Genomic DNA, 54,453 nt, shown 5'->3' on the forward strand with positions numbered 1-54,453 from the left:
TTGGTCGACTTCTCGAGCTCGTCGTCGCTCCAGTAGACGTCGATCGCCTCCTTCGCGGTGACGAACGCCGGGCTGATGCCGCGGAAGGTGCCGTTGTGCTCGCCCGGCTCCCAGACGTCGAGCTCCGGCTTGATCAGCGTCAGCGCCATCGGGATGCCGTAGCCGCCGATGGATTTCGAGAGGCAGACGATGTCCGGCTTGATGCCGGCGTCTTCGAAGCTGAAGAACGGCCCGGTGCGGCCGCAGCCCATCTGGACGTCGTCGAGGATCAGCAGGATGTTGTGGCGCTTGCAGAGGTCGTCGAGGCCCTTCAGCCACTCCAGGCGCGCGGCGTTGATGCCGCCCTCGCCCTGCACGCCCTCGACGATCACCGCGGCCGGCTCGTTGAGCCCGCTGCCGGAGTCCTCGAGGAGCTTCTCGAAGTACAGGAAGTCCGGCATCGCGCCGTCGAAGTACTTGTCGTACGGCATCGGGGTGGCGTGCACCAGCGGAACGCCGGCGCCGCCGCGCTTCATCGAGTTGCCGGTGACCGAGAGCGCGCCGAGCGTCATGCCGTGGAACGCGTTGGTGAAGTTGATGACCGATTCCTTGCCGGTCACCTTGCGCGCCAGCTTCAGGGCGGCTTCGACGGCGTTCGCGCCGCCCGGCCCCGGGAAGACGACCTTGTAGTTCAGGCCGCGCGGGTCGAGGATCTTGTCGCGGAAGGTCTGCAGGAAGTCCCGCTTGGCCACGGTGAACATGTCCAGCGCGTGGGTGACGCCGTCGCGCTGGATGTAGTCGATCAGCGCCTGCTTGAGCGCCGGGTTGTTGTGCCCGTAGTTCAGCGCGCCGGCCCCGGCGAAGAAGTCCAGATAGGGCTTTCCGCTCTCGTCGTAGAGGTGGCTGCCCTGGGCGCGGTCGAACACGACCGGCCAGCCGCGGCTGTAGCTGCGAACCTCGGATTCGAGCTCTTCGAAGATGCTCATGACGTTTCTTTTCTCCTACTCGCCCGGATCATTGCGCGGCTTCAGCGGACCGATGCGGTAAAGCTCTTCGGGCAGGTGCCCGGCTTCGGGGAATTCCTCCCCGGCGAACAGCACACTGGTTTCCATCGCGGCGTTCCAGCGCTTCGCGAACGACGTGAACAGCCCGATGGACGCTTCGTTGTCCGGGGTGATGGTGGTCTCGAGGTAACGCACCCCGCCGTCGACCAGGCGCGTGTACAGCGCGTCGAGCAGCGCTCCGGCCAGGCCCTTCCCGCGTTGTGACGCGTCGACCGCGACCTGCCAGACGAGCGCCGTCTCCGGCTCGTCCGGCCTGCGGTAGGCGATGACGAATCCGACCGCCTTGCCGTCCTCACGCGCGACCACCGAGGACTCGGCGAAATCGCGGCACCACAGCATGTATGCGTACGGCGAGTTGAGATCGAGCTTGGCGGAATCGCGCGCGATTCTCCACAGCTCCGCGCCGTCCGCCTTGGTCGGGGATTCGATCAAGTGCGTTACGGACATACTCAGGAAACGTAACAGAGAATTTTCGCCCCGCCAGCGACGTGGCTCACGACCCCCGCAATGACCTGCGACGACGCGGAGTACCCGGTGAGCAGTCCCACAAACATGTTTGAAGTGGACGGTGCTTGGGCACACGCGCGCCTGGGCCGCTCGCGCGTGGCTCGCGACCTACCCGCACGATGAACCCTCGGCGCCGTGATCGCAAGGCGACGGGCCGTGTCAGGCGCGCCCGCGGTGGCGGATACGGCGCCAGATCCCGCTCACCGGCATCACGACCGCCGGCAGGACCAGCAGGCCGGAGACCACAAGCCACCACACCGCGCCTTCACCGCGCCGCCAACCCGCGACCACCCCGCCGAGCCAGCCGAAGAACGGCCCGGCGACCGGCGGCAGGAACGCGGCCAGCAACAGCGCCGCGACCACCAGCACCCCGAGCGCGGCGATCAGCCGCCGCGCGAACCGGCCCATCGTGAGCAGCGCCGTCGCCAGGTAGACGACCGCGCCGGCGAGGACGGGGAGGCCGATCCACTGGAGCACGGCGCCGCCGTTGTTGCCGAGCACGAGGCCGGCCAGCAACGCGAGGACACCGGCCGCGAGCGAGCCCGCGGTGCCGAGGCGGGACGCGCCTTGGGCGACCTTCGCCGTGCTCCTGGCCACCGTCCGCAGCATGCCCGCGACCGTCTGCGGCCAGCCGCCGGGCAGCCGGAACGCGACCGTGCCGGCGTTCACCACGGCCGCGCCGAGCGCGACGAGCGTGCGGGTCAGCCGCGCGGTGCCCTGCTCACCGGCCAGCTTCTCGGCCGAGACGCGGCAGGCCTGGAACCGGGCCTGGGCGGCGCCCACGTCGACGCGGGGGCGCTCCGCCGCCAGCGCGGCTTCGATGTTCTTGGCGTCCCGGGCGTCGTGGCGGACCGTGACGTCGACGACCGGCAGCTCCTCGGCGGCGATTTCGGCCTGCCGCGGCCGGGCCAGCACCATCGCCGTCACCGGCAGGCTGAGCGGCCGCTCGGACGTGAATTCGACCGGCTGGAGGTCGGCGTCGAGGCCGAGGAAGGCCAGCTCGGCCGTCAGCTGGTCGCGCAGCTGCGCCGCCTCTTGCGGCGTGCACCGGTCCTGCTCGCCGGGCTTGCGCCAGGCCGGGCCGAACGCGGCGACGAGCTCGTCGCGGAACCGCTCCCGGCCGAGGACGTCCCGCAGCGTTTCGAGGCGGACGGGGTCGAGCAGGCACTGGACGAGCCAGCCGGCGCCGTCGACGCGGCCCCACATCCAGTCGCTGGCCCGCCAGGACGCCTTGTAGAACGCGCCGAAGTAGTTCGCCTGCAGGCCGGTCAGCTTGTCCCCCGACCGCTGCCGCGTCATGTCCAGCAGCGTCCGCGAATCGGCGCTGACCTGCACGAGGTCGACGCGCTGGTCGACCGACGGCGCCTGGGCGAGCAGCCCGCGCGTCGCCACGTGCAGGGCCAGCAGCCGGGCTTGGACGACCTCGTCGGCCACGTCGGGCGTCAAGGCCAGCCAGTCCAGCAGGGTGGTCACGGTGTCGTCGCCGTCGGCCAGCGCGCGCAGCGTCGGCGCCGCGGCGCGCAGGCCCGCGACGACCTTCGGCCACGCGTCGGCGACGGCGGCCGAGCGGCCCAGCCCGGCCCACTCCTCGGCCAGCTCGCGGATCCAGACCTCGAGGGTGCTGCTGGCACCGGGCCCGGCGTGCGCGGCCACCCACTGCCCGAGCCGGACCCCGCGCGCGGCCGTCGACCGCGCCGCGTGCAGCTCGGCGCGGGCGTCGTTGAGCTCCTTCGCGCGCGTGGCGTCCGGCTGCAGCCGGAACCCCGCGTTGACCAGCTGCAGGCCGGTGGCGACGGCGTCGTCGAGCGCGGTCGTCCGGTACCCGACGAGGTCGGCCACGGCGACGGCGGCGGCCGGCGGCCCGGCCGGCACCCCGCTGCTCAACCCGGCCACGGCGATCGCGCGCAGCTGCCGAGACATGCCAGACGCCCAGTCGCGGTCCGGGGTGTCCGCTTCGGACAGCGCGTACCGCCGCGCCGCCACGCGGACGAGCTCGGCGGCGTCCTCGGCGGTCCGCCGCTCGAGGTAGGCGGCGGCGATCCGGTCGTCGACGAGGTGCTCGGGCCCGCCGCGAAGTCCCAGTGCGGCCAGCGAAACCCGGGTGTCGCGCGCGCGGAGCACGGCGTCGTTGTGCCGGGTCAGGTCGTCCAGTTCCGCGCTGATCGACTGGCTCATCACGGTGTTGACGACCTTGGCCATGGCGTGCGAAAGCAGCGGCGGGTTCGCGGCGTCGCACTCGACGGCGTCGGCGTCCTTTTCGCCGGTGGGCACGACGTAGAGCAGCAGCCGCCGGACGTCCGTGTGCGACGGACGCTCGAAGATCTCGCGCAGCGCGGGTCGCAGCGGTTTGTTCAGCAGCACACCGCCGTCGGTGAGCCAGTGCGAGCGGGTCAGCTCGGTGTAGGGCGTCATGTCGGGGTGCAGCCGGTCGGTGGCGTCGGGCCCGATGGGCATCCGCGAGAGTTCGAACGCACCCGGGAACGACGCGGTGGAGCGGGCCGCCAGCGCGAGCGGCCCCTCCACCCCGGGTGTCCACAGTGGACCGCAGAACCGGAACAGCATCCGGTGTTCGGTGTCCCGCACGAGGTTCCCGAGCGCGTCGTCGAACCGGGTGGTCTCGCCGTCGATCATCGTCCCGGTGAGCAGCACGGTGACGTCGGGCTCCTCGGCGGGCGGCCGGCCCTTCCCGGTGATCTGCCGCAGCGCTTTTTCGAGATCGTCGAGCAGCACGCGGTCGCCGTCGAGCACCGACCGCGGTTGCGGTTCCCGCGGGTCCCGGATCAGGTTTTCCAGCGACCCGGTGGTGATCCAGGTGTCGCGCAGGACTTCCGGCGTGGAGCCGAAGGCTTCGGCCAGCCCCAGGCAGGCGGCGTTGACGCCGCCGGCACTGGTCCCGGTGAGGACGTCGACGGAGACGGTGGCGCGGAGCAGGTCGAGGAGTTTCCGGTAGAGCCCGGGCTCCACGTCCCCGCGCGATTCCCGCAGCAGCCGGGACGTCTCGGTGGCGACCCCGCCCATCCAGATCGCCAGGCTGGACCCGCCCACCATGGTCACGGCGAGGCGGATCTCCTGCGGCCAAGGTTCGGCTGTCATGGGCTCCCCCACCCGCTCGTCGTCCTGACGCAGACTAGAGGCGCAAGGTAAGCGCCGGGATACGTCCGGGTGTACGGCCGTTCGGGTGGAGTTGCTCGCCCTCTCAGCCGCCCACGGTCACGACCACCTTGCCGAACTGCCCGTTCGCTTCGAGGTACCGGTGCGACTCGGCGACGTCGGCCAGGTCGAAGGTCCGGTCCACGCGCGGCCGGAAGGTGCCCGCCCGGACGCCGGCGCGGACGAAGTGGTGGGCCCGGGCCAGCCGGTCCGGGTCGAGTGTCAGGTCGAAGGCGTTGAACAGTCGCATGGTCGGCACGAACCACCGGGGTTTCCTTCGCGTCGAGTGCGCCGTAGACGACGAGGGTGCCGCCTTGGCGGTGGCCGCGGCCCGCTCGCGGACGCCTTCGCCGGCCACGGCGTCGAAGACGAACTCCGCGCCCCGGCCGCCGGTGATTTCCTTCGTCCGCGCGGCGACGCTTTCGTCGTCGGTGACGATCACGTGCGCCGCACCGGCGTCCAGCAGCCGTTGTTTCTTCGCCTCGGTGCGCGTCGCGGCGATGGGAACGGCACCGATGTGGTTGACGACGTCTATGGTCGCGAGCCCGACGCTGCTCGACGCGGCGGTGATGAGGACGACGATCGCACCGTAGGCGGTGAGGAACGGGCCCCACAGGGCGACGGTTTCGCTGGCAGCAAGGCCTTCCGGGCGGCGGAGCACGGCGGACGCGGGGACGATGGCCGCTTCGCCGTAGACGCCGTAGTCCCGCATCGAGAAGCCGGCGACGGTGTTGACGGCGTCGCCGATCGCGAAGCCGGTGACGCCTTCGCCCAGGGCCTCGACGACCCCGGCCGCGGAGTAGCCGAGCTTGGCGGGGAACTCGCCGGGGCGTTCGAAGTACGTGCCGGCGCGGAACATCGCCTCGGCCCGAACGTTGGTGCCCGGGCCGGACAGGCCAAGCCAAACCAGCCCCGCTTAGACCGCCAGGTGCTCCAGCAACAGCACCTGACCTTCACCGACCGCGAACCCCAGCACCGCCCCGGTGGCGATCAGGATCCACTCGTCCTGCTCGAAGGCCGGCCGCAGCAGCCGCTCGAACTCGCGCGGCGACAGCTCCTTCATCTTCGACACCAGCACGTTGCGGATGTCCATCGCGTCCGTCGCGTAGTCCTCGATGTACCTCATCGTCTCCGGCAGCCGGGACATGATCTGCGACGCGATCGCCAGCTTCATGTCCTGGTACTTCCGCGACCCCACCGCGAACACCAGCAACGGCTTCGCGACGCTCCCCAGCTCGCGGTCCAGCTGGCGCTGGATCAACGCCAGGACCCGGTCCGACAGCGGTCCGTGCAGAATCGCTTCGATGACGTTGTGCGGGGTGATGATCTCCTTCGCGATCAACGACCCGTACGCCTCCGCCACCTCCGCCCGGCGCTTCAGGAACAACCCTTGCCACTGCACGCCGAAATAGCGGCGCGGCTCGATCGGGTAGAAGATCATCCGCAGGGCCAGCCAGTCGGTGAACCAGCCGGTGAACAAACCGAAGATCGGCATGATCGGCGGGAACTTGAACAGCACCCACGCCACCATCTGGATCACGCCGATCGCGCCGCCGAAGACCAGGCCCGAGCGCGCGATGAACTTGAACTCCTTCGCGCCCGCCTCCTGGAAGATCCGGTTCAGCAGGCGCTTGTCCTTGACCAGGCTGGTGACCACCATGCCCTTGAGGTCGAACACACTGTCCACATCGGACTTGATCAGGTCGAGCACCGCCGCGACCATGCGCGGTGACTCGTGCTGGACGCGCTCGATCACCAGGCGCTGGACGCGGACCGGCAGGGACTCCCACAGCCCCGGCTGGTAGTGGCCCGCCACCTCGCGGACGATGTCCTCGACGCCCGCCAGCAGCGGTTTCTCGATTTCCTGGGCGATGCGGGAGGCATCGAGCCGCGCCACGACCTCGGCCGGCTTGATCAGCTGCTCGGTCATCGTGTCGCAGGCGATGCTCGCCATCCGCGCCGCGCGCTTGGGCACGATGCCCTGCCAGCCCAGGAACGGCTTGACGCCGATGAACTCCACCGGCTGGAACATCATCCGGATCGCGACGAGCTTGGTGCCGTAGCCGATCAGCGCGGCGACGATCGGGATCGACACGTAGAGGGGCCAGTGCCGCGCGAAGTCGGCGAGGATGCCGCTGAGGAACGCCCCCATGCGGTCAGCCGAAGCTCGGGTCGCAGGCCTGCCAGAACTGCGCCCCCAGGCGCGAGATGTGGATCGTCCGCCGGACGAACTTCGCGCGCTTGACGTGCTTCTCCGCCTCGCGCACGGTTTCGTCGGTCAGCAGGATCTCGTACTGCGTCTCCAGCGACGGCACCTCTTCGTCGAGGTCGACCAGGCCCAGCCCGATCAGCCGCGTCACGTACCCGGGCACCTGGTCCGGCAGCGAAACCCCGGCCGCCTTGCCGACCGTCGAGGCGTTGCGCAGCGCGACGCGCCCGGCGCCGCCCAGGCCGGTCCGCTCGACGACGTCCACCGCGGGGAACGGCGAGCCGTCCGACAGCGCGGACAGGATGCGTGCCTCGTCGGGCGTCAGCTGGCGCAGGATGATCGCGTAGAAGTATTCGCGAGCGCGGTCGCGGCCGAAGCCGATGGAGTGGTTGAGCAACTCGGCCATCGCGGCGCGCAGCGGCTCGGTGTGGTTGTCGCGCGCCGGGATGAGCGTGACAGTGGCTTCCACCTTCCCGGGCACCGCCGGGCGGTTCATCGCCGACGCCGCCGTCAGCGCCGCGTGGTACGGGTCGTCGACCTCGTCGAGGCGGCGTCGCAGCTCGCTCAGCAGCTGGTGCTCCACCTGCCGGACCGTGCGTTCGGCGGTCTCGACGCCGGGGAGCTTGCGGCCCAGCGCGAAGCCGGTGCGCGCGGCCCAGCCCGCCAGCTGCCCGGCGCGGCGGGCGAGGTCGGCCACCTCGTCGCCGGTGCCCCGGCCGTTCGGTCGCTCTGCGTTCACCAGGCCACTCCCCTCTGCGTACGGGCTGATGCTACCTGCGGGTAGGCCAAGTGGCGGTGTTTATATGCACACATGAGTCCGACGCGCTGGGGCCCGCCGATCGACGTCCTCCCGTACTTCTCGAAGGAAGAACAAGCGCTGATGACGCTGCTCGGCGCACTGACCGACGAAGACTGGACGCGGCCGACGATGTGCACGGGCTGGACCGTCAAGGACGTCGCCGCCCACCTGCTGGGCGACAAGGTCGGCCGGCTGTCCCGCGGCCGCGACGGGCACACTTCGGAATCCCCCCGTCCGGGTGAGTCGTTCCCGCGGTTCGTCGACCGGATCAACGAGGAGTGGGTGGTCGCGTGCCGCCGGCTCTCGACGGACGTGCTGCTCACGATGATGTACGAGTTCATGGGCCAGACGACCGAGTACTGGGCGAAGCTGGACCTCGACGCCGAAGGCGAGCCGGTGAGCTGGGCGGGTGACGAGCCGGCGCCGCGCTGGCTGGACGCGGCCCGCGACTATTCGGAGTTCTGGGTCCACCACGTCCAGATCCGCGAGGCCCTCGAACACACGCCGCTGGCGGCGGAGTACGCCGAGCCGATCGCCGACACGTTCGTCCGCGCGCTGCCGCACACGCTGCGCGACGTCGACGCGCGCGTCGGCAAGCAGGTCGGCTACACGGTCACCGGCGCCGGCAAGTGGCACGCGCGCCGCGAGCGCGACGGCTGGACGCTCGACCGCGGCGCCCCGCCGTCGCGCACTCCGCTGGCCACCGTAACGACGGACCTGGACACGTTCTGGCGGCTCTGCACGCGCAACGCCGCCGACCTCGGCCGCGTCCGGACGACCGGCGACGAAAACGTTTGCGCGCGGGTACTGACGATGACGTCGATCATCGTCTGAAGCTCAGCGGCGGCGCGCCTGCTTCCGCAGCTGCAGGATCCGGGCGCCGCCGATCAGCGCGACCAGTGCCGCGCCGCCGCTCGCGGAGAACAGCATCGCGATGGCCAGCGGCAGGCTGCCCTCGGCGCCGAAGAAGTGCACGGTCACCGAGTCCAGGTTCTGCAGGATGAAGATCAGCAGCACGATCAGCACGACGAGGCCGGCGATGACCGCGACCCAGGTGCCGCTGATCCGCGTCGGCCGCGGCTTCTTGCCGGCCGCGGGCCTGCTCGGCGCCGGGCGCACCGGCGCGACCTCCTCGGCGCCGGGCCGGACGTCGCCCGCCCGCAGCTCGGCGGGCTCGAGAGCGCCCTCGGGCACCTCGGTGCCGGCCGCCTCGTGGCGGCCGGGGCCATCGGATCCGGGCAGGTCGTGGCTGGTGGGGCCGGTGGGGCGGTCGGCCGCGCCCCCGCGCGCGTGCGTCATGTCCTCAGTGTCCGTCCGGCACGCGGGGAGCGCCGCGTCAAACCCCCTAACGGGCGAAACCGTCAACCTCCCGCAGCACGCGGAGCGTGTTCTTGCCGGCGAGCTTCGCGCAGTCTTCCTCACTCCACCCGCGCTCGAGCAGCGCCGCGAACAACACCGGGTACTTGGACGTGTCCTCCAGCCCCTCCGGCAGCGTGCCGACGCCGTCGTAGTCGCCGCCGAGGCCGATGTGGTCGATGCCGGCGACCTCGCGGGCGTGCTCGACGTGCGCGACGACGTCCTCGACGGTGGCCTTCGGCTTCGCCGGGCCGTCCCACCCCTTCGCGAACTCCCCCCGGAGCCCGAGGTTCCGGTAGTCCTTGCCCGCGGCCTCCATGGCGGCCTTCAGCTCCTGGTCCCACGCGGAGACCTTCGGCGAGATGAACGCGGGCACGAACGTCGTCATCGCGACGCCGCCGTTGCCGGGCAGCAGCGCCAGTACGTCGTCCGGGATGTTGCGCGGGTGGTCGTTGACCGCGAGGCACGAGGAGTGGCTGAAGATCACCGGCACCGAGCTGACCTCGATCGCGTCCCGCATGGTCGACGGCGCGACGTGCGAAAGGTCGACCATCATGCCGATCTTGTTCATCTCGCGCACGACGTCGCGGCCGAACTCGGTGAGGCCGCCGTGGACCGGCTCGTCGGTGCCCGAGTCGGCCCAGGTGGTGTTGTAGTTGTGCGTCAGCGTCATGTACCGGACGCCGAGGCGGCGCAGGATCCGCAGCACGCCGAGCGACTCGGCGATGCTGTGCCCGCCTTCGGCGCCGAGCAGCGACGCGATCCGGCCGTCGGCGAACGCGGCCTCGGCCTCGTCCGCGGTGTCGACCAGCCGCAGCCGGTCCGGGTAGCGCTCGGCCAGCTGGTGGACGACCTCGATCTGCTCCAGCACCGCCGTCACGGCGCTGTGGCCCTCGAACTCGCACGGCACGTACACCGACCAGAACTGCATGCCGAGCTTCCCGTCCGCGAGCTTCGGGAAGTCGGTGTGCAGGGCGGGCTGCCGCACGGTCAGGTCGAGCGACGCGGCCGCCTCGACCGGGTTCGGGCCGCCGTGCGTCCGCAGTTCCCACGGCAGGTCATTGTGCCCGTCCGCGAGGATGACCGCGTCCAGCAGTTCGGTAGCACGCTGTAGTGCCTCGTTAGTCATCGCCCGATCGTAGGACGCACCGGTATACGGTCCGTACAAACGTCAGGTCATGATCCACTTCGCGGCCGCGCGGACGCCGTCGAGCGTGATCTGGTGCCCGCCGGGGTGGCGCTGCGTGACGACGTCGGCACCGCGCTCGCGCAGCAGCCGGATCAGCTCCTCGGTGGACGCCAGCGGCGCCATCGGGTCGCGTTCGCCGTTGGCCAGGAAGACCCGCGTCGCGCTCAGGTCGTGCGATGGCGGGTCCGGGACCGGCGACATCGCCGCGAACAGCGCGGCTTCGCGGACGACCTCCGGCCGCAGCAGCGTCACCGCGGCCGCGATGTTGGCGCCGTTGGAGAACCCGACGGCGACGAGCCGCCGGTCCCCGAGGCCGTACTTCTCGCGCGCTTCGACGACGAAGTCCGCGAGCTCGTTCGCGCGCTTGACGACGTCCTCGTGGTCGAAGACGCCCTCGGCGAGCCGCCGGAACCAGCGCGCGGCGCCGTACTCCGACACCGGGCCGGCCGGGGCCAGCACGGCGGAGTCCGGGCTCAGCTCGCGCGCCAGGCCGAGCAGGTCGTCGGGGCCGCCGCCGGTGCCGTGCAGCAGGAGCAGCAGCGGCGCGTCCGGCGAGCCCTCGACGTACTTGTGCTCCAGCGTCATGACAGCTCCGGGTTGTTCTCGGCGGGGAGGTTGAGCTTGGGCAGCATGTGCTGGATCTCTTCGCGGCGCGGCTCCAGCCACGGCGGCAGCTTGAGCGCGCGGCCCAGCTCCAGCAGCGGCTCGTCGATGGCGAAGCCCGGTTCGTCGGTCGCGACCTCCAGCAGCGTGCCGCCCGGCTCGCGGAAGTAGATCGACCGGAAGTACTGGCGGTCCAGGATGGACGTGACGTGCACGCCCTGGTCGACGAGCTCTTCGCGCCAGGTCTTCTGGGTCTCCTCGTCGGGCGCGCGCCAGGCGACGTGGTGCACGGTGCCCGCGGCGACCAGCCCGCGCGGCGCGTCCGGCGTCACGAGGACGTCGACCAGCGCGCCCGGCCCGCCGTCACCGGCGGCGAAGCGCAGGCGGTTGCTGTCCTGGGTGGCGAAGGTGAGGCCGAGGCCGTCGGTGAGCATGCCGGCCGTGGCGTCCTCCTTGGTCACGGAGAGCGTCACCGAGTGCAGGCCGCGGATGGCGTGCGCGGCCGGGACCAGTTCGGTGTCCCAGGGGTCGCGCGGGTCGCCCTGCGGGTGCGCGACCAGGGCGAGCTTCAGGCCGTCGGGGTCGCGGAAGGTGATCGTTTCCTCGTCGTCGGCGTTGCGGACCTGCCCGGTCTCGACGCCGTTCGCGGCCAGGTGCTGCTTCCACCAGCCCAGGGACGCTTCGGGGATCGAGAACGACGTCGTCGTCGCCTGGCCGGTGCCGTGGCGGCCGCTCGGCGCGTCGGGCCACGGGAAGAAGGTCATCAGCGAGCCGGGCTTGCCGGAGCTGTCGCCGTAGTAGAGGTGGTAGGTGCCCGGGTCGTCGAAGTTCACGGTGGTCTTCACCAGCCGCAGGCCCAGGGTCCGCAGGTAGAAGTCGGCGTTGCGCTGCGGGTCGCCGCCGATCGCGGTGACGTGGTGCAGGCCGGACGTCTTGATCGACATGGTTGCCTCCTGATTTCCAAGGTAACCGCAGAACCTCTCGCGCGCAAGATATATTCCGTGCAGACTTTCCGGTAGGCTGGCGCCGTGGATCCGAAGACCGACGACGACGAGATCGTCACGTGGTGGGGCCTGGTGATCGAGGGCTACCTGGCCACGCAGGACAAGCTGATGGGCGAGATCGCCGACCGCCTCGGCCTCGCGCCGGCGTCGTTCGACATCCTGCTGCGCCTGGTCCGGTCGCCCGAGCACCGGATGCCGATGACCAAGCTGGCCACCGAGGCGGCACTGTCCAGCGGCGGCTTCACGAAGGTGGCCGACCGCCTGGTCGCCGCGGACCTGATCTGCCGCATCCCCAGCCCGGACGACCGCCGCGTCACGTTCGCGGCGCTGACCGACCACGGCCTGGACATGGCGAACAAGGCCCGCTCGGCGGCGGCGGAGATCCTCCGCCGCATCGTGCTGACCCCGCTGGGCGACGACGCGCAGGCACTCGCGGAAGCGATGCGGACGCTGCGCGCGTTCAACGGCGGCTGAACCGCGGGAGCACGCCTTCGGGCTCCCGGCGGCACTCAGCTGGCCGCGGGGTGCGCCTCCCGCAGCACCGGTTCGTGCTGGCGCAGCAGGTTTTCCAGCTTCACCCGGGTGTCGGACGCCGGGCAGGGCAGGTGCAGGAACAGCCGGATGTGGTCGATCCCGTCGACCCGCCAGGCGTGCACGTCGAAGCTCAGCCGTCCGACCTCCGGGTGATCGATCTCCTTCCGCTTCTTCCACGAGCCGAGCACTTCGTGACTGCGCCACAACGCGGCGAACCGTTCGCTGCGCGAGCAGAGCGACGCGATCAGCCTGCCGAAGCCGGGATCGTTGTAGCGGCCGGCCGCGGCCGCGCGGAAGTGCGCGACCGCCTCGCGTTCGACGCGCTCCGGATCCGAGTAGCGCGACCGCACTTCCTCGTTGGTGAAGAAGCTTTCGAGCAGGTTGCGGTCGCCGGACCCGATGCCGAAGACCACTTCGGCCGCGGCGTTGAAGTCGAGCAGGTTCCACAGCTCGTCGACCACCAGCGCCGGGTTGGGCAGCCATTCGTCGACGACTTGGCCGGCGTCCAGGCCCAGCGGCTCGGCCACCAGGCCCGCTTCCCGCCCCAAGCTGATCCCCAGCAGCTGGTACAGGTAACGCAGTTCGGACGGGTCCAGCCGCAGCGCCCGGCCGATCGCCCGCGCGACGCTTTCCGAAACGTTGATGTCGCGACCCTGCTCGAGCCAGGCGTACCAAGAAGTGCCGATACCGGCGACCACGGCGACTTCTTCGCGGCGCAGCCCGGGCGTGCGCCGCTTACCGGACGAAACGGACAGGCCGATATCGGCGGGCGACAGGCTCGATCTTTTGGTTCGAAGAAAATGCCCCAGTTCAACTCGATTTCTGCTATAGCCCCCAGTTTTACTCATGCTTCCATACTAAGTGGGTCAATACACAAGTCAAGGAAAAGCGCAGGCCGTAGCCGCGCACACACCGGAAGTAGTGCGGAAATGGGGCAGTTCCATTCCGGCGCGCAATAATTCTGAAAACTACGCCTACCAGTGACAGCCGATGATCTTCGCAGCGAATACCGGGCGCGCGAAAAATCCCCGGGTAACCGATTTCACGAAATCACGAGTTAACGCGAGCGCCACCAGGCGTGCAACGCCCACGCGGCCAGCGCGAGCACGGCGAAAACGCCGCCCGCCAGGCACACCGCGAGCCAGCCGCCGCCCGCGTAGGCCGCGCCCGCGACGCCGGAACCCACTGCGCCGCCGAGGAAGTACGTGCCGGTGTAGGCCATCGTGATCCGGCTGCGGGCCTCCGGGCGCAGAGCGTAGATCGCACTCAGGTTGGCCACCTGGACGCCTTGGACGCCGAGGTCCAGCACGACCACGCCGATGATCAGCGGCACCAGCGCGCCGCCGCCGTCGATCGCCATCAGGCCCCAGGACACCAGCACCGCCAGCATCAGCGCGCCGGTCGACCAGCGTTCCCAGCCGCGGTCGACGAACCGGCCGGTGACGCGGGCGGCAACCGCGCCCACCGCGCCGAGCAGCCCGAACAGGCCGATGACGCCCTCGCCGTAGCGGTAGGGCGGGCCGGCCAGCAGGAACGCCGTCGTCGCCCAGAAGGCGCTGAAGCCGGCGAAACTCAGGAAGCCGTACAGGCACCGCAGGCGCAGCAACGGTTCCTCGCGCACGATGGCGACGACCGAGCGCAGCAGTTTGCCGTAGCCGAGCCGGTCGCCGACCGGGACCGTCGGCAGTTTCCGGTGCAGCAGCACGGCGAGCACGACCATCAGCACGGCGGCGGCCGCGTAGACCGCCCGCCAGCTGCCCGCCCATTGCGCGACCAGACCACCGCCGGTCCGCGCGAGCAGGACGCCGACCAGCACGCCGCTCATCACGCGGCCGGTCACCCCGCCGCGTTCGGCGGGCGCGGCGAGCGTCGCGGCGAAGGCGACCATGATCGGCGCGACCACGGCACTGCCCGCGACCACCGCGGAAACCACGGTCAGCGTCTCGATCGACGGCGCCGCCGCCGACACCGCCTGGAGCACGGCGACGACCGAAAGCAGCGCGACGATCAGCTTCCGGCGGTCGGTGATGTCCGCCAGTGGCACCACGAGCAGCAGCCCGGCGGCGTAGCCCGCGGTCGTCACGGTGACGATCAGCGACGCCGCGCCGCTGCCGCGGTGGAACTCGGCCGCGATGGCCGTGAGCAGCGGCTGGACGTAGTAGATGTTGGCCACCGCGAGCCCGGCCGCGACCGCGAACAGCGTGCCCATCGCCTTGGGCATCCCGGCGCCGGGCAGCAGCGTGGCACGGGCGGGCGGGCTTGACGTGGCCACGGCTGGCGACCTCCGGGGTTCGGCAGGAGTGCGTCACGAGCGTCCCAGTCACCGGGCCGCGCGTGCCAGACCGCGTTCTTCCCCCGGACGGCCGGTACTGGTACCCCGACTACCAGCCTCACCGTGGCGGCCGCGGCGCCCGGCGGCTGATGGCGCAGGTCAGCCGGGCCGTGCAGGTGCGGCGGCCGGCGTCGTCGGTGATGACGATCTCGTAGGTCGCGCTCGATCTTCCCTCGTGCAGCGGCGTCGCCACCCCTTTCACGGTGCCCGAAGCGACCCAGCGGTGGTGGGTGCACGACAGGTCCAGCCCGACCGCCTGCCCGCCGGGGCCCGCGTGCTGCCAGGCCGCGAACGAGCCGAGCGTCTCGGCGAACGCGGCGTTCGCGCCGCCGTGCATGATCCCGACCGGCTGGCGGTTCCCGGACACCGGCATCGTGCCGACCACCAGGCCGGGGCGGCATTCGCCGATGACGATCCCGAGTTTCGCGATCAGCTGCTCCGCCTGGTCGCCGACGAGAATCGCGCGGCTGGGGAATTCGGCGTTCATCATGATCCTCCGTGAATGGGAGCCGGAAAACGTTTTCGGCGGACGGTGCGACGTTTTTCAGGCTAAGCCGGATCCCGTTCCCGGCCGCCGCTCGCTGTCGGCCAGATCACAGTGGTGGTGGCAGTACCCGCATACCGGTATGCGTACAAACCAACGCTGGCAGGGCCGACGCCGGGCTGGTTGAGTTCTGGTTGTCCAGCCGCCGTAGATGTCGGTTCACCCATCCGGCCCGCTGCCTCTTTCTTTCACCGAACTCCTTTTGATCGGACGTACTGACATGACCGGGACATCCCTGCGCAAAGCCGTCGACGACCACCTCGGGCCGGGCGCGAAGCGCTTCTTCTCCGCCGGCTACCGCCGGGTCGGCTACCGGTTCGGGCCGGTCGTCGCCGACGTGCGGAGCGAGCACGACACGACCGTGACCACGCACGTCGGGCTGAGCTACCCCGGCGACTGGTCCAAGAAGGCCGACGGCGACCTGCGGCCGCACCTGAGCACCATCGACGCGATCGTGCTCGGCGTCCAGCTCGCCGAAGCCTGCGTCGTGCGGGCGTTCCGCCTCGACGGCGAGGCGCACCGGACGCTCTGGGTCCGCCGGGTCCGGATCCGCGCCGGCCGCGCTCCGGAGGAAGACCTCACCGAACTGCCGCTGGAAGGACGGCTGACCGGCACCGGCACCGGCACGGTGCTGCCCGCGGTGTCCGTTGTGGACTGCCGGGTGGGCGCTATGCGCGTGCGCTGCGAGGTCGAGCACGGCGGCGGCGCCGCGGTCGCCGGGCACGACCTGCTGCCGGGCCTCGACACCGTGCTGGGACCGGCCGAGAACCGGTACTACGGCTCGGGATTCACCCGGGGCGGCCACCGCATCGACGACCTCGAGGTCGACCTCGACACCCTGAGCGCGACCGCGCGCGTCGAGCTCACCGACGCGGAAGCGAGCCAGGGCGCCGAAGCGGCCTACGCCCCCGCGCCGACCATGGTCGACGCCTTCGCCACCGGCCTGCAGCTGGCCCAGATCCTGCTCTACGAGCTGGACGGCATGCACCGCCGCGACAGCAACACCCTCTGGATGCGCACCACCACGCTGACCACGCTCAGTCCACATCGGACGTTCGACCGCGGTCTGCCGCTGCACACCCGGCTCGCCGAGCCCCGGCTCGTCGAGATGCAGGACGGGGTGTGGCGCACCGCCGACATCCACACCGAGTTCGCCGGCGTCGCGTTCACCTGCGGCGTCACCCACGCGCTGCCGCACGGCAGCTGAAACCAGGAGAATCCCGTGAAACTCGCCATTTCCGGCACCTATTCGTCCGGCAAGACCCTGACGTCGTACGCGCTGGCGCACTACGTCGACATCCCGCGCACCCGCGCCCGCACCATGCGGGAGCTGCTGCCGATCGCCGTGCCCGGCAAGACCCTGGAGGAGTGCACCGGCGCGGAGCTGATCCAGCTCATCGTGCGCCGCCACGTCGAGCGCTGCGTGCACGAGAGCCACCTGACCAAGGGCTTCGTCTCCGACGGCTCGTCGCTGCAGGAGTGGCTCTACGGCGCGGTGCGCGTGATCGTCGGAATCAACCCGAACGACTCGGTGCACCTGTCCGACGTCGAGACCGTCACGCGCACGCCCGAGATGGAGTTCTTCGACGCCGTCATGTCGCAACTCGGCTCGGCGATCAAGGACCACGTCCGCGCGACCTACGACGCGTTCGTGCACCTGCCCAACGAGCTCGAGCTGGCCAAGGACGGGCACCGCCCGGTCAACGAGCGGTTCCGCCGGCTGGCCGACGAGGGCATCGCGGCCGCGATCGACGAGCTGGGCATCCCGCGCCACGTCGTCGGCGGCACGCTGCCCGAGCGGCTCAACAAGATCGTCGACCTGTTCGGGTTCGCGCCGGTGATGACCGTCGAGGAGGCCATCGAACGCGCCCGCGAGGAGTACCGCGCGGTCGACATGACGATCGAGTCGGACCGCGCCTGGGCCGTCTCGGCCGTCTCGTGAAGGAGGCCGGGATGAGCAGGGCCGCGGTGCTGCGGGGACTCGGCGCCACCGTCCCCGACCGGGTGGTCACCAACGAGATGCTGGCCGCCCGGATGGACACCTCCGACGAATGGATCACCTCGCGCACCGGCATCCGGGAGCGCCGGGTGGTCGAGCCCGGGATCGCGACGAGCGAGCTCGCCACCGAAGCCGGGCGGCGGGCGCTGAAGTCGGCGGGCGCCGACACGGTGGACGCGCTGGTGCTCGCCACCACGACGCCGGACCACCTCTGCCCGGCCACCGGGCCGACGGTCGCCGACCGGCTCGGGCTCGGGACGGTCCCCGCCTACGACGTCGCCGCCGTGTGCTCGGGCTTCTTGTACGCGCTGGCCACGGCGGCCGGGCTGATCGCGCTCGGCACCGCCGACCGCGTGCTGGTGATCGGCGCCGAGGCGTTCACCACGATCATCGACCCGGACGACCGCACGACCGCGCCGATCTTCGGCGACGGCGCCGGCGCAGTGGTGCTCGAAGCCGGGGACGAGTCCCAGCGCGGCGCGCTGCTCGGGTTCGACCTCGGCAGCGACGGCGCGCTGGCCGACCTGATCATCGTCCCGGCAGGCGGCTCGCGGGCGAAGACGTCGGCCGACCCGGGCGACCACTTCATGAAGATGCAGGGAAAGACCGTCTTCACCAACGCCGTGCGGCGGATGGCTTCGTCGTCGCGAGCCGCGCTGTCGCGCACCGGCTGGCGGCCCGGCGAAATCGACTGGCTCGTCGGGCACCAGGCGAACCTCCGCATCCTGCGGGCGGTCGCCGAAGACCTCGGCCTGCCCGAGGAGCGCGCCTTCGCCAACCTCGCCAAGTACGGCAACACCGCCGCCGCCTCGATCCCGCTCGCGCTCGACGACGCCGCGAGCGCCGGGTTGCTCACCGCGGGCGACCGCGTCCTGCTCACCGCGTTCGGCGGCGGGGCCAGCTGGGGCGCGGTGACGCTCGAGTGGCCCGAACTGCCGCGGAACTGACCGAAGGGGAAACCATGGAAACCACCGTCAACGCCCGGCTCGTCCAGCTGCTCGCCGACAAGGCCGAGCTGCCGGTCGACGAGCTCGGCCCGGATCGCACGCTCGAGGAGATCGGCCTCGACTCGCTGCACCTGATGGAGGTCGCGCTCTGGGTGCAGCGCGAGTACGGCGCGATCGTCCCCGAGGGCGACCTGCACCACGACCTGACCGTCCGCGAAGCGTTGTCCTATTTGGACGAGAAGACCGCAGCGGTCCGATGACCACCCCGGCTTTCGGGGGTCCGGGTGGCGGAGCCCCCGGCCCGGGGCGAAGCCCCGGTTGTCACCGCGCGGCCTTCTTCGACGTCGACGGGACGCTGCTCACCGTCACGAGCCTGTTCCGGTTCCTCGCCTACGACTGCGCGGTCCGCGGCACGCCGGAGTCCTATGTGGACGCGATGGCGAACCTGACCGCGCTGAAGGCCGCGGGCGCGTCCCGCGTCGAAGCCAACCGCGCGTTCTACACGGCCTTCGCCGGTCGTTCGGTGGCCGACCTGGTCACCGGCGGCCGGCGCTGGTTCGCGCTGGAACGTGCGCTCGGCGGCCTGTTCGACCCGCGCGTGCTGACCATGCTGCGCGCGCATTCGGCGAGCGGCGACCTGGTCGTGCTGCTGTCCGGCTCGTTTCCCCCGTGCCTCGAGCCGATCGCCCGGCTCACCGGCGCGGACGTCGTCGTCTGCACCGAACCGGAGGTCGACGGCGGCCGCTACACCGGCCGGGTCGCCGAGCCGATGGTCGGCCGGCGCAAGGCGGTGGCCGCCGCGGCGGTCGCCGCCGGGCACGGGATCGACCTGGCCGACTGCTTTTCCTACGGCGACGACGTTTCCGACCGGGCGGTGCTCGAACTGACCGGCTGCCCGGTCGTCGTCGGCGACGACCCGGACCTCACCGAGCGGGCCGGGCGGCTCGGCTGGCCGCGGATCCCCGCGCGCGGGCCGGCTGAGCGGCCTCCACTGACCTTGAAAGCAGGAATCTCATGAAAGCCGTGCAGACCACCGGCGCCGGCGATCCCGACGTCCTCGTTCTGTCTGAAGTGGACACACCGGTGCCGGTGCCGACGGAGGTGCTGGTGCGCGTGCGCGCCGCCGGTGTCAACCCGGTCGACTGGAAGATCCGCAGTGGCGTCTTCCCCACCGGTGCGCTCGGTGCGCACCCGTTCGTCCAGGGCTGGGACGTCGCCGGCGTCGTCGAAGCCGCTCCGCGCGTCACGCGGTTCTCGCCCGGCGACGAAGTGTTCGGGCTCCTGTGGTTCCCGCGGCAGGCCGGCGGCTACGGCGAGTACGTCACCGCGCCCGCCCGGCAGTTCGCGCGCAAGCCCGCGTCGCTGAGCTTCCCCGAGGCGGCGGCGCTGCCGATGGCGGGCCTGACCGCCTGGCAGACCCTGGTCGACGTCGCCGGGATCGGCGCGGGCGACCGCGTGCTGGTCACCGCGGCCGCGGGCGGCGTCGGCCACCTCGCCGCGCAGATCGCGCACGCGCGCGGCGCCGTGGTCACCGGCACCGCCCGGAAGGCCAAGCACGAGTTCCTCGCATCGGTCGGGGTCGACGAAGCCATCGACTACACCGCCGTCGACGTCCGGGAAGCCGTGCGGGGCCAGGACGTCGTGCTCGACCTGCTCGGCGGCGAGCACACCCTCGGGCTGCTCGACACGCTGAAACCGGGCGGCCTGCTGATCCTCACCATCGGCCAGGTCGCGCCGGAGCTGACCGCGGCCGCCGCCGACCGCGGCGTCCGCATCGCGCCGTTCCTCGTCGAGCCGGACTCCGCCGGGCTCGCCGAGCTGTCCCGCCTGGTGGAGCGGGAAGAACTGCGCGTCCACCTCGACCACGTGCTGCCGCTGGCCGACGTCGCCAAGGCCCACGAGCTCGGGGAAACCGGGCGCACCACCGGAAAGATCGTCCTGCACGTCTCCGAATGACCAACCGCTAAGGAGTTCCGACGTGTCAACCCCCGTGTCCGCGCGGCGCGCGAGCCCGGCGATCACGCTCGTCGCCGTCTGCGTCGCTTGTGGACTGTTGCCGGCGTCCCTCACCGGGACGTCGATCGCGCTGCCCGCGATCAGCGCCGACCTCGGCGTCTCGCTGGTCAGCCTGCAATGGATCGTCAACGCCTACAACCTGACCTTCGCGAGCGTCATGCTCGCCTCCGGCGCGCTCGCCGACCTGCTGGGCCGCAAGCGGATGTTCGCCACCGGCCTGGTCGGCTTCGTCGCCTGTACCGCGGCCGCCGGCTCGGTCTCGAACATCGTGGTGGTCGACGTCCTGCGCGGCGCCGCGGGTGTCGCCGCCGCGCTCGTGCTCACCGCCGCGTCGGCGATGCTGGCGCAGACCTTCGACGGCCCGGCGCGGATGAAGGCGTTCGGCTGGCTCGGTTCGTCGTTCGGCCTCGGCCTCGCGCTCGGCCCGTCGACCTCCGGCGTGCTCGTCGACCTGTGGGGCTGGCGGTCGGTGTTCTTCACCCACGCGCTGATCGCCGCGGCCGTGCTGCTCGCTCTGCCGAAGCTCGCCGAGTCGCGCAACCCGGACGCCTCCGGCGTCGACTGGCTCGGCACCACGACGTTCAGCGGCAGCCTGTTCGCCCTGACCCTCGCCCTGGTCGAAGGCCCGCAACTGGGCTGGGCCGCGCCCGCGGTGCTGGTGCTCTACGCCGCGTTCGCCGTGCTGCTCATCGCGTTCGTGGTCGTCGAACACCGCCAGGCCCGGCCGATGTTCGACCTCGGCCTGTTCCGGCAGCCGAAGTTCGTCGCGGTGTGCCTGATGCCGGTGCTGCTCGCGTTCGGCTTCGTCTGCCTGCTGGTGTTCCTGCCGTCGTTCTTCATCGGGATCACCGGGATGAGCGCGCAGCGGGCCGGGCTCACCATGCTGCTGCTGACCGTGCCGGTGCTGGTGTTCCCGGTGGTGGCGGGCACCGTGAGCAAGACCGTGCCGCCGCGCGTGCTGCTCGGCGTCAGCCTCCTGCTCGTCGCCGCCGGGGCCGCCTGGCTCACCACGATCGACCGGACGTCGGGCGTGGGCACCCTGCTCGGCCCGCTGCTGGTGATCGGCACCGGCGTCGGCATCTCGTTCGGCCTGCTCGACGGCGCGGCCGTGAGCACGGTGGACGCTTCGCGCGCCGGGATGGCCGCGGGGATGTTCAACACCATGCGGCTGACCGGCGAAGCCGTCGCCATCGCCGGGATGGGCTCGCTGCTGGTGAGCCTCACGCAGAGCGGGCTCGTCGGCGGCATCGGGCAGTACCCGGCCGCGGGTGACGCCGGCGCCGTCGCCGACAAGGCCGCCCAGGGCGGCATCGCCGACCTCGCCGCGGCCGTGCCCGCCGGCCGGCGCGAGGCGTTCACCGAGTTCGTGTCCGGCTCCTACACCTCCGCGTTCCACACCGTGCTGTGGCTGCTGGCCGCGGTCTGCGCGCTCGGCGCGCCGGCCATCGCCTGGATGCTGCGCGAACGGACGTCCACTGTGGACGAACTGGCCCCGGCCGCGTCCTGACCCGAAAGGAGTGCACCATGGCAGAGGAACTACCGGTCCTGGTCGTCGGCGGCGGCCCGGTCGGGCTCACCGCCGCCGCCGAGCTCGCCCGCCGCGACGTGCCCGTGCGGCTCGTCGACAAGGCGGCCGAGCCCAGTCCGCTCACGAAGGCCCTGATGGTCTGGCCCCGCACGCTCGAGGTGTTCCGCCTCCTCGGCGGCGGCGAGCACATCGACACCTACGGCCTGCCGATCGACGCGTTCCGCTACTACTCCGAGAGCAAGCAGGTCTGCCGCATCGGCTTCGGCGCCGAGACCCGGCCCTCGGTGATCACCCAGCCCGACGTCGAGACGCTGCTGCGCAAGTCGCTGGCCGACGCCGGTGGCAGCACCGAATGGGAGACCACGCTCACCGGCCTGCGCCAGGACGCCGACGGCGTCGAGGTCACCCTGGCCGGGCCGGACGGCCGCGAGGAGCTCACGCGCTTCGCCTACGTCGTGGGCGCCGACGGCGCGAGCAGCTCCGTGCGCAAGTTCGTCGGTGTCGATTTCCAGGGCAGCACCTACGAAAACCTGTTCATCCTCGCGGACAGCTCGATCGAAGGCGACCTGCAACGCGACGCCGTGCACTACTACTGCTCCTCGCGCGGGGTCATGGTGCTGGTCCCGCTCTACAACGGCCGGTTCCGCGTGTTCACGGCCGGCCCGCCGACCCTGCGCCCGGAGGACCTGACGCCCGCCGTGCTGCAGGGCTACCTCGACAAGCTCGGCCCCGGCGGCCTGCGGCTGCACGACATCGACTGGCTGACGACGTTCAGCATCCACGCACGCCACGCCGAGAAGTTCCAGGTCGGCCGGGTCTTCCTGGCCGGCGACTCGGCGCACGTGCACAGCCCGGCGGGCGGGCAGGGCCTCAACACCGGCGTCACCGACGCGCACAACCTGGCGTGGAAGCTGGCGCTGGTCCACCGCGGCCTGGCAACCCCGCGGCTGTTCGACAGTTACGGGACCGAGCGGGCGTCCGTCGCCTCCGCGGTGGTCAAGCAGGCCCAGACGCAGACCAAGGCGTGGATGTTCAAGAAGCGCTGGCAGACCACGACCCGTGACCTCGCGGCCGGGCTCGCCGACCGGCTCGGCCTGTTCGACCGGTACTACTCGCCGTGGCTGGCCGGGCTGACCAACCACTACCCCGCGGGCGCGGCGGTGGCGGGCCCGGTCGAGAAGCGCACCCGGCGCTCGAAGGTCCTCAGTGGACACCTGCTGCCGAACGACCCCGTGCGCGTCGGGAACACCGTTTCGCCGCTGCGCTCGGTCATGCCGACCGACCGGTACACGCTGCTGGCCACCGCCGACGCCCCGGCGATCCGGGCCCTGCTGGCCGCGCACCCCGAGCTGCTGACGCTGCGCGTGGTGCACGCGGACGGGACGCTCACCGAGTCCTTCACGGCTCCCGCCCGCGCGGGCGGCGAGAAGCTATGGCGCCCCAAGGGGTTCACCGCCGCGCTCGTGCGACCCGACCACTACGTGGCCGCCGTGGAGCCGGCCGCGATCCGCACCCACCTCGCGACCGTCGTCGCCACATCCTGAGGAGATCCCCTGTGTCCACTCCGACCACCGTCCGCGACACCGCCGCCACCATCGGCGAGTTCTTCACCCGCTTCGGCGCCGGCGACCGGGCGGGCGCGCTCGAGCTGTTCTCGCCGGATGCCGACTTCCTCGTCGCGGGCGCGGAAGACTTCGTCCCGTGGGCGGGCCTCCGGTCCACCGTGGCCGCGTTCGACGAGTTCCTGCGCATCGCGATCGAGGACGTCACGACCGAGCGGTTCGACATCACCAAGATCCTCGTCGACGGTGAAGACGGCGTGGTGCTGGGCGAGTTCGCGCACCGGATCCACCGCACCGACCGAGTGTTCCGCAGCCGCTTCGCCCTGCACTTCACCGTCCGCGACGGCCTGATCGTGCGGTACCACATGTTCGAGGACAGCCACCGCGCCGAGCTCGCCTGGCGCTGACCCGCACGCGAACGGGCCCCCGGCTTGATGCCGGGGGCCCGTTCCGTCGGTGGCTCAGGATTCTTCGGACGCGACCCGTTCCGCCTCGGGGCCGGTCCACATCGCCAGCAGCTCCAGCGCCTCCGCGGCCGGGCTGGCCGGCTCCGGGCTGAACGCCACCAGCCGCTGCCCGGTCTCGCCGGGCAGGTCGAAGTTCTCGAACCGCAGCGTCAGCTCGCCGACGACCGGGTGGCGGAACCGCTTGCTGCCGTGCGTCCGCTGCTTGACGTCGCGGCCGGCCCACAGCGTCCGGAACTGCTCGCTCTTCATCATCAGCTCGCCGAGCAGCGTCGCGAGCACCTCGTCGTCGTCGTGGTGGCTGGTGGCCAGGCGCAGCGTGCCGACCGTCGCACGGGCGACGTCCTGCCAGTCGATGAACCGTTCCTTGCTGTCGTTGTCGAGGAAGCCGAAGCGCGCGAGGTTGCGTTCGCGCGGCGTCGCGGCGTCGAAGTCGAAGAACAGCTGGGCGGCGAGCCGGTTCCAGGCCAGCACGTCCATCCGGTGGTTGATGACCAGCGCCGGCACCCGGTCCATCATTCCGAGCAGCTGCGTCAGCTCGGTGCGGACGCGTTCGGGGCGCGGCGAGCGCGTCGACGGCCGCGGGCGGGCCAGGCCGTCGAGGTAGCGGCGCTCGTCGGGGTCGAGCTTCAGCGCGCGGGCGATCGCGTCGAGCACCGCTTCCGACGGGCGGGACGCGCGCCCCTGCTCCAGCCGGACGTAGTACTCGACGCTGATCCCGGCGAGCGAAGCGACCTCCTCGCGGCGCAGCCCGGCGACGCGACGGCGTGAGTTCGCCTCGATGCCGGACTCGCCGGGATCGATCCGGGCCCGCCGCGACTTGAGGAACCGGCCCAGCTCGTTCTGCTCGCTCATACGGCCAGTGTGCCGCACGAACGTGCTGCCGAGCGTGGTCCTGCCAGTACCAGTACCCCTGGTCCGGGGGTCGAAGCGGGATCTGGCCGCGCCGTGCGGGCGCCCCGAAACTGGCTTCAGCACACAACCGGATCCCGAAAGGTGGACACGAAATGTGTCACAGCACGGACAGCCGCCCGCCCGCCCTGGCGAACCCCGGTGAGGTCGCCCAGGACGGCGCGCTCGAGCTCACCTCCGCCGACGGCACGGTGTTCTCCGCGTTCCACGCGATCCCCGCCGAGCCCAACGGCGTCAACATCGTCATCCTGCCGGACATCCGCGGCACGCACCCGTACTACCAGGCGCTGGCCAACCGCTTCGCCCAGGCGGGCTTCACCACCGCGGCCATCGACTACTACGGCCGCACCGCCGGCGTGGGCGTCCGCGACGACGAGTTCGACTGGAAGCAGTACCTGCCGTCGGTGCAGTCCGACGAGGTCGCGGCCGACGTCAAGGCGGCGGCCGAGCACCTGACGAAGTTCAACACCGGCCCGGTCTTCACAGTCGGCTTCTGCTTCGGCGGCGGCCAGTCCTGGCGGCTGTCGGCGAGCGACCTGGGCGTCAACGGCGTCATCGGCTTCTACGGCCTCCCGAAGCTGGTCCACGACGTCGTCGACGACATCTCGGCGCCACTCCTGCTGCTGCTCGCCGGCGCCGACGTCGCGACGACGCCGGAAGAGTTCGAGACCTTCGCCAAGTCCCTCGACGCGGCGGGCAAGACCTACGACATGCACGTCTACGAGGGCGCCCCGCACTCTTTCTTCGACGCGACGTACGACGAGTGGCAGGAAGCCTGCGACGACGCCTGGAGCCGCATGCTGACGTTCATCGAGAAGCACAGCGCGAAGGTCCCGGCCTGATGGACCGCTCGGCCCGCTTCGAACGCGGCGCGGCGCGCCTCGCCGAGATGGGCGGCGACATCGCCAACATCGTCGAGCCCCTGGCCGACGTCGCCCCCGACCTGGCGACGTTCGTCGGCGAGTTCGCCTTCGGCGACCTCTACACGCGGCCGGGGCTCGACCTGCCGCAGCGTCAGCTGGTCACCATCGCGGCCTTGGTCACGCTGGGTGACACCGAGCGTCAGCTGCGGTTCCACACCAACGCGGCGCTCGACGTCGGGCTCAAGCCGGCGGAGATCGTCGAGACGGTGATCCACCTGCTCGCGTTCGCGGGCAACCCGCGGGTGTTCAACGCGATGCTCACGGTCAAGGGCGTGTTCGCCGAGCGGGGGCTGCTACCGCTGCAGTGACCCCGGGCCTCCCGCGCGCCCCCTCCGCGCGGGAGGCCCCTTCCGTTCCGCCGGTCGCCGCCGGTCGCGCAAACGCCGGCACTTCCGTTGAAAAACCGGCTCTGGCCAGCCGCCCGACCACCGGCGCAGGATGAACCGATGCTGACCGACTCGACGATCACGACCATGCTCCCGGTGACCGACAGCGAACGCGCCGGCCACTTCTACGCGGACTCCCTGGGCCTGCAGCAGACGGGGAAGGGCGAGGACGGAACGCTGTACTTCGCGGCGGGCGCGGGCGCGATCGGCCTCCGCCCGATGCCGGCGGGCAGCCAGAGCGAGAACACGGCGTTGAGCTTCGAAGTCTCCGACCTGCCCGGCGAGATTTCGGCTCTCGAAAGCCACGGGGTGAAGTTCCAGGACTTCGAGATGGAGGGCCTGAAGACCGTCGACCACATCGCCGAGCTGGGCAACGAACGGGCGGCGTGGTTCACCGACAGCGAGGGCAACGTCCTCTGCCTGCACGAAATCCTAGGCTAGGCCCGGCATCAGCTTGACCGCGTTGCCCGACAGCACGCCGGTCAGGACGTCCTCCGGCAAGCCCAGCCCGATCAGGGTCCGGACGTTCGCCGCCACCGACGGCACGCCGGGCCAGTCCGTGCCGAACACGAACTTGCCCGCCAGCCGGGCCAGGTCGAAGCGCTGGTAGTACTCCGGCAGCTTCTTCGGCGGCAACCCGGCCAGGTCGAGCCAGACGTTCTCGCGCGCCAGCGCGAGGAACGCCGCCACGTCGTACCACCAGCCGCGGCCGCCGTGGGCGAAGACGAACTGCAGCGACGGGAAGTCCTCGACCACGTCGGACATCAGCTCGGGGTTCCCGAAACTCGTGCGGGAACCCGGGAAGCTCGACGTTCCCGAATGGAGGATCACCGGCACTCCACGTTCCAGACACAGCTGGTAAACCGGGTACAGCTCCTTGTCCGCCGGCGAAAACGCGCCGTGCACGGGGTGGATCTTCAGTGCCACCGCGCCCAGGTCCAGCTGCCGCGCCACCTCCGACGCGGGCGGGTGGTGCAGGTACGGGTTGACGTTCGCCACGAGCCGGAACCGCGCCGGGTTGTGCGCCACCAGCGGCAGGTTGTCCTCAATGGACTGGATGCCCGTCGCCCGCGGGCTGTACTCGCAGAACAGCAGCACCCGGTCGACGCCCTCGGACTCCATCAGCTCGTCCATCGCCGAGGGGATCACTTCCCCGGAATCGGAGTACACCGACCGCCAAGGATAAGAACCCGCGAAGTCGTGCGCCCACTGCAGCCAGGCGGGTTTGAGCGTCGGCAGGCGCGGTGTGTGGACGTGCGCGTCGACCACGAAGTACCCGTCGATCACGGACTGGGCACCACCCGCAGCACGTCGCGGACCTGCTCGCGGATCACGTTGCGGCGGATCTTGCCGGTCGCCGTCTTCGGCAGCTCCGCCAGTTCGACCACGCCCCGCGGTCGCTTGAACGCCGCGAGGCCCTCGCGGCAGAACTCGATCAGCTCGTCCGGATCCACCGGGAAACCGGGCGCCGCCACCACGCACGCCACGGGCTTGTCGAGCCCGTCGGCGTCCGGCGCGGCGACCACGGCCACCTCCGCGACCGCCGGGTGCTGCCGCAGCCGTTCCTCCACTTCGGACGGTGACACCCAGATCCCGCCCGCCTTCAGCATGTCGCCGAACCGGCCGAGGCAGGTGTACGTGCCGTCCTCGTTGCGCACGTAGCTGTCGCCGGTCCGCAGCCACTCGCCCTGGAACACGAGCTTCGTCGCGTCGTAGCGGGCCCAGTAGCCGGTCGCCGTCGACGGGCCGGCGACGAACAGCTCGCCCGGCTTTCCCGCGGCGTCGATCACCGCGCCGGCTTCGTCGCGGATCTGCAGGGAGTAGCCCGGCACCGCGACGCCGGTGGTGCCCGGCCGCACCGCGCCCGGCCGGTTGGACAGGAAGATGTGCAACGCCTCCGTGGAGCCGATGCCGTCGAGGATCTCCAGCCCGAAGCGGCTCTTGACCCGTTCGAACAGGGACGCGGGCAGCGGCTCGCCCGCCGAAACCGCGTGCCGCACCGAGGCGAACGAGTCGTCCGGGACGTCGCTGGCCAGCAGTGCCGCGTAGAACGTCGGGACGGCGAAGAACAACGACGGCTGTTCTTCCCGCGCGCGCCGCGCGAACAACGCCGGGGTCGGCCGCGACGGCTCGAGCAGCGTCGTCCCGCCCGCGCCCAGTGGGAAGAAGCACGAATTGCCGAGCCCGTAGGCGAAGAAGAGCTTCGGCACGGACAGGAACCGGTCGGCCGGCGTCGTCGCCAGCACGCCCCGCGCGTACGTTTCGCAGACCGCGCGGATGCTCGCGTGCCGGTGCATCGCGCCCTTCGGCTGCCCCGTCGTCCCGGACGTGTACAGCCACAGCGCGGGCGAGTCCTCCCACGTCCGTCCACTTCGGAACGAGCCGGCCAGGTCCGACCACTGGTGGGTCCGGACGGCGAACCCGTCGGCGTCGGCCCGGTCGAGCAGGACGTCGGTGACCTCGGGGGCGAAGCTCAGCGCCGTCACGGCCTGTTCGGCGAACTCGCCGGAGACGCACAGCAGGCGCGCCCGCGAGTCGGCCAGCATCTTGCCCAGCTCGAGCCCGGTGACCATGGTCGAGACCGGCACGGCGACCGCGCCGGCCAGCATCGCGCCGAGGATGCCGGTGAGCAGCTCGACGTCGTCGACCATGCAGAACATGACCCGCTCTTCGGGCCGCACGCCGAGCTCGACGAGGCCGCCCGCGACGCGGCGGGACTCCTCGGCCAGCTCGGCGTAGGTGAGCGTGCGGCGGGGCGACACGACCGCGGTCGCGTCCGGGTGCCCGGCGAGGAGCAGGTACTCCGCGGCGTTGAACGCTGTCGCCACCAGACCTCCTACGTGAGGTACACGTACTCGTAGTCGAACGGCTTCCCGTTGATGCCCTGCCGTGGCGGGGCCACCCAGCTCGCGATCTTCCCCCGCTCGTACACCGGGTGCATCAGCGAGCGGACGAACGCGAGGTCCTCGGTCGTGGGCAGCCACTTGCGCTTGCCCGCCTCCCAGGTCGCCTCGTCGACGATGGTGCCGTCGGGAGTGACGTGGTGGCCGGAGTTTATGCCGACTTCGCGGTTGAAGCCAGGGTGCGGCAAGCGGAACGCGTGGTCGATGCCGGCCTCGGCGAGGATCTTGTTCCAGCGGTTGACGCCGGTCTGGCAATCGGCCACGTACTCGCTGCGCAGGTCGAGGTTGAGCAACAGGATCGCCTGCAGCTCCTCCGACGTCCAGGTGCCGTCGGCGGCCGGCTTCTCCAGCGTGCGGGCGTCGTCGGTGAGCTTGTGGTCGTCCTTGCGGCGAGTCTCCTGCCAGCGGCCCTTCAGCCCGGCGGTGTAGTAGTTCGCCGCGTTCGTCGACGTCTCGCTGCCGAACAGGTCGAGCGAGACGGTGTAGTGGAAGTTGATGTACTTCTGGATGACGTCGAGGGGGATGCCGCCGTGCGGGCCGATGTCGAACGTGTCGTGCTCGCGGATCAGCTCGGCGCTGCGGGTCACCACGCGGTCGACGCCGGTGGTGCCGACCATCATGTGGTGCGCCTCCTCCTTCAGCATGAACTCGCAGGTGCGCGAGAGCGGGTCGAAAGAGGACTCCTTGAGCGTGCCGAGCTGGTACTTCCCGTCGCGGTCGGTGAAGTAGGTGAACATGTAGAAGGCCAGCCAGTCGGCGGTCTCCTCGTTGAACGCGCCGAGGATGCGGGGTGCGTCCGGGCTGCCGGAGTTGCGCAGCAACAGCCCTTCGGCCTCGTCGCGGCCTTCGCGGCCGAAGTAGGCGTGCAGCAGGTACACCATCGCCCACAGGTGCCTGCCCTCTTCGACGTTGACCTGGAACAGGTTGCGCAGGTCGTAGAGGCTCGGCGCGGTCAGCCCGAGGAGCTTCTGCTGCTCGACGGACGCGGGTTCGGTGTCGCCCTGGATGACGATCAGCCGCTGCAGGTCGGCGCGGTACTCGCCGGGCACCTGCTGCCAGACCGGCTCGCCCTTGTGCTCCCCGAACGCGATCCGCCGGTCCGGGTCGCGCTCGGCGAGGAAGATGCCCCAGCGGTAGTCCGGCACGTTGACGTGGTCGAAGTGCGCCCACCCCTCGCGGCCGACGCTGACGGCGGTGCGCAGGTAGACGCCGTGGGTCTCCAGCGTCGGGCCCATCTCGCCCCACCAGTGCATGAACTTCGGCTGCCAGCCCTCCAGCGCGCGCTGCAGCCGCCGGTCCTCGGAGAGGTTGACGTTGTTGGGGATCTTGGCGTCGTAGTCGATCTTCTCGGGCATCTGCGCTAGACCCGCTTCCTGTCGAAGACGGCCTTCTGACCGGTACCGTAGCGGCGCAGCGCGCCCTCCGGCCCGGACGCGTTGGGCCGGGTGAAAATCCAGTTCTGCCAAGCCGCCAGCCTGCCGAAGATCTTGGTCTCCACGGTCTCGGGACCGACGAACCGGTGGTTGGCCTCCATCCCGGTGAGGGCGTCCGGCGACAGCGACGCCCGCCCCTCCAGGGCGATCCGGATCTCGTCCTCCCAGTCGAGGTCGTCCGGGGCGTCGGTGACCAGGCCGAGTTCGACGGCTTCGGCCGCGCTCAGCTGGTGGTCCTTTTCGCGCGCGAGCCAGGCGAGGTGGTCGTCGTCGCCGTAGAAGCGCGTCTGCAGGCGGGTCAGGCCGTTGCCCATCGGGAACGGGCCGAAGTTGGCTTCGCTGAGCCTGATGGTGGCGCGTTCCTCGGAATCTTCGTCGTCGATGGGCGGACCGTCGAGGATGTACTGGCGGTCGGCGGCGAGCGCGAGTTCCAGCAGCGACCCGGCGAAGCAGCTGCCGGGCTCGATCAGCGCGATCAGCGTGCGGCTGGTGACGTCGAGCCGCTTGAGCGTGCGCTTGAAGTAGTGCGTGATCTCGTTGCCCAGCCAGTCCTTCGAGCCGAGGACGGCCTGCTCGTGCGCGAGCACCTTCTCCGGGTCGCCCTGCGTCTTCAGGATCCACGTGCCGGCTTCGACCTCGTTGGTGCGCAGCCGCAGGATGGCGTCGTCCAGCTCGCGGGTCATCGCGAGGAACCAGCCGTTCGCGCCCTCTTCGTGCAGGTCGCCGGGGTCGTTCTCGGGACCCTTGACGGTGATGGTGACCTGGTCCTTCCCGACTTCGATGTCGACATGGCGATGTTCCAGCGGCGTCAGCTCGATGCCGCCTTCACCGCTGCGGTCGGACTCGCGCGCGATCTCCCGCGCGCGCTTCGCCACGGCCTCGCGGAACCCCTGGCGCGGCACCAGTTCGTCGACCAGCCGCCAGTCGACCGCCGTCTTGCCCTTGACGCCGTCGGGGCGCGTCGCGAAGACGTCGGCGAGGTCCTTGCGCACCCGCCGCTTGTCGACGACCCGCGTGAGCCCGCCGGTGCCGGGCAGCACGCCGAGCAGCGGCACCTCGGGGAGCGCGACGGTCGAGGAGTTGTCGTCGATCAGCAGGATCTTCTCGCAGGCCAGCGCGATCTCGTAGCCGCCGCCGGCGCAGGTCCCGTTCACCGCGGCGACGTACGTCTGGCCGGAGTGCTCGGTGGCGTCCTCCATGCCGTTGCGGGTCTCGTTGGTGAACTTGCAGAAGTTCACCTTCCAGTGGTGCTCGGACGCGGCGAGCATCCGGATGTTCGCGCCGGCGCAGAAGACCTTGTCCTTCGCGCTGGTCACCACCACCACGCGGACCTCGGGGTGCTCGAAGCGCAGCCGCTGGGTGGCGTCGTACAGCTCGATGTCGACGCCGAGGTCGTAGGAGTTGAGCTTGAGCTCGTAGCCCGGGACCAGCCCACCCTGCTCGTCGACGTCCATTTCGAGCCAGGCCACCTCCCCGTCGACGTGGAGGCGCCAGTGGCGGTACTCGTCCGGACGGCGGTCGAAGGTCACCGGTGTGGTGGTGGTCACTCACCCGATTGTCTACACAGGTCCGACGAACGTCAATGTTGTGTAGAAACTTGATCTCGCGAGGTCACCCGGTTGAGCGCCGACCACGCCCACGTTACGAACACCCACAGGGCGAGCGCTGCCGCCGAGTCGGTGAAGATCGTGGCGAACCAGAACGCCGGGATGCGCACTTCGCCGACCAGGAAGTGGCCCGCGCTCGCCAGCCCGGACAGCGAGTAGACCAGCAGGAACACGAGCGCGCGCGGGTAGCTGCCGCGCTCGTACGCGCGGTAGCCGAGCCAGCCGAACGCCGTGAACAGCACCCAGCCGAACGCCACGACGACCTGCGTGACCAGCAGCGGAACGCCGGGGAGCGGCGGGTAGTCCGCCGCCCGGACGACGTTGTGCCCGTAGTGCAGCGTGGTCGAGAGCAGCGAGAAGCCGAGGATCACGCGGAGCGGCGCCAGGCCTTTTTCCCGCAGGACGTCCATCATCAGCCCCCGATTTGATAGATCGCTCTAGCGACAGTACCGCGCGGCGGCCGCGCCGGGCAAGACGCGGCCGCCCGCGGTGTCACACGAGGTCGATGCGGTGCTGGGTCACCGGGTAGCCCGCCTTCGCGAACGCCTTGGCCATCGGGACGTTGCCGACGTCGGTGCCCGCGACGATCTGCTCGGCGCCGTACCCGACGAGGTCGTCCGTGGCCTCGACCAGCAGGTCGTACGCGTAGCCGTGGCCCCGCTGCTCCGGCACCACGGCGATGTACCCGACCACCGGGTCGTAGGCGTTGCGGCTCGGCAGCGTGAGCCCGACGAGCTCGCCTTCGGGCGTGTACGCCAGCCGCCACCAGTCCCGGGGCGCCGGCATCCACCGCATGATGTCGAGGTCCTCGCGGGCCGCGGCGTCGAGGCCGTGCTCCTCGACCGTCTTGCGGACGTGCGCGTCGAGGCTGCCGACGTGCACGCGCTTGAAGACGTCGAGGATGACGTCGTCGTCGGGCTCGGGCCGGAACTCGAGCCGGCCCGGCTTCTCCGGCAGGCCGTTCTCCGGCGTCCAGCAGAACCGGTAGCGCTCGACGAGCTTGCGGTAGCCCGCCTTCTCGGCCGCTTCGACGCGGACGGTGACTTCGTGCGCGACGTCGGGGTCGGCCTGCCACGCGGGCGGCGTGGTCAGCGAGTACTCCGCGCGCAGCGGCACCTTCTTCAGCAGCTCGACGCCCGCGTCGAAGTCGGTGAAGTCGAACCAGTCGAGCGCGATCGGCGTCTCGTCCTTCGGCGTGCCCCACCAGGCGGCGCGCGCCACGACGACGTCGTCGCGCAGGGCGACCCAGACCCACTCGGGCCGGTACTCGCCCTTCGCCGCCATCTCGGCGAAGTCGTTGCCGAACAGCTTGCGGCCGACGAGACCGCGGTCGGGCAGGGAGGTGAACAGTGCTTCTTCGCCCGCTTCGAGCGGGCGGATGACCAGATCGGTCACGGGGGTCCTTCCGGGAAGTGCGCTCCCGGTCTACAGACCCGGCACCCTCGATCCGGGGTGGGAGCGCGTGATCGGTTGCGTGATCATCGATCCCACCTCCTTCCGCTGATCATGGGTGCCTGCGTGAAGTTAGGGGCTGCCAACCGGCGCGTCAACGTATTTTCTGGAGGACGACCCGGGTGCTCAGCCGCGGCTGGTCGTAGGAGTGCGAAGCCTCCAGGACGTACTCGCCGGCGATGTGCTGCCAGCCGTCGCGCCAGACTTCGGCGGACCGCGGCGTGACGACGATGTCGGTCTCGACGGCCTCGCCGGGTCGGGCTTCGACACTCGCGAAGCCCGCGAGCCAGCGCGGCGGCCGGTCGCCGCGTTCGGTCGGGGCCAGGTAGAGCTGGACGACTTCGCGGCCGCTACGCGTCCCTGAGTTGCGTACGCGGACCCGGACGCGCGCGCCGCCTTCGTCGTCCGGGTAGCAGTCGAGTTCCTCGTACACCCACGTCGTGTAGCCCTGGCCGTGGCCGAACCAGTACGCGGGTGGGGTTTCCGACTTCGCCCAGGCGCTGTAGCCGATGTAGACGCCTTCGCCGTACTCGAGAACGCCTTCCTCCGGAGTCACGTCGGTGACCGGCGCGTCTTCGAGCTTCGCCGGCCAGGTCGTCGGCAAGCGGCCGCCGGGCTCTTCGCGGCCGAAGAGGACGTCGGCCAGCGCGTCGCCGCCCGCCTGGCCGGGGAACCAGGTGAGCAGCACCGCGGCGACGTCCTGCCGCCACGGCATCTCCACCGGGGAGCCGGCGTTCACGACGACCACGGTGTTGGGGTTGGCCTTCGCGACCCTCTCGACCAGTTCGTCCTGCCTTCCGGGCAGGGCCAGGGAAGTCCGGTCGAAGCCCTCGCTCTCGACCTCGGCGGTGGTGCCGACCACGACCACGGCGACGTCCGACTTCCCAGCCAGGGCAACGGCTTCGTCGAGGGCGGCGTCCGGGGCGGGCACCGGGCCGCGGTGGCCGAGCGCGAACGTGACCCAGGCGAACGTGCCGCGCGCGAACTCCGCCATCTCCGACGGGATCCAGTACGTCAGGCTGACGTCGACCAGTTCGTCCGCCGTCAGCTCGATCTCCCGGCGTTGCTCGCGCACCTGCATGATCGAGGTGAAGACGTCGCCGCCTTCGGGCAGGTTGACGCCGTCGAAAAGGGTCTGGCCCGCGACCGTGAGCCGGAGGTCGCCCGGGCCGGTGACGGCGAAGGTGTGCGTGCCGCCGCGTTCGGGCAGGTAGGTGCCGTGGATTTCGACCGACGCGAGCGTGGCCAGGTCGAGTCCCTCGGGCAGTTCCCCGATCCACGTGATTTTGGCTTCCCTGAGCGGAAATTCAGCCAATCGGGTGCCATCCGCGGCTTTGGCGGTCGCGCGGAGCCGGAAATTGTCGGTGGCCGGCGGTAGCGTCGTTCGCGGATCGGCACCGACGGCGAACGCCAGGTCGGTGCCAGGGGGAACGGCCTTGCGGAGGCCGTCGAGAGGGGAGACGACGTGATCGGGGAACACGGTGGCGCTGCCGCCGCCGAGGATCTTGGGGTCCGCGGCCAGCGCGCCGATCAGGGCGATGCTCTGCGGCTGCTTGAGCGGGAGCACGCCGGTTTCGTTGCTGAGCAGCACGAACGACCGGTGCGCGACCTCGCGCGCGATCGCTTCACCGTCCACTTCGGACTGCATCGGGGTGGCGCTCCCGCCGAGCGCGCCGGTCCGGTGGGCCAGCAGGAGCACGCGGCGGACCATGTCGTCGACGACCTCTTCGTCGACTTCGCCGCCGCGCACGGCTTCCGCGAGCCGTTCGCCGAAAACCGTGCGGGGGCCGGGCATCGCGACGTCGAGGCCGCCGTTGGCGGAGGCGACGGTGTCGCGCGCGGCCAGCCAGTCGGACACGACGAAGCCGTCGAAGCCCCATTCGTCGCGCAGCACGCCGTTGAGGAGTTCGGCGTGCTGGGTCATCGTGGTGCCGTTGACGCTGTTGTAGGCGGCCATGATCCCCCACGGCTTCGCCCGCCGGACGATGAGTTCGAAGGGCGCGAGGTAGAGCTCGCGCAGCGCGCGTTCGCCGACGTGGACGTCGGCGGTGAAGCGTTCGGTCTCGAAGTCGTTGGCGACGAAGTGCTTGACCGTGACGGCGACCCCGCCGTCCTGCACGCCGGTGACGTAGCCGGCGCCGATCATCCCGGTGAGGAGGGGATCTTCCGAGTAGCACTCGAAGTGGCGGCCGCCCAGCGGCGAGCGCTGGAGGTTGACGGTCGGGGCGAGGAGCACGTGCACGCCCTTGCGGCGGGCTTCCTGCGCGAGCAACCGGCCGACCCGCACGGCGAGCCGCGGGTCCCAGCTCGCGGCGAGCGCCGTCGGGCTGGGGAGCGTCACCGAGGGGTCGTCCGGGCTCCACCGGACGCCGCGGACGCCGACCGGGCCGTCGGAGAGCACGAGGGAGCCCAGGCCGATGTCCGGCAGGGCGGGCAGGCTCCAGACGTCCTGGCCGGCGAGCAGGCTCGCCTTGGCGTCCAGGTCGAGCCCGGCCAGCAGCGCGTCGACGTCGAAGCTCATGGACGCCTACTCTACCTGGCGACGAGTAGTGAACGTTACAGTTTCGTGACAGCGAGTCCCGTAGGCTCGGGATCATGACCCGGGCCAGGGGCGCCGACCGCCGCGCGAGCATCGTCCGAGCGGCGTTCGAGGTGATCGCCGAACGCGGCTACCGGGGCACGTCGCTGGCGGCGGTGGCCGACCGCGTCGGGCTGACGCAGCAGGGGCTGATGCACTACTTCCCCACGAAGGAGGACTTGCTGACGGCGGTGCTGGAAACCCGCGACGAGTGGGACCTGCTGCACTTCGGGCACGCCGAGTCGTCGATGACGGTGAACCAGCTGGCCGACCTGGTCGACTACAACGCGACGAGGCCGGGCATCGTCCAGACGTACACGGTGCTGTCTGCGGACAGCGTCACGGAGGACCACCCGGCCCGGGAGTACTTCCACGACCGCTACCAGCGGGTGCGCGCGGGCATGACACAGATGCTGGAACGCCACCGCGACGAGCTGCCACCCGGGACAACCCCGGAACAGCTGGCCCCGATCGCGATCGCGGTCCTGGACGGGTTGCAGCTGCAGTGGCTGCTGGACCCGTCGGAGGTCGACATGCCGGCCGGGTTCCGCACGTTCTTGACGCTGCTGGGCATCAAGCCGGACTGACCGCCCGGGGCCGGGGAGGCCAGGGGGCCAGGGGGCCGGGGGCCGGGGGCCGGGGGCCGGGGGCCGGGGGCCGGGGGCCGGGGGCCGGGGGCCGGGGGCAAGCTACCCAGCCAGCCACGTCGCCGCACGCCAAGCCGCTCACCGTTCCCAGCGGGCCCTGCTGCGCAACCTGCGTGGCCAACCCCGCCGCGCCTGCCTCGAGGTCCCACCCCAGCCGCCGCCGAAACCGTTCCCCCGATGTGATTGCGTCCGGCCGGGTCACCTGACACCGTGTTCCGATGCTGAAGCAGGTGGCCGACGGCGTTTGGGTCCGGCAGAGCGAATGGGTCTGGAGCAACACCACCGTCATCCGCGCGGACGACGGCCTCGTCCTCGTCGACCCCGGCATCACCGGTGCCGAACTGAACGACCTCGCCGATGACCTGGAGCAGCTCGGCCTGCCGGTCGTCGCGGGGTTCTGCACCCACCCCCACTTCGACCACCTGCTCTGGCACCCCCGCTTCGGCGACGTCCCCCGCTACGCCACCCCCGCCGCGGCCGAATTCGCCACCGAAGCCCGCGAACGCGCCCGGGCCATGGCTGCGGAAACCGCGCCCGACATCCCCCTCGACCTGGTCGCGGATGTCACCCCGCTACCGAAAGACAACCCCCTGCCCGGCGAGCTGATCGAGCACGACGCCCACGCCGTCGGGCACGCCGCCCTGCTCCTCGCCGACCGGGGTGTCCTGCTCGCCGGTGACATGCTCTCCGACGTCCTCATCCCGCTGCTCGACCCCCGGCGCTCCGGCCAGGAGGTCGCCTACCCCGCGGCCCTCGACCGGCTCGAAGCGGCCACCCGGCACGTCGACGTCCTGATCCCCGGGCACGGCGCCATCGCCGAAGGGGACGAAATCGCGGCTCGCTTCGCCACCGACCGCGCCTACCTCGAAGCGCTGCGGCGCGGCGAAGAACCCGACGACGAGCGCTGGGGAAAGCGCAAGTAGTCAACCCATCCCGATGCTCTGCCGCTCGACCTCGATCAGCCCGACCACCCGCACCTGCTCCCGCGGGTAGCCCTGCCCGAGGTACTTCCGCGCGATGCGGTCGACGATCTCCCAGCCCGCGTCGCCGTCGATCCACTCGACCACGCGGCCGCGGATGATCACCGGCTCGAACGGGTTGTCCGCCGGGGTCAGCGACAGCGCCACCCGCGGGTCGCGGCGGAGGTTGCGGGCCTTGCGCGAGTCCGGGCCGGTCATGATCGCGATGTAATCACCCTCCGGGTCGACCCACAGCGGGATCGAGTGCGGAGCGCCGTCGGGCAGGACAGTGGCCAGGTGGGCCACCACGTTCGTCGAGAGGATGCGGCGGACGTCGTCGTTCAGCATGGTTTTCTCCTTGGTGGGTTTCAGGCGACCGAGTAGCGGAGGTGGGTGACGCCGGGGGCGGGGACGGCTTCGACCAGCCGCAGCCGCACGTGCGACGGCAGCTCCTGGAAGAACGACCGCCCGCCGCCGAGCAGGACCGGGACCTGGTGGAGGACGACCTCGTCGACCAGGCCCGCCGCCAGCGCCGACGTCAGGACGCCGCCGCCCATCAGGCCGACGTCCTTGCCTCCGGCCGCCTCGCGCGCGGCCTCGATGGCCTCCTCGATGTCGCCGACCAGCGTCTGCCGCGGCGTCAGCTCGGGCGCCGGCCGGTGGCTGAGCAGGAAGAGCGGGGCGCCCGGGTGCGGGCTGCCGCCGCCGAAGTGGTCCGAGTCCTCGTAGGTGTTCCGGCCCGCCACGATCGCGCCGACGCGGCCCGCGAGCTCGTCGAAAACGCGGGCGCTCGGCTCGCTGAGCTTGAAGAAGTCGAACACGCGGCTCTGCGTGTCACCGTCGGTGTACCAGTCGAAGAGCGTCCCGCCGTCGCCGAGACCGTGCCCGGGACCGGCGCCGCGGCCCGTGATGTACCCGTCGACCGACACGGCGTGGGCGCTGAAGACCTTGCTCATCGCGATCCTTTCGGAGTTCCTTGAGGAGACTCCAGTACCGTAGCAGTGCAAGTTCCCTAAGGGAACCCCGAATGCTAAAGTGGTCTCATGCAGCGCACGAACTTCAGCGAACTGGCCGCGTGCTCGATCGCGCGCACGCTCGACGTCATCGGCGAGCCGTGGTCGCCGCTGATCCTGCGGGACGTCTTCGCCGGCTTCAGCCGGTTCGAACAGATCCAGGCGGACCTCGGCATCTCGCGCAAGGTCCTCACCGAGCGGCTCCACCACCTCGTCGACCAGGGCGTCCTCGAACGCCGGCCGTACGACCGGCGGCCCCGCTACGAGTACGTCCTGACCGAAAAAGGCGCCGAACTGGTCGACATGCTGATGGTCATGACCCGCTGGGGCGACAAGTGGCTCGCGGGCGAGGCCGGCCCGCCGGTGCTCTACCGCCACCATGCCTGCGGCGAAATCAGCAGCGTCGAACTCCGCTGCAACCACTGTGGCGAACTGATGAACGCGGGCAACGTCGACCCACTGCCCGGCCCCGGCGCCGGCCGGGAGGACTAGCGCAACCGCGGCTGCGCGACGACCTCGCGCAGCCGGCGCAACGTCCGCAGCGTCGTTTCCAGGTCCTCCTGGGACACCGCACCCGCCACATCTTCCGCCCACGCCACCTGCGCGGCCCCCAGTTCGCGCATCGCCGCCTTCGCCCGCCGCGTCAGCGACAGCAGCGGCGCCCGCGCGTCGGCCGGGTTCGGCAGGCGGTCGAGCATTCCGTTGCGCAGCAAGCGGTTCACTGTTTCCTGGACGCTCTGGCGCCGCAGGCCGCGGCGGCGCGCCACCTCGGCCGCGGTCGCCGGGCCGTCCTCGAGGAAGCCGAGGACCTGCCACTGCGCCGCGGTCAGCCCGACCGGCCCGGTCAGCGCGTCGCCCGCCGCCAGGAAGCCGCCGTTGCAGGCGAAGACGGCGTCGATCACCCGGGTGAACGTCTCGGCTCGCTGGGACCGCATGCGTGGTAGTCTCGCATATCGACAGGTACCTGTCGAAATGGAGATGACGATGGACATGCCCACCCTGGGCCCCGCGCACGACGCGTTGAAGGCTTTCACCGGCGACTGGACCGGCACGGAGGAGCTCGCCGCTTCGCCGTGGGCGCCGGCCTCGACCGCACGCGCCGAATGCCGGTACCGCTTGGCGCTCAACGGGTTCGCGCTGATCCAGGACTACCGGCAGCTGCGCGAAGACGGCACGGAGTTCTTGGGGCACAACGTCTTCACCGTGGATCCCCAGACCGGCGAGACGCTCTGGTACGGCTTCGACAGCTACGGCTTCCCGCCCGAGCCGCCCGGCCGCGGGGACTGGTCCGGCGCGACGCTCGTCCTCGAGAAGCGGACCGCCCGCGGGGCGGCCCGGCACCGGCTCACCCCGGACGGCGACACGCTGACGCACGAAATCGACGTCCGCATGGGCGAAGACCGCGAATTCAGCCCATTTCTGCGTGCGCGGTACACGCGGTAAAACGGGTAGGAGGAAACAGGCGACGCCCCTCCCCCCTGGCACGAGGACGTCACCTGTTTCCGGTCTCTGCCACCACATCCGCGGACCTGCCGACCCCGGCGGCCCAGCGGCGAGGCAATTTCACAACAATTATTAGTTATTCGGTCTTGCTCGATTTACCGCCCTGTTGGGAGTGTGTCCCCGATGCTGCCGCAGGCCCAGGGAAATCGATTACTTTCACCCGAACGGCCTAGCGTCCGCACCCGCTCACCGGTGCCCCGACGAGCCGTTGAGCTCCGGAATTGTCAGACCCCCGGAGTAGAGATGAACGCGTGCGCAGACCCGCCGGAACACCCCAGGACGCCACGGAGCCGCCCCCGCTGATCGGGGTCGAGAACGTGAAGATGCCCGAATGGGCACGCGTCGACGAACGCGTGGCCGCGGCCGGCTTCGGCCAGGCCGTGCGCGCGCTGCCGACCGCGATCGCCGTCGTGCTGCGGCTGGCCTGGCGGACATCGCCACGGCTGACGCTGCTGGCCGGCTTCGTGCACGTCGTCTCGGGCTGCGTCACGGCGTTCGGGCTGCTCGCCACCGCGAACGTCTTCACGGCGCTGCTCGAACAGGGCCCGACCCCGGAGCGGGTGCTGCAGTCGCTGCCCGCGATCGCGGTCGTCACCGGCTCGTACGCGGCGCGCGCGTTGCTCGACGCCGCCGTCGCGGCCGTCGAAGGCGCGCTGCGGCCCCGCGTCACCGCGGCGGCGGACGACGCGGTGACGGCCGCGGTCGTGCGCGTCGGGCTGATCGCGTTCGAGGACGCGGACTTCCGCGAACTGGCGCGGCAGGGCGCGCGGTTCGGCGTCCGGGCGATCGAGACGAGCCTGCGCCGGCTGGCCGACCTGACGTCGTCGGTCATCTCGCTCGCGGCGGCGATGCTGACGGCGGGGCTGCTCAACCCGTGGCTGGCGCCGGTCCTGCTGCTCGCCGCGGCGGCCGACGGCTTCGCCGCCGCGCGCATCGCGAAGCTGAACTACCGGCACTTCATCGACACGGTCGGGCGCAACATCCGCAAGTCGGTCGTCGAAGAGGTCGCCACGTGGCGGTCGATGGCCCTCGAACGGCACGCGCTCACGCTGCAGGAGCCGTTGCTCGGCGAGTACCGGCGCATCTCGCGCAGCCTGATGCGCGAGGAGGTCCGGCTGGCGCACCGCAGCAACGTGGTGCGGACAACCGGCCGGGCGGCGGCCGGGTTCGGCACCGCCGTCGCGTACCTGGTGCTCGGCTGGCTGCTCTACTCCGGCGGGATGGAGCTGGCGCTGGCCGGCACCGCGGTGCTGGCGATGCGCACGGCGTCGACGGCGCTGTCCAACACCATGCGCGCGGTCAACTCGCTGTACGAGGACTCGTTCTACATCGGGTTCTACAACCAGCTGCTGGCGGAGTCGGTGCGGCGGCAGCCACCGCCGTCGGCGCTGACCGCGCCGGCCGACCCGGCCGAGATCCGGCTGGAAGGCGTCTCGTTCACCTACCCGGGCGGGCAGCGGCCGGCGCTGCGGGACATCTCCGTGACGATCCGGCGCGGCGAGGTGGTGGCGCTCGTCGGGGAGAACGGGTCGGGCAAGACGACCCTCGGCAAGCTGCTGACCGGGCTCTACCCACCGGACGAAGGGGTGGTGCGCTGGGACGGCGTCGACCTCGCCCGCGCGGACCCGGCGTCGGTGCACGCGAACATCGCGGTGATCGCGCAGGAGCCCGCGGAGTGGCCGATGACGGCGGCGAACAACGTCACGGTGGGCCGCCTCGGGCGCGCGGACCCGGACGGCCGCGCGTGGCGTGAAGCGGTGGGCTACTCGGGCGCGGACGAGGTGATCGAGTCGTTGCCCGCCAAGGAGAACACGGTGCTGTCCAAGAAGTTCGACGAGGGCCACGACCTGTCCGGCGGCCAGTGGCAGCGCATGGGCATCGCCCGCGGCATCTACCGCGACGCGTCGGTCCTGGTGGCCGACGAGCCGACGGCGGCGCTCGACGCCCGTGCGGAGGCGAGGGTGTTCGCGGGTCTGCAGCACGCGAGCGCGTCCCACGACGGCAGGCGGACGACGATCCTGGTCACCCACCGGCTGGCGAACATCCGCTCGGCCGACCGGATCCTGGTGCTGGATAAGGGAAAACTGGTCGAGCAGGGCACCCACGAGGAGCTGATCGGAGCGGGCGGGGTGTACCACGAGCTGTACGAAATCCAGGCGCGCGCGTACGGCGTGGACGTGCCGTCGCCGCGCGTCACCGGCACGCCGGGCAGGATCTCGTCGTCGCCCGGTAGCCCGCCGTCGCCACGAGGAGCGCGACGCCCCACCCCAGGAACACCGGATAGGTCGCCGTGAAGGCCCACTGACCGGCGAGCGCGGCCTCGCCGGTCCCGCCCGGGTCGCAGGCGGACGTCAGCCCGAAGGCGACGCACCGGGTCATCAGCGCGCCGTACTGCCCGACGAGCAGCCCGGCGACGAGCGGCGGCGTCATCGCGAGCGCCGCCGGCACCCGGCGGCCGGCCAGTCCGGGCACCCAGCGGGGAAAGCGTTGCGACCACCCGCGGGCGAGGCCGGCGGTGAGCAGCGCCCCGACGGCCGGGACCGCCCCGAGCACGAAGAGCGAGCCGGCGGCGCCGCTCAGCTCCGCGGTCCGGGTGGTCCCGAGCGGAACCCCGAGCGCCCACAGCCAGTGCGGCAGGGTGAACCCGGCGAGCGGCACGACGACGGCGACGCGAGTCGCCACCCGCGCCCACCGGGGCGGGACGAGCGTGTCATCGGGGCGGCGCACGACCGGCCGGGTCCGCCCGCACCGGCGACAGCCGGGGCTGGTCCGCACCCGGTAGGCATCGGCGGCGAACCCGCAGAGAACCCCGCCGAGCAACGCGATGACGAGCAGCGGTTCGACGTGCTGCCCGAAAGCCAGTGCCATGACGAGGTTGCGCGGAACGACGAGAACGAGCAGGACGCAAGCGGTCCACCCGGCGAGGACCGGCAAGAGCCGTACCCACCGGAGGGAGGTCATCGCATCGCCTGGGTCGCGTCTCACACCGGCAGTCTCACCGCCGCGTGAGCCGCCGCGGATCACCGGTGCGGGTGAGCCGGCTCCCCCGTGCGCGGGTGGTGCCACGCACCCGGCCAGCGGATTTACCGCGCCCACCCCGCGGGGCAGACTGTCCTGCCGAGCCCCGAGGAGGCCTGATGCGCCAGCTCACCGCCCTGGACGTGCAGTTCCTCAACGCCGAGTCGACCACCACCACCGGTCACGTCGGGGGCCTCTCGATCCTCGACCCGTTGACCGCGCCCGGCCGGACCCTCACCCTCGACAGCCTGCGCGAGCTCATCGGGTCGCGGCTGAACCTCGCGAAACCGCTGCGCCGGCGGCTGCTGCCCGTGCCGCTCGGGCTCGACCACCCCTACTGGATCGACGATCCCGAGTTCGACCTCGAATACCACGTCCGCGAGATCGCGCTGCCCGCTCCCGGCGACCCGAAGCAGCTCGGGGAACAGATCGCCCGCCTCACCGCGCGGCCGCTGGACCGGCGGCGGCCGCTCTGGGAGGCCTACCTCATCCACGGCCTGCAGGACGGCAGCAAGGCCGTCTACACGAAGGTCCACCACAGCGCGATCGACGGCGTCTCCGGGGCCGAGCTCATCGGCGTCCTGATGGACACCACCGCCGAACCGCCACCGCAGGAGCCGCCGAAGACGCCGCGGAAGGAGCCCGTTCCCACTCCCGTCGCGCTCGCCCTCAACGGGACGAAGAAGCTCGTGCTGCACCCCGTCAAAGCCGCCCTCCAGGTGCCGAAACTGCTGCAGCACCTCGACGAGGTCCCCGGCCTCGGCCGCTATCCCGGCGTCGGCCTGCTCGCGAAGGCCGGCAGCGTGCTCAACCGCGTCACGCGCCAGGGCCCCGGCCGGCAAGCGGCCGCGCGGCCGCGGCTCGTCGCGCCCGACACGCCGTTCAACGGCCCGATCAGCCCGCACCGCCGGTTCGCGTACGGCTCGCTGCCCCTCGACGAGGTCAAGCACGTCAAGAACACCTTCGGCGTCACCGTGAACGACGTCGTCATGGCGTTGTGCGCGAGCGTCCTGCGCCGGTGGCTGGCCGACCACGACGCCCTGCCCGACCAGCCGCTCGTCACGCTGGCCCCGCTTTCGGTGCGCACGCCCGAGCAGGCGAAGGACGCCGGCAACCAGGTCTCCGTCATGCTCGCGCCGCTGCCGACGCACCTCGCCGACCCCGCCGCGCGGCTGGCCGAGGTCACCAGCGCGATGGTGGCCGCGAAGCAGCGGTACCAGCCGCTGCCCGCGTCGTGGCTGGTCGACTTCAGCGGGATGCTGCCGGCCGCGCTCGGCGGGCTCGCCGCCCGCGCCACGATGAAGTTCCTGGGCGCCACCAAACCCGTCGTCAACCTCGTCGTGTCGAACGTGCCGGGCCCGCAGAAGCCGCTGTACCTCGCCGGCGCGCGGCTGCTCGCGAACTACCCGGTGTCCGCGATCACCGACGCGAGCGGCGGGCTGAACATCACCGTGATGTCCTACGACGGCAAGCTGGACTTCGGGTTCGTCGCCTGCCGCGAGCTGATCCCGGACGTCTGGGACCTGGTCGGCCACCTGCACGACGCGCTGGCCGAGCTCACCAAGCTGGCCGCCGAGCACGCCCGGGAAGCCTGATGGCGGAGCGGATCACCCGAGTCGGCGGGATCGAGCTGTGCCACGAGACGTTCGGCGACGCGGGCGGCCGTCCGCTGCTGCTCGTGATGGGCCTCGGCGCGCCGATGATCTGGTGGGACGAAGAGTTCTGCGAATCCCTTGCCGCGCAAGGGTTCCACGTCGTCCGGTTCGACAACCGGGACGCCGGGCGGTCGAGCCGGCTGCGCGGCCGGGCCAACCTCGCGCGGGCGTACCTGCTGCACAGCGCGCCCTACTCGCTGGCGGACATGGCCGCCGACGCCGCCGGGCTGCTGGCCGCGCTGGGCATCCCGGCCGCGCACGTCGTGGGCGCGTCGATGGGCGGGATGATCGCGCAGACCCTGGCGATCCGGCACCCCGAGCGCGTGCTCTCGCTGACGTCGATCATGTCGAGCACCGGCGGCCGGCTGGTCGGGCGCCCGAGCGGCCGGGCGATGTCGATGCTGCTCAGCGCCCCGCCGCGCAGCCGGGCGGAGTACGTCGAGACGCTCGTACGGACGTTCCGGCTGATCGGCTCGCCGGGCTACCCCTTCGACGAGGCCCGCATGCGCGACCGCGCGGAGCGCACCTTCGACCGCGGCGTCCACCCGGGCGGCACGCTGCGCCAGCTGGCGGCGATCATGGCCGAGCGCGACCGGACCCCGCGGCTGCGGCAGGTGAAGGCACCCGCGCTGGTGATCCACGGCGCCCGCGACCCCTTGGTCCACGTCTCGGGCGGCCGCGCGACGGCGAGAGCGATCCCGGGCTCCGACCTCGACGTCGTCCCGGGCATGGGCCACGACCTGCCCCGCGAAGTCTGGCCGCGGATCGTCCAGGGCATCACGCGGATCGCGGACCGCGCGGAGGTCACCCCGCGAGCGTGATCGAGCCCAGGTGCGAGAAGTGGGCCGCGACGCGGGACCCGCGCCGCAGCGGGACCGCGTCCGTCATGCCGCCGGTCAGGACGATCCAGCCCGGCTCCAGCGCCAGCCCGCGCGCGCCCAACGCATTGGCCGCCAAGGCCAGCGCCTCCGCCGGGTGGCCCTGGACCGCCGCGCCCGTCGCCGTGTCGACGATCTGGCCGTCGACCTCCAACAGCGCCGCCTCCAGCGACAAGTCCAAAGCCGACGGTGGCAGTCCGACCGGCCCGACGCTGAAGTACGCCGACGAGCCGTTGTCCGCGACCGCGTCCGGCAGCGTGAAGCGGTAGTCCGCATACCGGCTGTCGATGATCTCGACGCCGCCGTACACGCGGTCGACCGCGGCCAGCGCCGTCGCCGCCGTCACGCCCGGGCCCGTCAAGCGGTCCCGCAGCACGAAGACCAGCTCCGGCTCGGCGCGCGGGTGGATCAGCCGCGGCACGGGCACTCCCGCCGGCAGCACCATCGCGTCGGTGAGCCAGGCCAGCAGCGGCGCGTCGATGCCCATCCGCTGCTGCTTCGCCCGGGACGTCAGGCCCAGCTTGAGCCCGACCAGCGTTTCGCCGCGGGCCCGTCGCTGCCGCAATGCCTCGTCCTGGATCGCGTACGCCGTGTCGACGTCCAGCTCCGGCCAGTCGTCCGAAAGGGGCGAGCGCTCCGAAGTCGTCCCCAGCAGCGCGGTGGCCGCCTCGCGCACGTTCACGATTCCTCCGAAAAGACCGCGGTGACACTGCCCAGGCCGGCGATGGTCGCGACGATCGTGTCGCCCGGCGACACCGGGATCGCGCGGGTCATCGAGCCCGGCAGCACGACGTGGCCCGGCTCGAGGGTGACGCCCAGCGGCCCGACCGTGTTCGCCAGCCACACCAGCGAGTTCAACGGCGACCCGAGCACCGCGCCACCTGCGCCGGTCGCCGCCACCGAGCCGTTCTGGTGGAGCACGCAGCCGGCCAGCCGCAGGTCGGCGTCGCGCAGCGCCGTCGGACGGCTGCCCAGCACGACCCCGCCGGAGGACGCGTTGTCCGCGATCGTGTCGAAGAGGGAGATCTTCCAGTCCCGGATCCGCGAGTCGACGATCTCCAGCGACGGCAGCACGAAGTCGACCGCCCGCACGGCGTCGGCGACCGTGACGCCGGGGCCGCGCAGCGCCGAACCGAGCACGAACGCGATCTCCGGCTCGATCCGCGGCTGCAGGAACGCCGTCGTCGGGATCGGCTGGTGCTCCAGGTGGAACATGCTGCCGGTGAGGTGCCCGTAGTCGGGCTGGTCGACGCCCATCTGCCGCTGCATCGCCGCGGACGCGAGCCCGACCTTGTGCCCGCGGACGGCGTCCCCGCCATCGACCCACTGCCGCACCTGCTCCTGCTGGATCCGGTACGCGTCCTCGACCTCCGCGTCCGGGTAGGTCTTGATCAGCGGCTCGATCGGTTCGCGCGTCGCGTAGGCCCGCGCCAGTACGGCGGCGGCCTCCTGCACCAAGCTGGCATCCACGCACCGGACTCTGCCGTGCGGGGACCCCCGGCACAAGCCTCGGCGTTCCACCCAACGGAACTCTCGCCAGGCAACCTCTTGCGTGCGAGATAAACGCGGCGTACCGTCGACGACACCACCAGGAAGGGACGTGAGGGACATGGCACCGACCCAGACCGAGGTCGCCAAGCTGGCCGAGCTCCGCGACGAGCTGCGCGAGCGCCACCTGCGCCCGGCCGCCGAACGACCGGCGACGAACGGGCGCGGCATCCACCACACCGCGCTGATCTCCAGTGACGTCGAGCGGACCATCGAGTTCTACCAGGACATCCTGGGCTTCCCGCTCACCGAGCTGATCGAGAACCGCGACTACCCCGGTTCCAGCCACTTCTTCTTCGACGTCGGCAACGGCAACGCGGTCGCGTTCTTCGACCTGCCCGGCCTGGACCTCGGCCCGTACGCGGAAATCCTCGGTGGACTGCACCACCTGGCCCTGTCCGTCACGCCCGAACGGTGGAGCGCGATCAAGGACAAGCTCGACGAGGCCGGCGTGCGGTACCTGCTGGAGAGCAAGACTTCCATCTACCTGTCCGATCCGGACGGTGCCCGCGTCGAGCTGATCTCCGACCCGCTCGGCGAGATGTACGGCGAGAAGATCGGCTGAAAGCGTGTTCCGGACGCCGCGCGGCGTTTAGCCTGTGCGCGACGTCTGGAGGTCCGATGCCCGACTGGTCGCTTTCCCGCGCGAAGGCGCGGCTCGATCGCCGTGAACAGCTCGACGAACTGACCGCGCGCACCCGCTTCGAGGTCCGGCTGCACCTGAACGAGCCGGCGACGAACGGCGCCTACGACGAGCTCACGAGCATCTTCGCGATCGGGCACGGCGAGTGCGCCGCGCTGCTGGCGCACCACCGGCTGCTGCCGTGGTGGGAGCGCTCGCTGCTGTTCCGCTACGCGCGGCGGATGCACGGCAAGGCGATCACGCGCAGCGTCGGCGTGGTGCCCGCCGAAGTCGCGCCGCAGGCCGCCCGCGCGTTCGGCGCCGAGATCGCCGAGCTGGCCCCGGACTCCGGGGACACCGGCGCGAAGTACGACCTCCAGGGCCGTGGGCTGCTCACGGTGTTCCGCATCGCCGTCGGCGCCAAGGGCGCGGCCTGGCCCGACCAGCACGAGGTCGCGGTGACGTCCGCCCGCAACATCCTGACGTGCGCGGCGACCTTCGCCCGCCGCAAGCCGTGGCACGTGCTCTGGCCCGTCTACCGGGTCCGCGGCCTGCGGCTCTGGAAGCTTTGACGCCCGCCGCGCGTTCTCCTTGACATGAAGGCAGAGGAAATCCTCGAAGGCGCGAAGACGATCGCGGTGGTGGGCCTGAGCCGCGACCCGGCCAAGGCCGCGCACGGCGTGCCCGCGGTCCTGCAGGCGCACGGGTTCCGGATCATCCCGGTGCACCCGACGGCGACCGAGCTGCTCGGCGAGCAGGTCTACCGGTCGCTGAAGGACATCCCGGAGCCGGTCGACCTGGTCGACGTCTTCCGGCCGGCCCCCGAGGCGCCGGGCATCGCGCGCGAAGCCGTCGAGATCGGCGCGAAGGCGTTGTGGCTGCAGCAGGGCATCGTCTCCGCCGAGGCGCGCCGCATCGCCGAAGAAGGCGGGCTCGAGTACGTCGAGAACCGCTGCACCGCCGTGGTGCGCGCGACGGCCGCGATCTCGAAAAACTAGGCGGCACCCTGCGCCCGGCGGCCTATGCTCCGAGGCGATGACCACGCTGCTCACCACACCACTGCGGATCCGCACCCTCGACGGCGAGGCCGACGCCTTCGCCACCTTCCCCGCCGACGGGCCGCACCCGGGGGTGCTGATGTACCCGGACGGCTTCGGCATCCGTCCCGTGCTGCGGGAGATGGCCCGCGAACTGGCCGGCCACGGCTACTACGTGCTCGTCCCCAACCCCTTCTACCGGAACGGCCCGACCCCGCTGTTCGACCTTCCCGAGCACATCGGCGAAGAGGCCCGGCCGGCGATCTTCGCGCGGCTGATGCCCATGATCGAGGCGCACACCACCGAACGCGTCCGGCGTGACGCCGACGCCTTCCTCCGGTTCCTCCGCACCCGCCCCGAGGTCGGCCCCGGCCCCGTCGCGGTGACCGGCTACTGCATCGGCGGCCTCCTGGCGACGCGCACCGCCGCGGCCCACCCCGAGCAGGTGGCCGCGCTCGCCGCGTTCCACGCCCCGGTGCAGGCCGCCGGGCCCGACCTGCACCGGCTCACCGCCCGGGTGCACTTCGGCCACGCCGAAAGCGACCTGACGCCCGAGGCGCTCGGCGAGCTGAACGGGACCCTGGACGCCGCGGGCGTCGACTACACCTCCGAGAGCTACCCCGGCACCGTCCACGGCTTCACGATGTCCGACACCGACGCCTTCGACCCCGCCGCGCTGCGGCGGCACTGGGACCGCCTGCTGCCGCTGCTGGCCGGGCTCGCCTAGGCCGACGCTCCGAAGTGGACGATCCGGTGGTTGCCGGTCTCGGCGACCCAGATCCCGCCCACGCCGTCGTCGGCCATGTCGCGCGGGGAGCTGATCGGCTCGGTCGTGTCGGACAGCGCCGCGCCGGTGCGGGTGTCGAACCGGGCCACGCGCCCGGTGTCGTCGACCAGCAGCCGGCCGGCGTGGTCCAGCGCGAGCCCGCGCGGCCGGTCCAGGCCGCCGAACTCGCGCACGAACCCGCCCCACCACGAGAACTGCACCACGCGGCGGTTGCCGGTGTCGGCGACGTAGACGTGGCCCGCCGCGTCGACCGCGACCCCTTCCGGTGCCTTGAGCCGCCCCGCGAGGACGCGCACGAGCGCGCCGTCGCGGGTGAACGCCTGCACGCGGTCGTTGCCGGTGTCCGCCACCCACACGCGGCCGCGGACGTCGACGGCGATCCCGGACGGCGCGCGGAACCGGCCCGGCCCGGCGCCGGGACCGCCGAACGCGCGCGGGAGCGCCGCGACTTCACTGGTGGCCACGGCGTCAGGATCGCCGACCGCGAGCCACGGCGGCCAGTACCGGAAGGAGTGTTCAGCGACTGTTCGGCCGTCGCTCACCAGGTCCACCGCGAACACGTCCGCCGGTCCAGGAAGCTGTACGCGGGCAGCGGCCCGACCCAGTCGGCCTGGACGCCGCCGCGAGCCAACGCCGTGACCGCTTCGCGCACGACGAGCAGATCGCCCATCCCGACGAGGAACGCCCAGCGCTCGTCGGCGGACTCGCCCGCCGGCAGCGCCACGGAGTCGCGGGCCCGCTCGGCGACCTCGCTCAGCAGCACGTCGGAGCGGGCGGCCCGCCACGCCGAGCCGGGCTCGGTGAACCGCAGGCAGACGTGCACCTCGGCCAGGCCGTCGAGCCGGTCGAGGTCCGCGCGGTAGGTGCCGGCCGAGGGCGCGAGGACGTCGTCGCGGACGGCGTCCTCGTCGTCGGCCACCGTGCCGAACCGGACCGGCAGCACCGGCCCGCCCTCGACCAGCGCGGACACCACCGCCAGGTGCACGGCCGGGTCCGGTTCGGGTTCGCCGACGACCATGGCCAGGTCTTCCCAGCACACCGTCCGCGGCGCCCGCGGGTGCCCGGCGCGCACGACGCCGTAGAGCTGCAGCGTCACGGCTGCTCGACCGGGACCGCGGGCGCGGTCGGCACCGCGACCGCGGGGGTCGGCGGCGGGGGCGGGATGAGCCCGGTCGTCTGCCCGAGCCCTTGCGAGATCTGCCCGGGCGCGGGCGTGCTCTGCAGCCGCTGCATGGCTTCGAGGTAGCGGATGTAGGTGTCGACGCTGGCGATCACGATCCGCGCCTCGATCGCCAGCAGCTCGATCCCGATCACCGACACCCGGACCGAGGCGTCGATGACGAGTCCCTTGTCGAGCAGGATGTCGAGCGTGTCGGCGAGGCCGCCGCCGGTCTGTCCCGGTCTGGTCACCTAAAACCTTTCGTCGAGAACCGCGCGGAGCTCCTCGAACCGGAGGTCGAGCGCGATCAGGGCCTGGCCGAGGTCTTCGACCTGGGCGGGGGTGAGGGTCTCCATGCGCCGCAGCGCCTGTCGTTCGAGCACTTCGCGGAGGATGTCGAGCACGGTGACGACCAGGTGGCCGAGCCCGCGGCCGGCGTCGGCGGGGATCCGGACGGGCTCGCTCATCCGTCGAGCCCGAGCAGCAGCAGCCGCAGGTCGAGCCGCACCAGGTCGATCCCCGCGAGCGAGATGATCACATCCCCGGTCACGACGGCGCCGCGGTGCACGACCCGGTCGAGCAGGTCGGCGACGGACTCCACGGCGGCGTCAGCCATCGGCCGGCACGCCCAGCTCGACGTCGGTGAACGAGTACGGCGGCCACGGCCCCGACGTCTCCACCGTCGCGCCCGCCGCGCGCAGCTCGCGGGCGAACCACTCGAACTCCGCGTGGAACGCGGCCTCGCGCCCGGCTTCGACGAGGTAGGCGGTGTTGACCAGCACGCCGTGCGGCCGCGCCCGCTCGATGCTGTCGGCCGCGTGCCGGCGCAACGCGTCCTGGAGCCGCCCGGCCGCGCCGACGACGTCCTCGCGCGCCTGCTGGAGCGCCTTCAGCCGCTCGCGCCGGCGGACGAGGTACTGCGTGCCGGTCAGGCCCGCGGTGTCCGGCCGGGTGGTCGCGGCGGGCTCGACGTGCCGGACCCGCACACCCCATTCGCGGTGCCCCTCGACCTCGTCCAGGCAGTCCCTGGCCTGGTCGTAGGCGACCTCCAGGAGCCGTTTCACCGAGGCTTCGCCGTCGAGGACCGTGCCGAACCGCAGCGGCAGCACCGGTTCGTGGCGGAAGACCGCGCGCACGACGGCGTCGTGTTCGCGGGCCAGCTCGGCGAGCGCGCCGTCCACCTGGTCGAGCGTGTCGATCCGGTCGAAGCGCGCCGGGCTCACCTCCGAGACGACGACACCCAGGTCGCGGTAGCCGACGAGCCGGGGCGCCGGGCCGAGGTCCAGCCCGTCGCGGTTGCGGGTGATCGCGTAGGCGCAGAGCCAGTCGCGGGTGCTCACCGGGGTTCTTCCCTTCCGCTCGGCACGGGCAGCCGAGCCTCGAGTTCGGCGACGCGCGCCGCCAATTCGGTTCGCGCCAGTTCCTCCCGCGGCGCGTTCGGCGCGAAGAACGGGTCGTTCGTCCACCAGTCCATGCCCATTTCCCGGGCGGTCTGCGCGGAGGCGATGAAGAGCCGGATCCGCAGCGTCAGCAATTCGACGTCGACGACGCTGACGCCGATGTCGCCGGCTATCACGACGCCCTTGTCGAGCACGCGTTCCAGAATGTCCGCCAATGAATCGGACGAAGCGGCCAATCGTGTCACCCTTCCTTTCAGGAATCGGTGGTGCCCCGCGTGAACCGCCGCAGCCGTTCGCACGCGGTCAGCTCACCGGCGGCGTCGACGTCGACCCGGTAGGTGGCCAGCACACTGGTGGAGTCCGGGATCCGGGCCAGCTCGACGACGTCGACGAGCACGGACCAGCCGCCGTCGGCGCGGGTCCGGACCCCGGTCACGGCGTGCGGGGTCATCCCCGTGACCACGCCGAACTGTGCCGTCGCTTCGCGAATGGCGTCGACGGCACGAAGCCGGGAAACGGATTTCCCGGAGGTTTCCGGTATATTGTTGTTTTGGGCAAGGAACGGTTGCGGCGATTCCGTCATCGCTTTCCTGGTCTCGGGTGGGTGCCCACCGTAGCAACGGGCACAACCACGCGCAGGTGAGCAGCGGCACGGCATTTTTCACCGGTTCGCGGGAACGGCTGGGCGATCTGCGGCAACCGGCGGCGGCAAACGGCGCAGCACCGGCACGGCCAGCGGCACCAATTCCGGGATTTCCCCCGGAATATCACGATCGAGTAACGTCTACCAGCCGGTAGCCGACACCCCGGACCGTCTCGATGGTCCGGGTGCCGAACGGCACGTCGATCTTGCGCCGCAGGTACCCGATGTAGACCTCGACGACGTTCTCGTCACCGTCGTAGTGCGCGTCCCAGACGTGGCCCAGGATCTCGTTCTTCGTCAGCGCGGTTCCCGGGCGCCGCAACAGGAACTCCAGCAACCCGAACTCCCGCGCGGTCAGCTCGATCCGCGTCTGTCCCCTGTGGACGGTCCGGGCCGACGGGTCGAGCCGCAGGTCGCCCGCCTCCAGCACGGCGGGGCGGGCCGGCGCGCCGCGGCGCAGCAGCGCGCGCAGCCGGGCGATCAGCACGACGAAGGAGAACGGCTTGGACAGGTAGTCGTCGGCGCCGAGGTCGAACGCGTCGGCTTCGTCGTACTCGCCGTCCTTAGCGGTGAGCATCAGCACCGGCGTCCAGTTTTCGGCCGCGCGCAGGCGTTTCAGCACCTCGTAGCCGGACAGCTCGGGCAGCATGATGTCGAGCACGACGACGTCGTACTCCTGCTCGGTCGCCCGCCAGAGGCCTTCCTTGCCCGTGTGCGCGACGTCGACGGTGAAGCCCTCGGCGACCAGGCCGCGCCGCAGCGTCTCCGCGAACTCGCGCTCGTCCTCCACGATCAGCAGCCGCACTACTCCTCCTCCGGCAGTTCGAGCACCGGCAGCTCGAGCACGAACCGCGCGCCCGGCTCGTCCGACGCGGCGTACCGCGCGCTGCCGCCGTGGCGCGCCGCGATGCCCGCGACGATCGGCAGGCCCAGGCCGGTGCCGCCGTGTTCGCGCTGCCGCGACGCGTCGAGCCGGACGAACCGTTCGAAGATCCGGTCGCGGTCGGCTTCGGCGACGCCGGGGCCGTCGTCGCTCACCTCGACGACGGCGAGGTCGCCGCGCACCGAGCTGGCCACCCGGATGTGCGTGCGCGCGTGGCCGCGGGCGTTGTCGACCAGGTTCCGCACCGCCCGCCGCAGCTGGGCCTCGCTGCCGCGGACCTTCGCCGGCCCGGCGCGGACCTCGACGTCCAGCGCGCACTCGCCGCGGACCCGCTCGGCCTCGGCGCGCACGATGTCGTCGAGGTCGACCTCGGTGCGCGACGGCCGGTCGGTCGCGTCGTCGGTGCGGGCGAGCATGAGCAGGTCGTCGACGAGCTCGCGCAGCCGCGCGGTCTCGCGGGCGATCACCGGCACGAGGTCCTGCGCGCTTTCGGGGTGCCGCCCGGAGACGTCGAGCGCGGTGCTGATCGTGGACAGCGGCGAGCGCAGCTCGTGGCTGGCGTCCGCGACGAACCGGCGTTGCGCCGCCTGCGCCGACGCGAGCCGCCCGAGCATCTCGTTGAGCGTCACGGCCAGCCGGTGCACCTCGTCGCCGCCCGGCGGCAGCGGGACGCGGGCGGCGAGGTCGCGCGTCGAGATCTCGGCGACGGTCCGGCGCATCC

62 protein-coding genes (2 of these 62 running past the window's edge) are annotated in these 54,453 nt (G+C 71.4%); 25 read left to right on the top strand and 37 right to left on the bottom strand.

Features of this window, described 5'->3' with window-relative positions; translation table 11 throughout:
- The 6 genes from ectB to AB0J40_RS14640 all read right to left on the bottom strand — a co-directional run.
- A protein-coding gene (gene ectB, locus AB0J40_RS14615; protein WP_364452343.1) for a diaminobutyrate--2-oxoglutarate transaminase crosses the window boundary here: on the bottom strand, positions 1-965 show its 5' portion. 289 nt of this gene lie to the left of the window's left edge; only the first 965 of its 1,254 coding nucleotides appear in the window; its start codon is at positions 963-965; its stop codon lies beyond the left edge, outside the window.
- Between the two features lie 15 nt (positions 966-980).
- A complete protein-coding gene (gene ectA, locus AB0J40_RS14620; protein WP_364452345.1) occupies positions 981-1,490 on the bottom strand; it encodes a diaminobutyrate acetyltransferase in 510 nt (169 codons plus the stop codon).
- A 219-nt stretch (positions 1,491-1,709) separates the two neighbouring features.
- The gene (locus AB0J40_RS14625) at positions 1,710-4,643 is read right to left on the bottom strand and encodes a patatin-like protein (RefSeq protein ID WP_364452347.1); all 2,934 of its coding nucleotides are present in this window, start codon (positions 4,641-4,643) and stop codon (positions 1,710-1,712) included.
- Between the two features lie 103 nt (positions 4,644-4,746).
- The gene (locus AB0J40_RS14630) at positions 4,747-5,559 is read right to left on the bottom strand and encodes a zinc-dependent alcohol dehydrogenase family protein (protein WP_364452349.1); all 813 of its coding nucleotides are present in this window, start codon (positions 5,557-5,559) and stop codon (positions 4,747-4,749) included.
- Between the two features lie 57 nt (positions 5,560-5,616).
- A complete protein-coding gene (locus tag AB0J40_RS14635; protein WP_364452352.1) occupies positions 5,617-6,852 on the bottom strand; it encodes a DUF445 domain-containing protein in 1,236 nt (411 codons plus the stop codon).
- Positions 6,853-6,856: 4 nt separating this feature from the next.
- Positions 6,857-7,648, bottom strand: a complete 792-nt coding sequence (locus tag AB0J40_RS14640; RefSeq protein WP_364452354.1) for an Abi-alpha family protein — start codon at positions 7,646-7,648, stop codon at positions 6,857-6,859.
- Positions 7,649-7,720: 72 nt separating this feature from the next.
- Between AB0J40_RS14640 and AB0J40_RS14645 the strand changes: the two genes are divergently transcribed.
- Positions 7,721-8,542 (top strand): maleylpyruvate isomerase family mycothiol-dependent enzyme, encoded by an 822-nt coding sequence (locus AB0J40_RS14645; protein ID WP_364452357.1) that lies wholly within the window; start codon positions 7,721-7,723, stop codon positions 8,540-8,542.
- A 3-nt stretch (positions 8,543-8,545) separates the two neighbouring features.
- Here the strand turns inward: AB0J40_RS14645 and AB0J40_RS14650 are convergent, their stop codons facing one another.
- Genes AB0J40_RS14650 through AB0J40_RS14665 form a run of 4 tightly spaced genes read right to left on the bottom strand, consistent with a single transcriptional unit; the run spans position 8,546 to position 11,800 of the window.
- The gene (locus AB0J40_RS14650; RefSeq protein WP_364452359.1) at positions 8,546-9,007 is read right to left on the bottom strand and encodes a lipopolysaccharide assembly protein LapA domain-containing protein; all 462 of its coding nucleotides are present in this window, start codon (positions 9,005-9,007) and stop codon (positions 8,546-8,548) included.
- 46 nt (positions 9,008-9,053) lie between these two features.
- Positions 9,054-10,193: a dipeptidase gene (locus AB0J40_RS14655; protein ID WP_364452362.1), complete on the bottom strand. Its 1,140-nt coding sequence runs from the start codon at positions 10,191-10,193 to the stop codon at positions 9,054-9,056.
- Positions 10,194-10,235: 42 nt separating this feature from the next.
- Positions 10,236-10,838: an alpha/beta hydrolase gene (locus tag AB0J40_RS14660; protein WP_364452365.1), complete on the bottom strand. Its 603-nt coding sequence runs from the start codon at positions 10,836-10,838 to the stop codon at positions 10,236-10,238.
- Positions 10,835-11,800: a ring-cleaving dioxygenase gene (locus tag AB0J40_RS14665; RefSeq protein WP_364452367.1), complete on the bottom strand. Its 966-nt coding sequence runs from the start codon at positions 11,798-11,800 to the stop codon at positions 10,835-10,837. The genes AB0J40_RS14660 and AB0J40_RS14665 overlap by 4 nt, the downstream gene beginning before the upstream one ends.
- Before the next feature lie 84 nt (positions 11,801-11,884).
- Between AB0J40_RS14665 and AB0J40_RS14670 the strand changes: the two genes are divergently transcribed.
- Positions 11,885-12,334 carry a MarR family transcriptional regulator gene (locus AB0J40_RS14670; RefSeq protein ID WP_364452370.1) on the top strand — a complete coding sequence of 150 codons (450 nt, stop codon included), beginning with the start codon at positions 11,885-11,887 and terminating at the stop codon, positions 12,332-12,334.
- 35 nt (positions 12,335-12,369) lie between these two features.
- Here AB0J40_RS14670 and AB0J40_RS14675 read toward each other — a convergent pair whose 3' ends face one another.
- The 3 genes from AB0J40_RS14675 to AB0J40_RS14685 all read right to left on the bottom strand — a co-directional run bounded on the left by AB0J40_RS14675 (position 12,370) and on the right by AB0J40_RS14685 (position 15,213).
- A complete protein-coding gene (locus tag AB0J40_RS14675; RefSeq protein WP_364452373.1) occupies positions 12,370-13,242 on the bottom strand; it encodes a helix-turn-helix transcriptional regulator in 873 nt (290 codons plus the stop codon).
- 209 nt (positions 13,243-13,451) lie between these two features.
- Positions 13,452-14,666 carry an MFS transporter gene (locus AB0J40_RS14680; protein WP_364452375.1) on the bottom strand — a complete coding sequence of 405 codons (1,215 nt, stop codon included), beginning with the start codon at positions 14,664-14,666 and terminating at the stop codon, positions 13,452-13,454.
- A 118-nt stretch (positions 14,667-14,784) separates the two neighbouring features.
- Positions 14,785-15,213 (bottom strand): hotdog fold thioesterase, encoded by a 429-nt coding sequence (locus AB0J40_RS14685; RefSeq protein WP_364452585.1) that lies wholly within the window; start codon positions 15,211-15,213, stop codon positions 14,785-14,787.
- Between the two features lie 277 nt (positions 15,214-15,490).
- On the opposite strand from AB0J40_RS14685, the gene AB0J40_RS14690 reads away from it, so the two are divergent.
- The 9 genes from AB0J40_RS14690 to AB0J40_RS14730 are packed head-to-tail and all read left to right on the top strand — an operon-like array spanning position 15,491 to position 23,729.
- Positions 15,491-16,477, top strand: coding sequence for an AvrD family protein (locus tag AB0J40_RS14690; RefSeq protein WP_364452377.1), 987 nt, complete (start codon positions 15,491-15,493; stop codon positions 16,475-16,477).
- A gap of 15 nt (positions 16,478-16,492) precedes the next feature.
- Entirely contained in the window at positions 16,493-17,212 is a 720-nt protein-coding gene (locus tag AB0J40_RS14695) for an AAA family ATPase (protein ID WP_364452380.1), read from the top strand.
- An 11-nt stretch (positions 17,213-17,223) separates the two neighbouring features.
- Entirely contained in the window at positions 17,224-18,216 is a 993-nt protein-coding gene (locus AB0J40_RS14700; RefSeq protein ID WP_364452381.1) for a beta-ketoacyl-ACP synthase III, read from the top strand.
- 14 nt (positions 18,217-18,230) lie between these two features.
- Positions 18,231-18,476: an acyl carrier protein gene (locus tag AB0J40_RS14705; RefSeq protein WP_364452384.1), complete on the top strand. Its 246-nt coding sequence runs from the start codon at positions 18,231-18,233 to the stop codon at positions 18,474-18,476.
- Positions 18,473-19,234, top strand: coding sequence for an HAD-IB family hydrolase (locus tag AB0J40_RS14710; RefSeq protein WP_364452387.1), 762 nt, complete (start codon positions 18,473-18,475; stop codon positions 19,232-19,234). Before AB0J40_RS14705 ends, AB0J40_RS14710 begins: the two co-directional genes overlap by 4 nt.
- Positions 19,231-20,172, top strand: coding sequence for an NADP-dependent oxidoreductase (locus tag AB0J40_RS14715; RefSeq protein ID WP_364452389.1), 942 nt, complete (start codon positions 19,231-19,233; stop codon positions 20,170-20,172). The genes AB0J40_RS14710 and AB0J40_RS14715 overlap by 4 nt, the downstream gene beginning before the upstream one ends.
- Before the next feature lie 22 nt (positions 20,173-20,194).
- Entirely contained in the window at positions 20,195-21,739 is a 1,545-nt protein-coding gene (locus tag AB0J40_RS14720) for an MFS transporter (protein ID WP_364452391.1), read from the top strand.
- 17 nt (positions 21,740-21,756) lie between these two features.
- Positions 21,757-23,304, top strand: a complete 1,548-nt coding sequence (locus tag AB0J40_RS14725; protein WP_364452394.1) for an FAD-dependent monooxygenase — start codon at positions 21,757-21,759, stop codon at positions 23,302-23,304.
- A gap of 11 nt (positions 23,305-23,315) precedes the next feature.
- Entirely contained in the window at positions 23,316-23,729 is a 414-nt protein-coding gene (locus AB0J40_RS14730) for a nuclear transport factor 2 family protein (protein ID WP_364452397.1), read from the top strand.
- 54 nt (positions 23,730-23,783) lie between these two features.
- Here the strand turns inward: AB0J40_RS14730 and AB0J40_RS14735 are convergent, their stop codons facing one another.
- A complete protein-coding gene (locus AB0J40_RS14735) occupies positions 23,784-24,641 on the bottom strand; it encodes a helix-turn-helix transcriptional regulator (protein ID WP_364452400.1) in 858 nt (285 codons plus the stop codon).
- Between the two features lie 152 nt (positions 24,642-24,793).
- Here AB0J40_RS14735 and AB0J40_RS14740 point away from each other — a divergent pair, with 152 nt between their 5' ends.
- The 3 genes from AB0J40_RS14740 to AB0J40_RS14750 all read left to right on the top strand — a co-directional run bounded on the left by AB0J40_RS14740 (position 24,794) and on the right by AB0J40_RS14750 (position 26,448).
- Complete coding sequence (locus AB0J40_RS14740) at positions 24,794-25,540, top strand: dienelactone hydrolase family protein (RefSeq protein WP_364452402.1); 747 nt, start codon at positions 24,794-24,796, stop codon at positions 25,538-25,540.
- Positions 25,540-25,929 (top strand): carboxymuconolactone decarboxylase family protein, encoded by a 390-nt coding sequence (locus AB0J40_RS14745; RefSeq protein WP_364452403.1) that lies wholly within the window; start codon positions 25,540-25,542, stop codon positions 25,927-25,929. Before AB0J40_RS14740 ends, AB0J40_RS14745 begins: the two co-directional genes overlap by 1 nt.
- 138 nt (positions 25,930-26,067) lie before the next feature.
- On the top strand, positions 26,068-26,448 hold the full coding sequence (locus AB0J40_RS14750; RefSeq protein ID WP_364452405.1) for a VOC family protein: 381 nt from the start codon (positions 26,068-26,070) through the stop codon (positions 26,446-26,448).
- Here AB0J40_RS14750 and AB0J40_RS14755 read toward each other — a convergent pair.
- From AB0J40_RS14755 to AB0J40_RS14785, 7 genes are all read right to left on the bottom strand, one after another.
- Complete coding sequence (locus tag AB0J40_RS14755; protein ID WP_364452408.1) at positions 26,440-27,294, bottom strand: amidohydrolase family protein; 855 nt, start codon at positions 27,292-27,294, stop codon at positions 26,440-26,442. The genes AB0J40_RS14750 and AB0J40_RS14755 overlap by 9 nt on opposite strands.
- Positions 27,291-28,835, bottom strand: coding sequence for a benzoate-CoA ligase family protein (locus tag AB0J40_RS14760; protein ID WP_364452411.1), 1,545 nt, complete (start codon positions 28,833-28,835; stop codon positions 27,291-27,293). Before AB0J40_RS14760 ends, AB0J40_RS14755 begins: the two co-directional genes overlap by 4 nt.
- Positions 28,836-28,843: 8 nt before the next feature.
- Positions 28,844-30,265, bottom strand: coding sequence for a benzoyl-CoA 2,3-epoxidase subunit BoxB (gene boxB / locus AB0J40_RS14765; RefSeq protein ID WP_364452414.1), 1,422 nt, complete (start codon positions 30,263-30,265; stop codon positions 28,844-28,846).
- A gap of 5 nt (positions 30,266-30,270) precedes the next feature.
- The gene (gene boxC / locus AB0J40_RS14770) at positions 30,271-31,890 is read right to left on the bottom strand and encodes a 2,3-epoxybenzoyl-CoA dihydrolase (RefSeq protein WP_364452416.1); all 1,620 of its coding nucleotides are present in this window, start codon (positions 31,888-31,890) and stop codon (positions 30,271-30,273) included.
- 32 nt (positions 31,891-31,922) lie between these two features.
- Complete coding sequence (locus tag AB0J40_RS14775) at positions 31,923-32,360, bottom strand: hypothetical protein (protein WP_364452588.1); 438 nt, start codon at positions 32,358-32,360, stop codon at positions 31,923-31,925.
- Between the two features lie 82 nt (positions 32,361-32,442).
- Positions 32,443-33,345, bottom strand: a complete 903-nt coding sequence (locus AB0J40_RS14780; RefSeq protein ID WP_364452419.1) for a GNAT family N-acetyltransferase — start codon at positions 33,343-33,345, stop codon at positions 32,443-32,445.
- Positions 33,346-33,496: 151 nt separating this feature from the next.
- Positions 33,497-35,923 (bottom strand): glycoside hydrolase family 3 C-terminal domain-containing protein, encoded by a 2,427-nt coding sequence (locus tag AB0J40_RS14785; RefSeq protein ID WP_364452422.1) that lies wholly within the window; start codon positions 35,921-35,923, stop codon positions 33,497-33,499.
- 74 nt (positions 35,924-35,997) lie between these two features.
- Here AB0J40_RS14785 and AB0J40_RS14790 point away from each other — a divergent pair, with 74 nt between their 5' ends.
- The gene (locus AB0J40_RS14790) at positions 35,998-36,567 is read left to right on the top strand and encodes a TetR/AcrR family transcriptional regulator (RefSeq protein ID WP_364452424.1); all 570 of its coding nucleotides are present in this window, start codon (positions 35,998-36,000) and stop codon (positions 36,565-36,567) included.
- A 278-nt stretch (positions 36,568-36,845) separates the two neighbouring features.
- Positions 36,846-37,550, top strand: a complete 705-nt coding sequence (locus AB0J40_RS14795; protein ID WP_364452426.1) for an MBL fold metallo-hydrolase — start codon at positions 36,846-36,848, stop codon at positions 37,548-37,550.
- On the opposite strand, the gene AB0J40_RS14800 is transcribed toward AB0J40_RS14795, so the two are convergent.
- Positions 37,551-37,934: a PPOX class F420-dependent oxidoreductase gene (locus tag AB0J40_RS14800; protein WP_364452429.1), complete on the bottom strand. Its 384-nt coding sequence runs from the start codon at positions 37,932-37,934 to the stop codon at positions 37,551-37,553.
- Positions 37,935-37,954: 20 nt separating this feature from the next.
- Positions 37,955-38,542, bottom strand: a complete 588-nt coding sequence (locus AB0J40_RS14805; protein WP_364452432.1) for a dihydrofolate reductase family protein — start codon at positions 38,540-38,542, stop codon at positions 37,955-37,957.
- Between the two features lie 87 nt (positions 38,543-38,629).
- On the opposite strand from AB0J40_RS14805, the gene AB0J40_RS14810 reads away from it, so the two are divergent.
- Positions 38,630-39,091 carry a helix-turn-helix domain-containing protein gene (locus tag AB0J40_RS14810; protein ID WP_364452434.1) on the top strand — a complete coding sequence of 154 codons (462 nt, stop codon included), beginning with the start codon at positions 38,630-38,632 and terminating at the stop codon, positions 39,089-39,091.
- Here AB0J40_RS14810 and AB0J40_RS14815 read toward each other — a convergent pair.
- On the bottom strand, positions 39,088-39,534 hold the full coding sequence (locus AB0J40_RS14815; protein ID WP_364452437.1) for a helix-turn-helix domain-containing protein: 447 nt from the start codon (positions 39,532-39,534) through the stop codon (positions 39,088-39,090). The two genes, AB0J40_RS14810 and AB0J40_RS14815, sit on opposite strands and share 4 nt — an antisense overlap.
- 49 nt (positions 39,535-39,583) lie before the next feature.
- On the opposite strand from AB0J40_RS14815, the gene AB0J40_RS14820 reads away from it, so the two are divergent.
- Together AB0J40_RS14820 and AB0J40_RS14825 are read left to right on the top strand one after the other, a co-directional pair.
- Positions 39,584-40,042, top strand: a complete 459-nt coding sequence (locus tag AB0J40_RS14820; protein ID WP_364452439.1) for a DUF1579 family protein — start codon at positions 39,584-39,586, stop codon at positions 40,040-40,042.
- Positions 40,043-40,425: 383 nt separating this feature from the next.
- Entirely contained in the window at positions 40,426-42,396 is a 1,971-nt protein-coding gene (locus tag AB0J40_RS14825) for an ABC transporter ATP-binding protein (RefSeq protein ID WP_364452590.1), read from the top strand.
- Here AB0J40_RS14825 and AB0J40_RS14830 read toward each other — a convergent pair.
- On the bottom strand, positions 42,296-43,063 hold the full coding sequence (locus AB0J40_RS14830) for a hypothetical protein (protein ID WP_364452442.1): 768 nt from the start codon (positions 43,061-43,063) through the stop codon (positions 42,296-42,298). The genes AB0J40_RS14825 and AB0J40_RS14830 overlap by 101 nt on opposite strands.
- Positions 43,064-43,239: 176 nt before the next feature.
- On the opposite strand from AB0J40_RS14830, the gene AB0J40_RS14835 reads away from it, so the two are divergent.
- Together AB0J40_RS14835 and AB0J40_RS14840 are read left to right on the top strand one after the other, a co-directional pair.
- Positions 43,240-44,715, top strand: a complete 1,476-nt coding sequence (locus tag AB0J40_RS14835) for a wax ester/triacylglycerol synthase family O-acyltransferase (RefSeq protein ID WP_364452444.1) — start codon at positions 43,240-43,242, stop codon at positions 44,713-44,715.
- On the top strand, positions 44,715-45,596 hold the full coding sequence (locus AB0J40_RS14840; protein WP_364452446.1) for an alpha/beta hydrolase: 882 nt from the start codon (positions 44,715-44,717) through the stop codon (positions 45,594-45,596). The genes AB0J40_RS14835 and AB0J40_RS14840 overlap by 1 nt, the downstream gene beginning before the upstream one ends.
- Here AB0J40_RS14840 and AB0J40_RS14845 read toward each other — a convergent pair.
- Both AB0J40_RS14845 and AB0J40_RS14850 read right to left on the bottom strand, forming a co-directional pair.
- Entirely contained in the window at positions 45,580-46,335 is a 756-nt protein-coding gene (locus AB0J40_RS14845; RefSeq protein ID WP_364452448.1) for a fumarylacetoacetate hydrolase family protein, read from the bottom strand. The genes AB0J40_RS14840 and AB0J40_RS14845 overlap by 17 nt on opposite strands.
- Positions 46,332-47,123, bottom strand: coding sequence for a fumarylacetoacetate hydrolase family protein (locus AB0J40_RS14850; RefSeq protein WP_364452449.1), 792 nt, complete (start codon positions 47,121-47,123; stop codon positions 46,332-46,334). Before AB0J40_RS14850 ends, AB0J40_RS14845 begins: the two co-directional genes overlap by 4 nt.
- A 139-nt stretch (positions 47,124-47,262) precedes the next feature.
- Between AB0J40_RS14850 and AB0J40_RS14855 the strand changes: the two genes are divergently transcribed.
- Genes AB0J40_RS14855 through AB0J40_RS14870 form a run of 4 tightly spaced genes read left to right on the top strand, consistent with a single transcriptional unit; the run spans position 47,263 to position 49,587 of the window.
- Positions 47,263-47,766 carry a VOC family protein gene (locus AB0J40_RS14855; RefSeq protein ID WP_364452452.1) on the top strand — a complete coding sequence of 168 codons (504 nt, stop codon included), beginning with the start codon at positions 47,263-47,265 and terminating at the stop codon, positions 47,764-47,766.
- 56 nt (positions 47,767-47,822) lie between these two features.
- Entirely contained in the window at positions 47,823-48,395 is a 573-nt protein-coding gene (locus AB0J40_RS14860) for a hypothetical protein (protein WP_364452454.1), read from the top strand.
- 24 nt (positions 48,396-48,419) lie between these two features.
- The gene (locus AB0J40_RS14865) at positions 48,420-48,821 is read left to right on the top strand and encodes a CoA-binding protein (RefSeq protein WP_364452456.1); all 402 of its coding nucleotides are present in this window, start codon (positions 48,420-48,422) and stop codon (positions 48,819-48,821) included.
- Positions 48,822-48,867: 46 nt separating this feature from the next.
- On the top strand, positions 48,868-49,587 hold the full coding sequence (locus AB0J40_RS14870; RefSeq protein WP_364452593.1) for a dienelactone hydrolase family protein: 720 nt from the start codon (positions 48,868-48,870) through the stop codon (positions 49,585-49,587).
- On the opposite strand, the gene AB0J40_RS14875 is transcribed toward AB0J40_RS14870, so the two are convergent.
- From AB0J40_RS14875 to AB0J40_RS14920, 10 genes are all read right to left on the bottom strand, one after another.
- Positions 49,584-50,111, bottom strand: a complete 528-nt coding sequence (locus AB0J40_RS14875) for an NHL repeat-containing protein (RefSeq protein ID WP_364452459.1) — start codon at positions 50,109-50,111, stop codon at positions 49,584-49,586. The two genes, AB0J40_RS14870 and AB0J40_RS14875, sit on opposite strands and share 4 nt — an antisense overlap.
- 74 nt (positions 50,112-50,185) lie before the next feature.
- Positions 50,186-50,743: a GvpL/GvpF family gas vesicle protein gene (locus AB0J40_RS14880; protein WP_364452461.1), complete on the bottom strand. Its 558-nt coding sequence runs from the start codon at positions 50,741-50,743 to the stop codon at positions 50,186-50,188.
- On the bottom strand, positions 50,740-51,057 hold the full coding sequence (gene gvpJ, locus AB0J40_RS14885) for a gas vesicle protein GvpJ (protein ID WP_364452464.1): 318 nt from the start codon (positions 51,055-51,057) through the stop codon (positions 50,740-50,742). The genes AB0J40_RS14880 and gvpJ (AB0J40_RS14885) overlap by 4 nt, the downstream gene beginning before the upstream one ends.
- The gene (gene gvpK, locus AB0J40_RS14890; RefSeq protein ID WP_364452466.1) at positions 51,058-51,273 is read right to left on the bottom strand and encodes a gas vesicle protein GvpK; all 216 of its coding nucleotides are present in this window, start codon (positions 51,271-51,273) and stop codon (positions 51,058-51,060) included.
- Positions 51,270-51,422, bottom strand: coding sequence for a gas vesicle protein GvpJ (gene gvpJ / locus AB0J40_RS14895; RefSeq protein ID WP_364452469.1), 153 nt, complete (start codon positions 51,420-51,422; stop codon positions 51,270-51,272). The genes gvpK and gvpJ (AB0J40_RS14895) overlap by 4 nt, the downstream gene beginning before the upstream one ends.
- Complete coding sequence (locus tag AB0J40_RS14900; protein ID WP_364452471.1) at positions 51,415-52,146, bottom strand: GvpL/GvpF family gas vesicle protein; 732 nt, start codon at positions 52,144-52,146, stop codon at positions 51,415-51,417. Before AB0J40_RS14900 ends, gvpJ (AB0J40_RS14895) begins: the two co-directional genes overlap by 8 nt.
- Positions 52,143-52,442, bottom strand: coding sequence for a gas vesicle protein (locus AB0J40_RS14905; protein WP_364452473.1), 300 nt, complete (start codon positions 52,440-52,442; stop codon positions 52,143-52,145). Before AB0J40_RS14905 ends, AB0J40_RS14900 begins: the two co-directional genes overlap by 4 nt.
- A 17-nt stretch (positions 52,443-52,459) precedes the next feature.
- Positions 52,460-52,864, bottom strand: a complete 405-nt coding sequence (locus AB0J40_RS14910) for a gas vesicle protein (protein ID WP_364452478.1) — start codon at positions 52,862-52,864, stop codon at positions 52,460-52,462.
- Between the two features lie 109 nt (positions 52,865-52,973).
- Positions 52,974-53,654 (bottom strand): response regulator transcription factor, encoded by a 681-nt coding sequence (locus AB0J40_RS14915; RefSeq protein ID WP_364452480.1) that lies wholly within the window; start codon positions 53,652-53,654, stop codon positions 52,974-52,976.
- Positions 53,654-54,453, bottom strand: the 3' portion of a protein-coding gene (locus AB0J40_RS14920; protein ID WP_364452483.1) for an ATP-binding protein. It continues 580 nt past the right edge of the window; the window shows 800 of its 1,380 coding nt (coding positions 581-1,380); its start codon lies off the right edge, out of view; it ends in the stop codon at positions 53,654-53,656. The genes AB0J40_RS14915 and AB0J40_RS14920 overlap by 1 nt, the downstream gene beginning before the upstream one ends.

The sequence above is a fragment of the Amycolatopsis sp. NPDC049691 genome (genome assembly GCF_040675005.1).
In the GTDB taxonomy this organism is placed as follows: domain Bacteria; phylum Actinomycetota; class Actinomycetes; order Mycobacteriales; family Pseudonocardiaceae; genus Amycolatopsis.

Coding starts and splice junctions, on each gene's coding strand:
- ectA (WP_364452345.1), bottom strand. CDS start 1,490: ATGTCCGTAACGCACTTGATCGAATCCCCGACCAAGGCGGACGGCGCG.
- AB0J40_RS14625 (WP_364452347.1), bottom strand. CDS start 4,643: ATGACAGCCGAACCTTGGCCGCAGGAGATCCGCCTCGCCGTGACCATG.
- AB0J40_RS14630 (WP_364452349.1), bottom strand. CDS start 5,559: ATGTTCCGCGCCGGCACGTACTTCGAACGCCCCGGCGAGTTCCCCGCC.
- AB0J40_RS14635 (WP_364452352.1), bottom strand. CDS start 6,852: ATGGGGGCGTTCCTCAGCGGCATCCTCGCCGACTTCGCGCGGCACTGG.
- AB0J40_RS14645 (WP_364452357.1), top strand. CDS start 7,721: ATGAGTCCGACGCGCTGGGGCCCGCCGATCGACGTCCTCCCGTACTTC.
- AB0J40_RS14650 (WP_364452359.1), bottom strand. CDS start 9,007: ATGACGCACGCGCGCGGGGGCGCGGCCGACCGCCCCACCGGCCCCACC.
- AB0J40_RS14655 (WP_364452362.1), bottom strand. CDS start 10,193: ATGACTAACGAGGCACTACAGCGTGCTACCGAACTGCTGGACGCGGTC.
- AB0J40_RS14660 (WP_364452365.1), bottom strand. CDS start 10,838: ATGACGCTGGAGCACAAGTACGTCGAGGGCTCGCCGGACGCGCCGCTG.
- AB0J40_RS14665 (WP_364452367.1), bottom strand. CDS start 11,800: ATGTCGATCAAGACGTCCGGCCTGCACCACGTCACCGCGATCGGCGGC.
- AB0J40_RS14675 (WP_364452373.1), bottom strand. CDS start 13,242: ATGAGTAAAACTGGGGGCTATAGCAGAAATCGAGTTGAACTGGGGCAT.
- AB0J40_RS14685 (WP_364452585.1), bottom strand. CDS start 15,213: ATGAACGCCGAATTCCCCAGCCGCGCGATTCTCGTCGGCGACCAGGCG.
- AB0J40_RS14690 (WP_364452377.1), top strand. CDS start 15,491: ATGACCGGGACATCCCTGCGCAAAGCCGTCGACGACCACCTCGGGCCG.
- AB0J40_RS14700 (WP_364452381.1), top strand. CDS start 17,224: ATGAGCAGGGCCGCGGTGCTGCGGGGACTCGGCGCCACCGTCCCCGAC.
- AB0J40_RS14705 (WP_364452384.1), top strand. CDS start 18,231: ATGGAAACCACCGTCAACGCCCGGCTCGTCCAGCTGCTCGCCGACAAG.
- AB0J40_RS14710 (WP_364452387.1), top strand. CDS start 18,473: ATGACCACCCCGGCTTTCGGGGGTCCGGGTGGCGGAGCCCCCGGCCCG.
- AB0J40_RS14715 (WP_364452389.1), top strand. CDS start 19,231: ATGAAAGCCGTGCAGACCACCGGCGCCGGCGATCCCGACGTCCTCGTT.
- AB0J40_RS14725 (WP_364452394.1), top strand. CDS start 21,757: ATGGCAGAGGAACTACCGGTCCTGGTCGTCGGCGGCGGCCCGGTCGGG.
- AB0J40_RS14735 (WP_364452400.1), bottom strand. CDS start 24,641: ATGAGCGAGCAGAACGAGCTGGGCCGGTTCCTCAAGTCGCGGCGGGCC.
- AB0J40_RS14740 (WP_364452402.1), top strand. CDS start 24,794: ATGTGTCACAGCACGGACAGCCGCCCGCCCGCCCTGGCGAACCCCGGT.
- AB0J40_RS14745 (WP_364452403.1), top strand. CDS start 25,540: ATGGACCGCTCGGCCCGCTTCGAACGCGGCGCGGCGCGCCTCGCCGAG.
- AB0J40_RS14750 (WP_364452405.1), top strand. CDS start 26,068: ATGCTGACCGACTCGACGATCACGACCATGCTCCCGGTGACCGACAGC.
- boxB (WP_364452414.1), bottom strand. CDS start 30,265: ATGCCCGAGAAGATCGACTACGACGCCAAGATCCCCAACAACGTCAAC.
- AB0J40_RS14775 (WP_364452588.1), bottom strand. CDS start 32,360: ATGGACGTCCTGCGGGAAAAAGGCCTGGCGCCGCTCCGCGTGATCCTC.
- AB0J40_RS14785 (WP_364452422.1), bottom strand. CDS start 35,923: ATGAGCTTCGACGTCGACGCGCTGCTGGCCGGGCTCGACCTGGACGCC.
- AB0J40_RS14790 (WP_364452424.1), top strand. CDS start 35,998: ATGACCCGGGCCAGGGGCGCCGACCGCCGCGCGAGCATCGTCCGAGCG.
- AB0J40_RS14795 (WP_364452426.1), top strand. CDS start 36,846: ATGCTGAAGCAGGTGGCCGACGGCGTTTGGGTCCGGCAGAGCGAATGG.
- AB0J40_RS14800 (WP_364452429.1), bottom strand. CDS start 37,934: ATGCTGAACGACGACGTCCGCCGCATCCTCTCGACGAACGTGGTGGCC.
- AB0J40_RS14805 (WP_364452432.1), bottom strand. CDS start 38,542: ATGAGCAAGGTCTTCAGCGCCCACGCCGTGTCGGTCGACGGGTACATC.
- AB0J40_RS14810 (WP_364452434.1), top strand. CDS start 38,630: ATGCAGCGCACGAACTTCAGCGAACTGGCCGCGTGCTCGATCGCGCGC.
- AB0J40_RS14815 (WP_364452437.1), bottom strand. CDS start 39,534: ATGCGGTCCCAGCGAGCCGAGACGTTCACCCGGGTGATCGACGCCGTC.
- AB0J40_RS14820 (WP_364452439.1), top strand. CDS start 39,584: ATGGACATGCCCACCCTGGGCCCCGCGCACGACGCGTTGAAGGCTTTC.
- AB0J40_RS14825 (WP_364452590.1), top strand. CDS start 40,426: ATGCCCGAATGGGCACGCGTCGACGAACGCGTGGCCGCGGCCGGCTTC.
- AB0J40_RS14830 (WP_364452442.1), bottom strand. CDS start 43,063: ATGACCTCCCTCCGGTGGGTACGGCTCTTGCCGGTCCTCGCCGGGTGG.
- AB0J40_RS14835 (WP_364452444.1), top strand. CDS start 43,240: ATGCGCCAGCTCACCGCCCTGGACGTGCAGTTCCTCAACGCCGAGTCG.
- AB0J40_RS14840 (WP_364452446.1), top strand. CDS start 44,715: ATGGCGGAGCGGATCACCCGAGTCGGCGGGATCGAGCTGTGCCACGAG.
- AB0J40_RS14855 (WP_364452452.1), top strand. CDS start 47,263: ATGGCACCGACCCAGACCGAGGTCGCCAAGCTGGCCGAGCTCCGCGAC.
- AB0J40_RS14860 (WP_364452454.1), top strand. CDS start 47,823: ATGCCCGACTGGTCGCTTTCCCGCGCGAAGGCGCGGCTCGATCGCCGT.
- AB0J40_RS14865 (WP_364452456.1), top strand. CDS start 48,420: ATGAAGGCAGAGGAAATCCTCGAAGGCGCGAAGACGATCGCGGTGGTG.
- gvpK (WP_364452466.1), bottom strand. CDS start 51,273: ATGAGCGAGCCCGTCCGGATCCCCGCCGACGCCGGCCGCGGGCTCGGC.
- gvpJ (WP_364452469.1), bottom strand. CDS start 51,422: ATGGCTGACGCCGCCGTGGAGTCCGTCGCCGACCTGCTCGACCGGGTC.
- AB0J40_RS14910 (WP_364452478.1), bottom strand. CDS start 52,864: ATGCCGTGCCGCTGCTCACCTGCGCGTGGTTGTGCCCGTTGCTACGGT.